The 55112-nt window shown below is 64.9% G+C and carries 54 protein-coding genes and 1 pseudogene (1 of these 55 running past the window's edge); 24 read left to right on the forward strand and 31 right to left on the reverse strand.

What is annotated here, in order from left to right; genetic code table 11:
* Positions 1 to 220 precede the first annotated feature (220 nt).
* Positions 221 to 1519, reverse strand: coding sequence for an acetylornithine deacetylase/succinyl-diaminopimelate desuccinylase family protein (locus tag BM075_RS20025; RefSeq protein ID WP_093362484.1), 1299 nt, complete (start codon positions 1517 to 1519; stop codon positions 221 to 223).
* A 186-nt stretch (positions 1520 to 1705) separates the two neighbouring features.
* Here BM075_RS20025 and BM075_RS20030 point away from each other — a divergent pair, with 186 nt between their 5' ends.
* Both BM075_RS20030 and BM075_RS20035 read left to right on the forward strand, forming a co-directional pair.
* Positions 1706 to 1978: a hypothetical protein gene (locus BM075_RS20030; RefSeq protein ID WP_093362485.1), complete on the forward strand. Its 273-nt coding sequence runs from the start codon at positions 1706 to 1708 to the stop codon at positions 1976 to 1978.
* 10 nt (positions 1979 to 1988) lie between these two features.
* Complete coding sequence (locus BM075_RS20035) at positions 1989 to 2552, forward strand: DUF1523 family protein (protein WP_093362486.1); 564 nt, start codon at positions 1989 to 1991, stop codon at positions 2550 to 2552.
* Between the two features lie 144 nt (positions 2553 to 2696).
* Here BM075_RS20035 and BM075_RS20040 read toward each other — a convergent pair whose 3' ends face one another.
* From BM075_RS20040 to BM075_RS20065, 6 genes are all read right to left on the reverse strand, one after another.
* On the reverse strand, positions 2697 to 3155 hold the full coding sequence (locus tag BM075_RS20040; protein WP_093362487.1) for an Hsp20 family protein: 459 nt from the start codon (positions 3153 to 3155) through the stop codon (positions 2697 to 2699).
* A 169-nt stretch (positions 3156 to 3324) separates the two neighbouring features.
* Positions 3325 to 4170, reverse strand: coding sequence for a trypsin-like serine peptidase (locus BM075_RS20045; RefSeq protein ID WP_093362488.1), 846 nt, complete (start codon positions 4168 to 4170; stop codon positions 3325 to 3327).
* Positions 4167 to 4964, reverse strand: a complete 798-nt coding sequence (locus BM075_RS20050; protein ID WP_093362559.1) for a trypsin-like serine peptidase — start codon at positions 4962 to 4964, stop codon at positions 4167 to 4169. Before BM075_RS20050 ends, BM075_RS20045 begins: the two co-directional genes overlap by 4 nt.
* 100 nt (positions 4965 to 5064) lie before the next feature.
* The gene (gene glcF / locus BM075_RS20055) at positions 5065 to 6366 is read right to left on the reverse strand and encodes a glycolate oxidase subunit GlcF (RefSeq protein WP_093362489.1); all 1302 of its coding nucleotides are present in this window, start codon (positions 6364 to 6366) and stop codon (positions 5065 to 5067) included.
* Between the two features lie 11 nt (positions 6367 to 6377).
* Complete coding sequence (locus BM075_RS20060; RefSeq protein WP_093362560.1) at positions 6378 to 7502, reverse strand: FAD-binding protein; 1125 nt, start codon at positions 7500 to 7502, stop codon at positions 6378 to 6380.
* Positions 7502 to 8935, reverse strand: coding sequence for an FAD-linked oxidase C-terminal domain-containing protein (locus tag BM075_RS20065; RefSeq protein ID WP_093362490.1), 1434 nt, complete (start codon positions 8933 to 8935; stop codon positions 7502 to 7504). Before BM075_RS20065 ends, BM075_RS20060 begins: the two co-directional genes overlap by 1 nt.
* An 86-nt stretch (positions 8936 to 9021) precedes the next feature.
* Between BM075_RS20065 and BM075_RS20070 the strand changes: the two genes are divergently transcribed.
* The 3 genes from BM075_RS20070 to rimO all read left to right on the forward strand — a co-directional run bounded on the left by BM075_RS20070 (position 9022) and on the right by rimO (position 11617).
* The gene (locus BM075_RS20070; protein ID WP_093362491.1) at positions 9022 to 9720 is read left to right on the forward strand and encodes a DUF599 domain-containing protein; all 699 of its coding nucleotides are present in this window, start codon (positions 9022 to 9024) and stop codon (positions 9718 to 9720) included.
* Between the two features lie 86 nt (positions 9721 to 9806).
* Positions 9807 to 10187 carry a hypothetical protein gene (locus BM075_RS20075; protein WP_245758926.1) on the forward strand — a complete coding sequence of 127 codons (381 nt, stop codon included), beginning with the start codon at positions 9807 to 9809 and terminating at the stop codon, positions 10185 to 10187.
* Between the two features lie 47 nt (positions 10188 to 10234).
* Positions 10235 to 11617: a 30S ribosomal protein S12 methylthiotransferase RimO gene (gene rimO, locus BM075_RS20080; protein ID WP_093362492.1), complete on the forward strand. Its 1383-nt coding sequence runs from the start codon at positions 10235 to 10237 to the stop codon at positions 11615 to 11617.
* Positions 11618 to 11669: 52 nt separating this feature from the next.
* Here rimO and BM075_RS20085 read toward each other — a convergent pair whose 3' ends face one another.
* The 3 genes from BM075_RS20085 to BM075_RS20095 are packed head-to-tail and all read right to left on the reverse strand — an operon-like array spanning position 11670 to position 12599.
* Positions 11670 to 11963: a hypothetical protein gene (locus BM075_RS20085; protein WP_093362493.1), complete on the reverse strand. Its 294-nt coding sequence runs from the start codon at positions 11961 to 11963 to the stop codon at positions 11670 to 11672.
* A gap of 56 nt (positions 11964 to 12019) precedes the next feature.
* Positions 12020 to 12283 (reverse strand): DUF6455 family protein, encoded by a 264-nt coding sequence (locus BM075_RS20090; RefSeq protein ID WP_093362494.1) that lies wholly within the window; start codon positions 12281 to 12283, stop codon positions 12020 to 12022.
* 28 nt (positions 12284 to 12311) lie between these two features.
* Positions 12312 to 12599 carry a DUF6455 family protein gene (locus tag BM075_RS20095; protein ID WP_093362495.1) on the reverse strand — a complete coding sequence of 96 codons (288 nt, stop codon included), beginning with the start codon at positions 12597 to 12599 and terminating at the stop codon, positions 12312 to 12314.
* 234 nt (positions 12600 to 12833) lie between these two features.
* Here BM075_RS20095 and BM075_RS20100 point away from each other — a divergent pair, with 234 nt between their 5' ends.
* Together BM075_RS20100 and BM075_RS20105 are read left to right on the forward strand one after the other, a co-directional pair.
* Entirely contained in the window at positions 12834 to 13079 is a 246-nt protein-coding gene (locus tag BM075_RS20100; protein WP_093362496.1) for a hypothetical protein, read from the forward strand.
* Entirely contained in the window at positions 13060 to 13542 is a 483-nt protein-coding gene (locus tag BM075_RS20105; protein ID WP_093362497.1) for an NUDIX domain-containing protein, read from the forward strand. Before BM075_RS20100 ends, BM075_RS20105 begins: the two co-directional genes overlap by 20 nt.
* On the opposite strand, the gene BM075_RS20110 is transcribed toward BM075_RS20105, so the two are convergent.
* The 3 genes from BM075_RS20110 to groES form a co-directional block, all read right to left on the reverse strand.
* Entirely contained in the window at positions 13539 to 14387 is an 849-nt protein-coding gene (locus BM075_RS20110; RefSeq protein WP_093362498.1) for a DMT family transporter, read from the reverse strand. The genes BM075_RS20105 and BM075_RS20110 overlap by 4 nt on opposite strands.
* Before the next feature lie 157 nt (positions 14388 to 14544).
* Positions 14545 to 16188 (reverse strand): chaperonin GroEL, encoded by a 1644-nt coding sequence (groL, locus tag BM075_RS20115; RefSeq protein WP_093362499.1) that lies wholly within the window; start codon positions 16186 to 16188, stop codon positions 14545 to 14547.
* 50 nt (positions 16189 to 16238) lie between these two features.
* Complete coding sequence (groES, locus tag BM075_RS20120; protein ID WP_093362500.1) at positions 16239 to 16526, reverse strand: co-chaperone GroES; 288 nt, start codon at positions 16524 to 16526, stop codon at positions 16239 to 16241.
* 375 nt (positions 16527 to 16901) lie between these two features.
* Here groES and BM075_RS20125 point away from each other — a divergent pair, with 375 nt between their 5' ends.
* The 8 genes and pseudogenes from BM075_RS20125 to BM075_RS20160 all read left to right on the forward strand — a co-directional run bounded on the left by BM075_RS20125 (position 16902) and on the right by BM075_RS20160 (position 25086).
* Positions 16902 to 17822: a manganese-dependent inorganic pyrophosphatase gene (locus tag BM075_RS20125; protein ID WP_093362501.1), complete on the forward strand. Its 921-nt coding sequence runs from the start codon at positions 16902 to 16904 to the stop codon at positions 17820 to 17822.
* 177 nt (positions 17823 to 17999) lie between these two features.
* Complete coding sequence (locus tag BM075_RS20130) at positions 18000 to 18869, forward strand: TIGR01459 family HAD-type hydrolase (RefSeq protein ID WP_093362502.1); 870 nt, start codon at positions 18000 to 18002, stop codon at positions 18867 to 18869.
* A gap of 224 nt (positions 18870 to 19093) precedes the next feature.
* Positions 19094 to 19537 carry a MaoC family dehydratase gene (locus BM075_RS20135; protein ID WP_177208430.1) on the forward strand — a complete coding sequence of 148 codons (444 nt, stop codon included), beginning with the start codon at positions 19094 to 19096 and terminating at the stop codon, positions 19535 to 19537.
* A 45-nt stretch (positions 19538 to 19582) separates the two neighbouring features.
* A complete protein-coding gene (locus tag BM075_RS20140) occupies positions 19583 to 20563 on the forward strand; it encodes a bifunctional riboflavin kinase/FAD synthetase (RefSeq protein ID WP_093362504.1) in 981 nt (326 codons plus the stop codon).
* 137 nt (positions 20564 to 20700) lie between these two features.
* Positions 20701 to 21147, forward strand: a pseudogene (locus BM075_RS20145) (YcgN family cysteine cluster protein); the annotation flags it as partial.
* Between the two features lie 78 nt (positions 21148 to 21225).
* Positions 21226 to 23157: a methyl-accepting chemotaxis protein gene (locus tag BM075_RS20150; RefSeq protein WP_093362506.1), complete on the forward strand. Its 1932-nt coding sequence runs from the start codon at positions 21226 to 21228 to the stop codon at positions 23155 to 23157.
* 65 nt (positions 23158 to 23222) lie between these two features.
* On the forward strand, positions 23223 to 24281 hold the full coding sequence (locus tag BM075_RS20155; protein WP_093362507.1) for a threonine aldolase family protein: 1059 nt from the start codon (positions 23223 to 23225) through the stop codon (positions 24279 to 24281).
* 142 nt (positions 24282 to 24423) lie between these two features.
* On the forward strand, positions 24424 to 25086 hold the full coding sequence (locus tag BM075_RS20160) for a class I SAM-dependent methyltransferase (protein WP_093362508.1): 663 nt from the start codon (positions 24424 to 24426) through the stop codon (positions 25084 to 25086).
* A gap of 64 nt (positions 25087 to 25150) precedes the next feature.
* Here the strand turns inward: BM075_RS20160 and BM075_RS20165 are convergent, their stop codons facing one another.
* Positions 25151 to 25747 (reverse strand): 2-hydroxychromene-2-carboxylate isomerase, encoded by a 597-nt coding sequence (locus tag BM075_RS20165; RefSeq protein WP_093362509.1) that lies wholly within the window; start codon positions 25745 to 25747, stop codon positions 25151 to 25153.
* A 185-nt stretch (positions 25748 to 25932) separates the two neighbouring features.
* On the opposite strand from BM075_RS20165, the gene BM075_RS20170 reads away from it, so the two are divergent.
* Positions 25933 to 26943 (forward strand): ribose-phosphate pyrophosphokinase, encoded by a 1011-nt coding sequence (locus BM075_RS20170; RefSeq protein ID WP_093362510.1) that lies wholly within the window; start codon positions 25933 to 25935, stop codon positions 26941 to 26943.
* A 112-nt stretch (positions 26944 to 27055) separates the two neighbouring features.
* On the opposite strand, the gene BM075_RS20175 is transcribed toward BM075_RS20170, so the two are convergent.
* The 7 genes from BM075_RS20175 to BM075_RS20205 form a co-directional block, all read right to left on the reverse strand.
* Positions 27056 to 27454: a F0F1 ATP synthase subunit epsilon gene (locus tag BM075_RS20175; RefSeq protein WP_093362511.1), complete on the reverse strand. Its 399-nt coding sequence runs from the start codon at positions 27452 to 27454 to the stop codon at positions 27056 to 27058.
* 9 nt (positions 27455 to 27463) lie between these two features.
* Positions 27464 to 28885, reverse strand: coding sequence for a F0F1 ATP synthase subunit beta (gene atpD / locus BM075_RS20180; protein ID WP_093362512.1), 1422 nt, complete (start codon positions 28883 to 28885; stop codon positions 27464 to 27466).
* Between the two features lie 22 nt (positions 28886 to 28907).
* Positions 28908 to 29789: a F0F1 ATP synthase subunit gamma gene (locus BM075_RS20185; protein ID WP_093362513.1), complete on the reverse strand. Its 882-nt coding sequence runs from the start codon at positions 29787 to 29789 to the stop codon at positions 28908 to 28910.
* A gap of 13 nt (positions 29790 to 29802) precedes the next feature.
* Entirely contained in the window at positions 29803 to 31341 is a 1539-nt protein-coding gene (atpA, locus tag BM075_RS20190; protein ID WP_093362514.1) for a F0F1 ATP synthase subunit alpha, read from the reverse strand.
* Entirely contained in the window at positions 31341 to 31907 is a 567-nt protein-coding gene (locus BM075_RS20195) for a F0F1 ATP synthase subunit delta (protein ID WP_093362515.1), read from the reverse strand. The genes atpA and BM075_RS20195 overlap by 1 nt, the downstream gene beginning before the upstream one ends.
* 410 nt (positions 31908 to 32317) lie before the next feature.
* Entirely contained in the window at positions 32318 to 33304 is a 987-nt protein-coding gene (locus BM075_RS20200) for a serine hydrolase domain-containing protein (RefSeq protein ID WP_093362516.1), read from the reverse strand.
* Between the two features lie 62 nt (positions 33305 to 33366).
* A complete protein-coding gene (locus BM075_RS20205; RefSeq protein WP_093362517.1) occupies positions 33367 to 34122 on the reverse strand; it encodes a methyltransferase domain-containing protein in 756 nt (251 codons plus the stop codon).
* Positions 34123 to 34190: 68 nt separating this feature from the next.
* Here BM075_RS20205 and gloB point away from each other — a divergent pair, with 68 nt between their 5' ends.
* The 3 genes from gloB (at position 34191) to BM075_RS20220 (ending at position 38597) form a co-directional block, all read left to right on the forward strand.
* Complete coding sequence (gene gloB, locus BM075_RS20210; protein ID WP_093362518.1) at positions 34191 to 34952, forward strand: hydroxyacylglutathione hydrolase; 762 nt, start codon at positions 34191 to 34193, stop codon at positions 34950 to 34952.
* A 304-nt stretch (positions 34953 to 35256) separates the two neighbouring features.
* The gene (gene clpA, locus BM075_RS20215; protein WP_093362519.1) at positions 35257 to 37593 is read left to right on the forward strand and encodes an ATP-dependent Clp protease ATP-binding subunit ClpA; all 2337 of its coding nucleotides are present in this window, start codon (positions 35257 to 35259) and stop codon (positions 37591 to 37593) included.
* Between the two features lie 5 nt (positions 37594 to 37598).
* Positions 37599 to 38597, forward strand: a complete 999-nt coding sequence (locus BM075_RS20220) for a M23 family metallopeptidase (protein WP_093362520.1) — start codon at positions 37599 to 37601, stop codon at positions 38595 to 38597.
* 53 nt (positions 38598 to 38650) lie between these two features.
* Here BM075_RS20220 and BM075_RS20225 read toward each other — a convergent pair whose 3' ends face one another.
* The 3 genes from BM075_RS20225 to BM075_RS20235 all read right to left on the reverse strand — a co-directional run bounded on the left by BM075_RS20225 (position 38651) and on the right by BM075_RS20235 (position 42794).
* Positions 38651 to 40897, reverse strand: a complete 2247-nt coding sequence (locus BM075_RS20225) for a peptidoglycan -binding protein (RefSeq protein WP_093362521.1) — start codon at positions 40895 to 40897, stop codon at positions 38651 to 38653.
* A 3-nt stretch (positions 40898 to 40900) separates the two neighbouring features.
* Positions 40901 to 42145 (reverse strand): biopolymer transporter ExbB, encoded by a 1245-nt coding sequence (locus BM075_RS20230; RefSeq protein WP_093362522.1) that lies wholly within the window; start codon positions 42143 to 42145, stop codon positions 40901 to 40903.
* An 82-nt stretch (positions 42146 to 42227) separates the two neighbouring features.
* The gene (locus tag BM075_RS20235; RefSeq protein WP_093362523.1) at positions 42228 to 42794 is read right to left on the reverse strand and encodes a gamma-glutamylcyclotransferase; all 567 of its coding nucleotides are present in this window, start codon (positions 42792 to 42794) and stop codon (positions 42228 to 42230) included.
* A 70-nt stretch (positions 42795 to 42864) separates the two neighbouring features.
* Here BM075_RS20235 and BM075_RS20240 point away from each other — a divergent pair, with 70 nt between their 5' ends.
* Positions 42865 to 43872: a DUF2125 domain-containing protein gene (locus BM075_RS20240; RefSeq protein ID WP_177208426.1), complete on the forward strand. Its 1008-nt coding sequence runs from the start codon at positions 42865 to 42867 to the stop codon at positions 43870 to 43872.
* 120 nt (positions 43873 to 43992) lie between these two features.
* Here BM075_RS20240 and BM075_RS24875 read toward each other — a convergent pair whose 3' ends face one another.
* The 3 genes from BM075_RS24875 to hisC are packed head-to-tail and all read right to left on the reverse strand — an operon-like array spanning position 43993 to position 47020.
* Complete coding sequence (locus BM075_RS24875; protein ID WP_245758927.1) at positions 43993 to 44994, reverse strand: extensin-like domain-containing protein; 1002 nt, start codon at positions 44992 to 44994, stop codon at positions 43993 to 43995.
* The gene (locus BM075_RS20250; RefSeq protein ID WP_093362525.1) at positions 44991 to 45938 is read right to left on the reverse strand and encodes a prephenate/arogenate dehydrogenase family protein; all 948 of its coding nucleotides are present in this window, start codon (positions 45936 to 45938) and stop codon (positions 44991 to 44993) included. The genes BM075_RS24875 and BM075_RS20250 overlap by 4 nt, the downstream gene beginning before the upstream one ends.
* Positions 45935 to 47020 (reverse strand): histidinol-phosphate transaminase, encoded by a 1086-nt coding sequence (hisC, locus tag BM075_RS20255; protein WP_093362526.1) that lies wholly within the window; start codon positions 47018 to 47020, stop codon positions 45935 to 45937. Before hisC ends, BM075_RS20250 begins: the two co-directional genes overlap by 4 nt.
* A gap of 167 nt (positions 47021 to 47187) precedes the next feature.
* Here hisC and BM075_RS24235 point away from each other — a divergent pair, with 167 nt between their 5' ends.
* A complete protein-coding gene (locus BM075_RS24235) occupies positions 47188 to 48087 on the forward strand; it encodes a calcium-binding protein (protein WP_143089916.1) in 900 nt (299 codons plus the stop codon).
* Positions 48088 to 48104: 17 nt separating this feature from the next.
* Here the strand turns inward: BM075_RS24235 and BM075_RS20270 are convergent, their stop codons facing one another.
* A complete protein-coding gene (locus BM075_RS20270) occupies positions 48105 to 49526 on the reverse strand; it encodes a homospermidine synthase (RefSeq protein ID WP_093362529.1) in 1422 nt (473 codons plus the stop codon).
* A 130-nt stretch (positions 49527 to 49656) separates the two neighbouring features.
* Between BM075_RS20270 and BM075_RS20275 the strand changes: the two genes are divergently transcribed.
* Positions 49657 to 50898 (forward strand): putative DNA modification/repair radical SAM protein, encoded by a 1242-nt coding sequence (locus BM075_RS20275; RefSeq protein ID WP_245758931.1) that lies wholly within the window; start codon positions 49657 to 49659, stop codon positions 50896 to 50898.
* The gene (locus BM075_RS20280; RefSeq protein ID WP_093362530.1) at positions 50898 to 52334 is read left to right on the forward strand and encodes a UdgX family uracil-DNA binding protein; all 1437 of its coding nucleotides are present in this window, start codon (positions 50898 to 50900) and stop codon (positions 52332 to 52334) included. Before BM075_RS20275 ends, BM075_RS20280 begins: the two co-directional genes overlap by 1 nt.
* 47 nt (positions 52335 to 52381) lie before the next feature.
* Here BM075_RS20280 and BM075_RS20285 read toward each other — a convergent pair whose 3' ends face one another.
* Entirely contained in the window at positions 52382 to 53614 is a 1233-nt protein-coding gene (locus BM075_RS20285; protein ID WP_093362531.1) for a DEAD/DEAH box helicase, read from the reverse strand.
* Between the two features lie 87 nt (positions 53615 to 53701).
* Here BM075_RS20285 and BM075_RS24505 point away from each other — a divergent pair, with 87 nt between their 5' ends.
* The gene (locus tag BM075_RS24505; protein WP_177208427.1) at positions 53702 to 53872 is read left to right on the forward strand and encodes a hypothetical protein; all 171 of its coding nucleotides are present in this window, start codon (positions 53702 to 53704) and stop codon (positions 53870 to 53872) included.
* Between the two features lie 138 nt (positions 53873 to 54010).
* Here BM075_RS24505 and rpsD read toward each other — a convergent pair whose 3' ends face one another.
* Together rpsD and BM075_RS20295 are read right to left on the reverse strand one after the other, a co-directional pair.
* Positions 54011 to 54631, reverse strand: coding sequence for a 30S ribosomal protein S4 (gene rpsD, locus BM075_RS20290; protein WP_093362532.1), 621 nt, complete (start codon positions 54629 to 54631; stop codon positions 54011 to 54013).
* A gap of 174 nt (positions 54632 to 54805) precedes the next feature.
* On the reverse strand, positions 54806 to 55112 hold the 3' end of the coding sequence (locus BM075_RS20295) for a Hint domain-containing protein (protein WP_093362533.1). Its footprint extends 776 nt past the window's final position; only the last 307 of its 1083 coding nucleotides appear in the window; its start codon lies beyond the right edge, outside the window — the gene reads right to left on this strand; its stop codon occupies positions 54806 to 54808.

Consider the following 55112-nt stretch of genomic DNA (forward strand, 5'->3'; position numbering starts at 1 on the left):
GCGGTGGCCGCCAGCGTCACACCCGGCCGCGCGCTGCGCTACGCCGGGGGCTCCGCGCGCGGCCTCCTACACCAAGCGTTGGGACACTACCAAACGGACAGCGCTGGATTCGGGTATTTGGACCAACAAGAAGCCGCTTCTTGTTGGCAAAAATACCCAAATCGGACACTCACCAGTAGCGCGCGGGCTGGCATGTGTCATGCCGGAACCCTGCAAGCCCTCAAACACGCCGTTCCGGCAACAGGAGTTCGGCCAACGTAAGCGCCATGACAGTCGCGCTGTCCACCATGTCTTGCACCCCAACCCATTCATCGGGCTGATGGGCGAGGTCGAGAATGCCGGGCCCATATGCGATGCAGTTCTGCAGCCGGCCTATCCGGTCGATATGTTTCTGATCGTACGTGCCCGGGCTGACCACATATTCCGGCCGCTTGGCCAGCACCTTCTCGATCGCCTGCGAGACTGTGCGAACGATAGGGGCGCTTTCGTGTGTCATGCTGGGTTGTACCTCGAACAGGTCGCGCACCTCGTAGGTGAAGCTTGGGCGGGCGGCCTTCACGCGCCCCAGCATTGCCGCCACCTCGGCCTTCACCTCGGCAATGTCCTCCTCGATCAGGAACCGGCGGTCGATAATGATGCGGCAGCGGTCGGGCACGCAGGGTGCGGGCAGGCCTGTGTACTCCGGTGCCTGTTCCGGTTCGCCGCCATGTATCGAGTTGATATTGAGCGTGGACTGTTTCGCGCCGTCCGGGACCACCGGCATTTGCGTGCGCTTGCCGGCGAGGAGAGGGAACAACGTCGCCTCCATCTCCGCAAGCACCGCCCCCATGTGCCGCACGGCGCAGTCGCCGAGGAACGGCATGGACCCGTGGGCGATCCGGCCCTGCGTCTCGATCTCTGCCCACCAGACGCCGCGATGGCCCAGGCAGATCCGGTCCTTATTAAGCGGTTCGGGAATGATGACGTGCTGCACGCGCGACGGGTCGAACCAGCCTTGCTCAGCGAGGTAGGCGACGCCGCCAAAGCCGCCCGATTCTTCGTCTGCCGTGGCAGAGATCTCGATCGCACCGGTAAAATCGGGACAGGTGGCAAGGAACGCGTCGGCCGCGATGATCGAGGCCGAGAGCCCTCCCTTCATGTCGCAAGCGCCTCGGCCATAGACCTTACCGTCGATCAACTCCCCCCCGAAGGGTGGCACGGTCCAGCCGTTGCCAACCTCCACGACGTCGTGATGGGAGTTGAAGTGCACCGTCTCGCCCGCGTGGGGCCCGTCTTTCCGGGCAATGATGTTCCACCGCGGATTGGCATCGCTATCCGCCAGCGCGCCCTCAGCGCGCACAAGTTCGACGTGGAAGCCCATCCCGGAGAGCCGCCCGTCGAGATAGTCGCAGATTTCGCGATAATTGCGGCCGGGCGGGTTGAGCGTGGGGATTCGGATGAGATCCTGGGTCAGGCGGGTCAACGCCTCCTGCCGGGATGCGACCGCCTCGGTGAGTCGCCTGTCGATGTCGTCAATCATTGGCGGAGGCTAGTCCCCGGCGCGCGCACAGACAACATGCCAGCCGAGGGAAGCGGGGCCCAAGGCCGCAGGGGAGCCCAAAATCCGCTGTCGCACGCGGGGACGAAGCGGGTTATCAAGAACATAGGCGCCGCGGAGCCGACGGGTGTCGGCAGTCGCAGCAGGCACGCGAGGATGGAGGAAGAGATGTTCGCGCTCGCACGGCTCGTGCTGATCCTCTTCGTGGTGCTGTCGGTGATCTACGTCGGCCTCTCGATCTATTCCCGCTCCGTCCGCAGGCGGAAGCTGGAAGACGAATGGGACGAGGCGATCGGCGAAGGCGAAGGGGACCGGGAGGCCTATGTGCAGGAGGGACTGAAGGTCTATGACCACTCGCTTCGCCGCAAACTCATCCTAGGTGTGTATGTCGTACCGATCATCGTCATCGGCACCATTATCTATATGACCAATTTCCGCTGAGGACCGAAACATGTGGGACATCATAAAATGGACGTTCTGGCTTTTGATATGGGCCGTCGTCGCTGCCTTTCTGTGGTACACGCTGCCCCGCAATGACGTGGTCCGGATTTCCGACACCTACCAGAAACGGGTGGATTTCGGAGACAACTCATTGTTCTGGGCGCATTCCAACACCGGCGAGCGAACCGACGTGTCCGGCCGGGACGTCTTCTTCATCCAGGCGATCTGGCCCGATGGGGAGCCGATGGTCTATCGCAACGAAGATACCGGCTGGGGCTGGCCGCCATATTTCAAGTTCAACACCTCGAACCTGCAGGCTGTCGCCTCCGACCTGAAATCGGGCGAAGACGATCCGAAGTGGGTGGCCATCAAGAAGTATGGGTGGCGCATCCAGTTCCTGTCGATCTATCCAAACGCGGTGAGCGTGAAGCGTGTTGACGGTCCGGATGCCACGGTGATCCCATGGGTGGCCATCTCGATCCTCTTCGTTCTTGGTTCGATCTGGCTCGCCATCTGGTCGCGGTGGCGGCGCTTCCGGTCGCGGCGGATCGACCCGCTTCTCGATGGGGAATGAGGCGGCCGCCGACTGAAAAGCTGGTGAGGAAGCGTCCGTCGCAGGTGGCGCTTCCCATACTGTAGTAAGACGGAACGAAAAAGCGCGTCGCCACATGGCGACGCGCACTGACTTCAGGATCAAGTCCCTTCAGGCAGTCGGGGCTCAGACCTCGACGGTTTCGCCTTCGATGGCCTTGGCACCGTTGTTGATTTCGATCCGGCGCGGTTTCAGCGCTTCGGGCACTTCGCGCACAAGATCGATGTTGAGCATGCCGTTCACGTGGCTGGCGCCGCTGACGCGGACGTGGTCGGCCAGTTGGAACCGGCGCTCGAAGGCGCGCGTGGCAATGCCGCGGTGCAGGAACGTGCGATCCTTATCGTCTTCGGCCTTGCGGGCGGACACGAGCAGAGCGCCCTCTTTCACCTCGACCGACAGCTCCGACTCGGCGAAGCCGGCGACGGCAATCGAGATGCGGTAGGCATTCTCATCGGTCTTTTCGATGTTGTAGGGCGGGTAGGTCGGCGTGGAAACTTCGGCTTCCAGGACCCGATCCATCATTTCCGCGACACGGTCGAAGCCGACGGTGGCACGATACAGCGGCGAGAAATCAAAAGTACGCATTGTGGTCATCCTCTCATGAGCGATGTCGGTGTTGTGCGCCCTCCCTCGGGACGGGCGCGGATGCTGTCTGTCCGGACCCTATGGCATCCGAACGGCATCGATGTGGGGGCCATTTGAGGGCATTTCAAGCCTCGCCCGGCGCAGTCCTCACGAAGTCGTGAAGCGGAATTCAGGGTCTGACGAACCGCGCTCCACCAGCGCCACCGGCGGACATCGCGTTGGATCGACTGGCCTCAATCCGGCGCGCGGTGAAAGCACTTTTCGGCCACACGTCACGCCCGTCCTGCAACGCTCTGCGGGTTTCCCGGAGGGCCGGTCCGATCTCCGGGCCGAACACCTGGATCGTGCCGTCCTCCCGGTTTCCCCTCGAAATGACGGAGACTATGCGGGGCCGGCCGGAGGAGATTTCGAAGACAGGCGCTCCAGAGGACCCGAAATCGGCGTCGCACGTGAAAAGCAGCGCACCCTCGCCCCGCCCCAGGACGGAGCAGGCACGCTGCCAACTCAGGGCGCTTTCGCGTCCCTGGGCATACGACGCGAGGCTGACGGTTTCTCCCGGCGTAACTTGCGCCCCGACGATGAATGGCGCAGCGGTCGCGGCGGGGATCTGTTCATCGAGGACCAGCAACGCAACGTCGGATTTAAGTTGGTGCAGGCCGTCCGGGTCGGACGGCGTGTATTCCGGATGCACCACGGCGCGGGCGCCCTTCCGTTCGGCGATGACCTCGCCGTCGCGGAACCCGGCCCGGAATGTGACCTGCCGCGGGTCGATGCGCTCGCCCTTTCGGTCGAACAGACAGTGCGCCGCTGTCAGCACCAGATCCGTTTCGATCAGCGCACCGGTGCAGAACCCGCGTTCGGACAGATCCAGCCGGCCGACCGCTTCCCAGCCGAGGCTGTCCTGCCGGAGCGTCAGGCGTTTCAATGCCGTGTCGGCCGAGACAACACTCGCGCCGAACCCGAGCAAAAGGGCCGCGGTGGCCACCACGGCCCGGATTGGACGGCGGTCGCTCATGGCCGGACGAACTTCGCGCTCAGACGGTTCGAATTGCCGCCCAAACGGCCCCCACTACCTCGATTGAGGATCGTGTCCGGCGCATGGTCCAGAGCTTCCCGCAATTGGTCGAGCGACGGTTGCAGCTCCCCGGCCAATGCCACCGGCTCACCCCGTGCTTCCGCTTTCGAGGAGACAACCGACACGATCCGAGCGACACCGTCGCGGACCTGGAAAACCGGCGCGCCGGAGGAGCCGAAGTCCACCGAACAAGAGACCATCACGACCCCGCCGAAGCGCTCGAGAACATGGCAGATCTCTTGCAGCGACGGGGCCTCCGAACGGTGCTCGGCATAGGACACGATGCCGACTTCGGACCCGGTCGTAAGGTCGTAGCTGGTCTCGAACGGGCTGATCCGCCCGCTGCGTATCGGACGATCAAGTTCCAGCAGGGCGAGGTCGTGCGCAACACGGGATATCTGGCGCGGGGCGGCGTAGTCGTAATCCGGATGCGCCACCGCCCGACGCACGCCACGGTAGGCCTCTGCACGACCGTTTCGCCAACCGGCGCGGAACTGGATTCCCTCCACGGAAATCTGCTCGCCGGTATCCGAATTGTACAGGCAGTGCGCCGCCGTCAGGACAAGTTGCGGTGTAATGAGCGCGCCGGTGCAGAAGCTGCCCCGCCCCATATCGATCCGCCCGACGGCCTCCCAGCCGCGCGTCGCGTCCGCCGTGCTCAATTCCGTGAGCGGAGTCGCGTCTGAGGCCACCTCTTCGGCGGAGCCTTCGATCGAGGCGATCACCGCCGCCATGGACAAAAGAAACAACAGATAACGCAACGCGGTCTCTCCCCGATAGCTGCCGGTAAACTACCGGTCCGATCGGGCGACAATATGGCGCGTCACGGCAGGGTCAGACGCCGCTGGCTTCCCGGTGCAGGGCTGCGGGCTTGGGTCCGCCCGTGGCCCAGTCCAGCAGCTCCACCGTATGCACCACCGGCACTCCGGTTCCAGAGCCGATCTGAATCATGCAGCCGATGTTGCCCGTAGCAATCACTTCCGGCGCGCGCGCCTCCAGTGTCCGCACCTTTCGCGCCTTGAGGTCGCCGGCGATCTCCGGCTGCAACAGGTTGTAGGTCCCCGCCGAGCCGCAGCACAAATGGGGATCGGCAGGCTCAACGACGGTAAAGCCCGCCCCTGCGAGCAGCGCTTTCGGCGCCGTGCGAACCTGCTGGCCGTGCTGCAGCGAGCAGGCGGCGTGATAAGCCACGCGGAGCGGTTCGGGCGCGCTTGCTTCCGGGCGCAGGTCGGCGAGAACCTCGCTCACGTCCTTTGCCAGGGCTGAGACCGCCGCAGCCTTGGACGCGAGCGGGCCGTTGCGGAACATGTGGCCATAATCCTTCACCGTCGTGCCGCAGCCAGACGTGTTCAGGACGATCGCGTCCAGCCCGTCGCCCTCCAACTCCGCCATCCACGCCGCGATGTTTCGTTCCGCGAGGTGCTCCGCCTGCTCCGCCCGGCCCATGTGATGCGGCGCCGCTCCGCAACATCCTTGCCCGTCCGCCACCACCACCTCGCAGCCGAGACGCGTCAGAAGGCGGATCGTGGCGTCGTTGATGTCCGTATTCAGCGCCTTCTGCACGCAACCGGTCATCAGCGCGATTCGCCGCCGCCGTTTGCCTTCGGCAGGAAAAACCTGGGGCGCATCGTTCGCGCTCACGGGGGGAAGCCGGGGCGGGGCCATGGCCAGCATGGCGCGCAAGCGCGCGTCCGGCATGAACCGGGCGAACGGCCGCCCGAGTTTCGCCGCCTGCATAGCCAGCCGAAAACGGCCGGGATAGGGGATGACCCGCGCAAGGACTGCGCGCAGCATCCTGTCCATCAGCGGGCGGCGATAGGTTTTCTCTACGTGCTCCCGCGCATGGTCGATCAGGTGCATGTAATGGACGCCGGAGGGGCAGGTCGTCATGCAGGCAAGGCAACTCAGGCACCGGTCGAGATGCTTGACCGTCTTGGCGTCGGCCGGCCGGTCGTTCTCCAGCATGTCCTTGATCAGATAGATCCGCCCGCGCGGCGAATCGAGTTCATCGCCGAGGACTCGGTAACTCGGACAGGTCGCGGTGCAGAAACCACAGTGAACGCAGGCCCGGAGGATCTCGTTCGCACGGGCAATACCCGGGTCCTGCAACTGCTTCGGCGTGAAATTGGTCTGCATTCCGTCTCCGCTCAGCCCATCAGTCCGGGGTTCAGAACCCCGCGCGGATCGAATTTCGCCCGCAATCCGCTGGAGAGAGCCGCCACCGCGGGCGGCTCGGGGTGAAAGACCGGCAAACCTTTGGCGTGGGAGCTCGCCCGCACCAGAGTCGCGTGGCCGTCCCGTCCATTCAATGCGGCACGGGCGTCCGTTCCTTCTGGCAGCAGCGCCCAGATCAACCCGCCGCCCCAGTCGAAGACGACCTCCGCCTCGGGGAGAGCATCGGCCACGGCCGGCCCCTCCGTCGGTTTGACCGAAATGCGCCAGACGTCCCCTGCCCGCCCGGCGAACGTGGCCACGTCGCGAAGATCCTTCCATGCGGCGCTCACGCGCTCCGGATCACGATCCGTCTCCACGGGGCCGAACTCCGCCAGCACGCTGGTCAGGCGTTCCAGCCGATGCGTCACGGACGCGGCGAAGCCCTCGACCCGCACCATCGTCAGCGGCTCCCCGTCCGGGCCCGACGGAAGGTGCGCCGCCCCGGTCACCTCGTAGGGCGAACCGAGCGCGCGGGACATGGCGGCGACCGCCTGCGTCGCCGGAAGGCCCTCGACGCTCACCATACCAACCGATTCCGCCACCGGCAGGACCTTGAAGGCCACTTCAGTCAGCACGCCCAGAGTGCCGTGGCTTCCAGCCATGAGCTTGACGAGATCGTACCCGGTGACGTTCTTCATCACCCGGCCGCCATTCCGCAGGATCGTGCCCCGCCCATCGACGAAGCGCACGCCGATCAGGGAATCGCGGCAGGCGCCCGCCTGTATCCGTCGCGGGCCGGACACGTTCGCCGCAACCACCCCGCCGATCGTCGGCTCGCCCTCGGTGCCAAGCAGCCTCCGGTGATCCATCGGTTCAAAGGGCAACCGTTGGCCTTCGGCTGCAAGGGTCTCCTCGACCTCCGCCATAGTCGTACCGGCCCGCGCGACGAGCGTCAGCGCCCCCGGCTCGTAAAGTGTCAGGCCGGAAAGCCCCGCAACCGAGAGCACATCGCCGGCCACACCGTCCGAGAAAGACCGCGTGCCGCCCCCCTGGATGACGAGCGGCCCTTTCGCGGAGGCCACCGCCTCCGCCACTTCCACCTCGCTTCTGGGTTCGATCATGCCGCCCGCCGTTTCCGCGACGCCTCCAGCGGGAAGACCTTGGCGGGATTGAGCAGCCAGTCCGGATCAAACACGTCCTTCACGGCCATCTGGATCTCCAGATCCGCCGGCGAGAACTGATGCACCATCAGGTCCCGCTTCTCGATCCCGACACCGTGCTCGCCTGTCAGGCATCCGCCGGCCTCGACACAGAGTTTCAGGATTTCTGCCCCGAATTGCTCGCAAAGTTCCAGATCGCCGGGCTTGTTGGCATCGTAGATGATGAGCGGATGCATGTTGCCATCCCCGGCATGGAAGACGTTGCCGACCTGCAGCCCGAACTTCCGGCTCATCTCGCCGATCCGCCGCAGAACCATCGGCAGGGCGCTGACCGGGATCGTCCCGTCCAGGCACATGTAGTCGCCCATCTGACCCATCGCACCAAACGCCGACTTCCGCCCCAGCCAGATCCGCGCGGATTCTTCGGCCGACGCGCTCTCGCGCAGTTCCACCGGATCATGCCGGCGCGCGATCTGGCAGATCAGCCCGAGCTGTTCGTCGATTTCGGCCTCCGAACCCTCCACCTCGACGATAAGCAACGCCTCGCAATCGGGGTAGCCGGCGTGGGCGAAGGCCTCCGTGGCGTGAATGCAAGGACGGTCCATGAACTCGATCGCCACGGGCAAGACGCCGGCTCGCACGATGTCCGACACGCATTGCCCGGCCACTTCGCTGGAGTTGAAGCCCATCAGCACGGGCCGTGCGCCCTCTGGCTTGTGCAGGATGCGCAGCGTCGCTTCCGTTACGATCCCGAGTTGCCCCTCGGAGCCGCAGACCAGCCCAAGCAGATCGTAGCCTGCCGCGTCCAGATGCGGACCGCCGATCTCCACCACCGATCCGTCCATCAGAACCATGGTGACGCCCATCAGATTGTTCATCGTCACACCATATTTCAGGCAATGCGCCCCGCCGGAGTTCATCGCGATGTTCCCGCCGATGGCACAGGCGAGCTGGCTCGAGGGGTCTGGCGCGAAGAAGAAGCCCTCGGCTTCCACCGCCTCGGTGACGCTGAGGTTCGTACGCCCAGCCTGAACCCGGACGTACCGGTTCGCGTAGTCGACCTCCAGCACCTCGTTCATCCGGGCAAGACCCACGATCACGCTGTCGGCCGTGGGCAAGGCGCCCCCGGCGAGCGACGTCCCCGCACCGCGCGGCACGACGGGCACGCGCTCCTCATGACACACCTTCAGAAGTGCCGCGACTTCGTCGGTGGAGGCGGGCAGCACCACCGCCAGCGGCGGGCACCGATACGCGGTGAGGGCATCGCATTCATAGGCGCGGGTCTCGAAGGGATCGTGAATCACAGCGCCTCGCGGCAGCACGGCCTGCAATCGGCGAATCACTACGTCGCGCTTCGACAGCACCGCCCTGTCCGGCGCCGGCATGTCCATGTCACATCCTCCCCACGTGATCTCCGCAACTCTACTAACCGGTTTTGCCGCGTTGCAAGCGCTGGATTGCAGGTTAGTGTCCGCGCATGACGCTCTCGGAAATGCTCGTCCACTTTACCTGGCCCGATGTCGCGGCGCTGACTTTCCTGTTCGCTGCCTGGCTCGGCAGCGGCTGGCTGATCGAGAATCCCGTGGGCCGCCGCAAGTCCACGTCGATCCTGATGCGTCAGTACCGTGAGGACTGGATGCGCGAGTTCGTCACCCGTCAGCCACGGATCTTCGACAGCGCCATCCTGGACACATTGCGGCAGGGCACGCTGTTCTTCGCGTCCTCCACCATGATCGCGATCGGCGGCGGTCTTGCGCTCGTCGGAAACCCGGAGCCGCTTCGCGATGTGGCCAGCGACCTCGTGCAGGACCAGGCCCCGGAAGTGATCTGGGAGATCAAGATCTTTCTTGTATTGCTGCTGCTTACGAGCGCCTTCCTCAATTTCGTCTGGTCGCACCGCGTCTTCGGTTACTGCGCTGTCATCATGGCCTCGGTCCCGAACGATCCCGATGAGCCGAACACGTATGCGCGTGCCGCCAAAGCCGCGGAGGTGAACATGCTGGCGGCGCGAAGCTTCAATCGAGGGATGCGCACAATCTACTTTTCGCTCGGCGCTGTCGGCTGGCTTGCGGGCGCCACCGTGCTCGCCATTGGAACCCTGGTGGTGTTGTTGGTGGTATGGCGGCGAGAGTTCGCCTCCCACAGCCGCGACGTGCTGCGCCGCGACGACTTGTAACCGCGCGGCCGGTCCGCATGCTATGTCCCGCTGATGCTGACGGGATCGTGACTCAACCGCTCCCTTGGCCATGGCAAGGTACCGTCATGCGCGCTTGGTTTCGCACATACCTGCTATTGACGCCTGCCGTGCTTATATCCGGTACGGCCACCCCGACCATGGCCGATCCGGCAGTCATCGAGGGTGCAAGAGCCGTGAAAAACGGCGGCGACTGGACCGTCTCTGTCACCCTGCGCCACGGCGACACGGGTTGGGAGGACTACGCCGACGGCTGGCGGGTAATCGGCCCGGAGGGCGAGGTCCTTGGAACCCGCGAGCTGGCCCACCCGCACGAGACGGAACAGCCGTTCACCCGGAGCCTGTCGGGCGTGACGATTCCCGAGGACATCGCAGTGGTCGAGATCGAGGCCCGCACCAGTACCGGCGGCTGGGAAGGCGCGCGTTTTCCGCTGACGCTGCCGCGCTGATCCGTCGGGGTCTTTCGCCGCCCGCGTCCCCCCTCTATATGCGCTCCATGTCCAGCAACCCGCCCGATCTTCGCCCCGATCTCGCCCGCGCCACGGTGAGAGAGACCGCCCGCCCCGGCCAGCCGACCATCGGCATGGTCTCCCTCGGCTGCCCGAAGGCGCTGGTGGACAGCGAGCGCATCTTGACCCGGCTGCGTGCCGAGGGCTACGGCATCTCTGCAGACTACGCCGGTGCCGATGCGGTCATCGTGAACACCTGCGGCTTTCTCGATTCGGCCAAGGCGGAGAGCCTGGAAGCCATTGGCGAGGCGCTGAAGGAGAACGGCCGGGTGCTGGTCACCGGCTGCCTTGGGGCGGAGCCCGAGTACATCACAGGGGCACATCCAAAGGTTCTCGCTGTCACCGGCCCGCACCAGTACGAGCAGGTTCTGGATGCCGTCCACGCCGCCGTGCCGCCAGACCCGCACCCTTTCGTCGACCTGATGCCCGCCAGTGGCGTGAAGCTCACCCCGCGCCACTACAGCTACCTCAAGATCTCCGAGGGCTGTAACCACAAGTGCCGGTTCTGCATCATCCCGGACATGCGCGGCCGCCTCGCCAGCCGGCCCGCCCACGCCGTGTTGCGGGAGGCGGAAAAGCTGGTGGACAGCGGCGTGACGGAATTGCTGGTCATCAGTCAGGACACCTCGGCCTACGGCGTGGACCGCAAGCACGACACCCACCCGTGGAAGGGCGGAGAGGTGCGCACCCACATCACCGACCTCGCCCGCGAACTCGGGCAACTCGGCGCCTGGGTCCGGCTGCACTACATCTACCCCTATCCCCACGTGCGGGACTTGATCCCGCTCATGGCGGACGGGCTCGTGCTGCCCTACCTCGACATTCCGTTCCAGCATGCCCACCCGGAGACGCTGAAACGCATGGCGCGTCCGGTGGCCGCCGCCAAGACGCTGGACCAGATCGCGGCGTGGCGGGCGATCTGCCCCGAACTCACGCTGCGGTCCACATTCATCGTGGGCTATCCCGGCGAGACGGAGGCGGAGTTCCAGACCCTTCTGGACTGGATGGACGAGGCGCAACTCGACCGTGTCGGCTGCTTCCAATACGAAAACGTGGACGGCGCGCGGTCCAACGACCTGCCGGAGCACGTACCGGACGAGGTGAAGCAGGAGCGGTGGGAGCGCTTCATGGAAAAGGCGCAGGCGATCTCCGAGGCGAAGCTGGCCGCGAAGGTGGGTCAGCGGCTCGAGGTGATCGTCGATCTGGTCGAGAGCGATGCCGCCACCTGCCGGACGAAGGCCGACGCTCCGGAGATCGACGGCAATCTCTTCATCGATTCAGGCCACGAGGCACTCCAGCCCGGACAGATCGTCCGTGTGGAGGTCGAAGAAGCCAGTGAATACGACCTCTGGGGTCGCCTCGTTTCGTGACAGGGCGGGGCGTCTCTCGCGTCAGACCCAACCGCCTCGACGCGCGCCGCCGTCAGCGAACGGGCACGGAATAGAGCCGATACTCCTGCTCCACCGCCACGAGGCGCGCGCCCGTCTCCGTCTCGAAGACTCCGACGCCCTCGTAATCCTCCGGGCACCCCACGAAGTCCGCGGCGTCATCCAGGAACTGGTTGGTGAAGGCATTTTCGCCCACACGGACGCACTGGTCCGCCGGATCGCGGTAGCCGCCCATCAGCGGCAGGGGCTCGCCCGCCGGTTCGGAGCTGGTTCCGGGTTCGCAGGCAAGCAACAGGGGTGCGAGTGCTATGAGCAGAAACGGTCGCATGAAGATCCTCCGGTAAGACAACTGCGGGCACCATAGCATGCCGGCGCTGCGTCGTCTCAGTGGGGTCGCAGTGCTTCCAGCGACGGCGCGTTGCGGCAGAAGCCGGGCGGGCGCCGCTGCCCCGGAAGCCCGCGTTGCAGGCCGAGCCAGCGTTGGCAGGAGGCGACATGCGGACAGCACCGGCATTCATGCACGAGGTCCGCATAGGCGTCCGGGCTGAGGCGGCCTTCCTTCATCGCCGCCGTGAAGTTCAACCCGATGGATCTGCCGACCGAGCGTGTCAGCCAGAAATGAAGGTCGGTGTCGCCGGGAGCGGTCATGCGTCTCTCCAACCTCGTTGCGGGCCGCTCAACCGGCGGCGACCGTTGCGTCCGCCTCCTCCTGCGCTGCCTTGAGGGCTGCGAAGACCTTTGCGTTCACGCAACTCTCGGGCGCCGCATCCACAGCGCGGTTCGCTTTCAGCCAGTCCGAACAATCGTCTCCCCACTCGCAGCCCCGGCACTGCTGGACGGCAGTCGCCCATTCCTTCTGATCGAAATGTCCAGACATAATAGCGGCTTGCAGGTCGACGCCCGCGGCCTTGGCCATCGAGAGCGCCAGCCAGTAATGATCGCGTTGGGGCCCGAGTGGTCTCATCGCTTGCCTCCTGTCCGTTCGAGTCGTGGCAAGCATGCATGGCGCCGGGCGGGATACTTTGATGCAGGTCAAAATTCGCGCCCCGAACGCGTCCAGCCGCTGGAAACACGGCTCGGCTTGGGACGGACGGATTCAATTCGGGTGAATATCCGGGCAAGCTGCTGAAAAAGCCGCCGAACAGGACGCGCATTTGCATGGGCTGACACCGGACGCGACAGGCGGTAATGTGCGCCCATGTTTACAATCGAGCATGAATTCGACGCGACGGTGATCACCCTCGTCGACGAAGCGCCCGCCCCCATCCAGGAAGACATCACCATCAATGCCTTCGAAGACTGCGTAACAGTCGAACAGCTCGATCCCCGGACCGACCAGGTGCAGCGCATAACCCTCTCGCTGCAACAGCTCCGAGACCTGACCGCCGCCCTGGACCTGCCAGAGGGCGTCTACCAGATTCGCAATGACAGCTCCGGGCGGTGACGAATTCGGCAAGCTGATCGCGGAGCGGACTCCTCGGCTGGCAGTGCGCGCGATCATTCTGCGGGAACAGCGGTTGCTTCTGGTGAATGCCTGGCCGGGGGCGGACTGCGACCTGTGGTGCGCGCCCGGTGGCGGGGTGACGCCTGGGCATTCCCTTCCGGACAACCTCGCGAGGGAGGTGCGGGAAGAAACGGGGCTGGCGATCGAGGTCGGCGTCCCCTGTCTGGTGAACGAGTTCCACGATCCAGCAAGCGGCTTTCACCAAGTGGAGATCTTTTTCCGCTGTCACCTCGCGAACGGCGCTCTTGAGGCTGACTGTCGCGACCCCGAGGGCGTCGTGACGCGTCACCGCTGGGTCGCCCGCGCCGAGATGAAGCGCCTGCGCAGTAAGCCCGGCCAACTGGCGGAGGTCGCCTGGGGAGGCGGCCTTGCCTACGATCCGCTGGAACTGCTGGTGCGCTAGGCTCCGCGCCGCGGCGCGAGAACGCCAATCGCGATACCACCGAGGACGAGAGCCGCGGCCACGAGGAATCGGAGCGTGAGCGGTTCTGCCAGAAAGATCATGCCCCCCGCCATCGCGATGATCGGCACGGAGAGCTGCGCTAGCGCCGCCACGGTCGGCACCAGCCGGGGCAGTACGAGGTACCACAGCGCATAGCCTAGTCCAGAAGTGACCACGCCAGAGAGAACGGCGAGCAGAATCCCGGGGACGGTCGCGCTGCCCCCTCCCCCGCCAACAATAAACGCCGGAAGGACTACAAGCGGCGCTGCCAATGCGAAGTTGGCCGCCGTCGCCTGCAAGGGCGGCCCCGAGGTTTGCCCGACGAGCGAATAGATCCCCCACCCCAGGGCGGCCGCGAGCATGAGCGCGGCATGGAGCGGAGAGGGTGCCGCGCCGCCCTCCGGCCAGAGCAACCAGCAGAGCCCCGCGAAGGCAACCAGCGCGCCGAACCAGCGAGCGGGCGGTATCGGCTGCCGGGCCAGAACGGCGCCGCCGAACATGGTCACCTGGACGCCGCCGAACAGGATAAGTGCACCGGCCCCCGCATCGATGCCCAGATACGCGACGGAGAACGCCACCATATAGAGGGTGAGCGACAGCACCCCCTGCCAGCGGCGCGGCGCCCGCCACGGGATGGCCCGCCCACGCAAAAGCACCAGCGCGCACAGCACGACCGCCCCGGCGGCGATGCGGATGGCGGCAAACGGCAAGGCGCCGATCAAGCCGTCCACCAGAGCGAGACGGGTGAGGATCGAATTGGCAGCGAACGCCACCATTGTGAGGGCGACAAGAAGCGATACGTCCATCGCGTCAGCCTAGCGGAAAGAGGTGTGTCCGTCATGTTGGCGGATGGCGATGCAGGAAGCTATGCATGGTGGGTTGGTCTGGGCGCGCTCTCCGCGCGAACGAAAAGGGGCCGCCCGAAGGCGACCCCTTTCCCGTTCTGCACAGGCAGACGGCTGATTACATCATGCCGCCCATGCCGCCCATGTCGGGCATTCCACCACCGGCGGCGGCGCCCTTCGGCTCGGGCTTGTCGGCCACCATGGCTTCGGTGGTGATCAGCAGCGACGCAACCGAAGCGGCGTCTTCCAGAGCGGTGCGCACAACCTTGGCCGGGTCGATCACGCCGAAGGCGAACATGTCGCCATACTCTTCGGCCTGGGCGTTGAACCCGAAGGTGACATCGTCGCTCTCGCGGATCTTGCCGGCCACGACCGACCCGTCGACGCCCGCGTTCTCGGCAATCTGACGCAGCGGGGCTTCCAGAGCGCGGCGCACGATGGCAATACCGGCGTTCTGGTCGGAGTTGGCGCCTTCCATGCCGGCAAGGGCCTTCGCACCTTGCACCAGGGCGACACCGCCGCCAACGACGACACCTTCCTGCACAGCAGCGCGGGTGGCGTTCAGAGCGTCGTCCACACGGTCCTTGCGCTCTTTCACTTCCACTTCGGTCATGCCGCCAACGCGGATGACGGCAACGCCACCGGCCAGCTTGGCAACACGCTCTTGCAGCTTCTCACGGTCGTAGTCCGAGGTGGTTTCCTCGATCTGCTGACGGATCTGCGCAACACGGGCCTCGATTTCGGCCTTGTCGCCATGGCCGTCGACGATCGTCGTCTCGTCCTTGGTGATCGAAACGCGCTTGGCCGTGCCGAGCATGTCGATGGTGACATTCTCGAGCTTCATGCCAAGGTCTTCGGAGATCACCTGGCCGCCGGTCAGGATCGCGATGTCCTGCAGCATGGCCTTGCGGCGGTCGCCGAAGCCCGGGGCCTTGACGGCAGCGATCTTCAGGCCGCCGCGCAGCTTGTTGACCACGAGGGTGGCCAGCGCTTCGCCTTCGACGTCCTCAGCGATGATGAGGAGCGGCTTGCCGGACTGAATGACGGTTTCGAGCAGCGGCACCATCGGCTGCAGAGACGAGAGTTTCTTCTCGTGCAGCAAGATCAGCGCGTCTTCAAGCTCGGCCACCATCTTGTCGGGGTTGGTCACGAAGTAGGGGCTCAGGTAGCCGCGGTCGAACTGCATGCCTTCGACGACCTCGGTCTCGGTCTCCAGGCCCTTGTTCTCCTCGACGGTGATGACACCCTCGTTGCCGACTTTCTGCATCGCGTCGGCGATCTGGCGGCCGATTTCGGCTTCGCCGTTGGCGGAGATGGTGCCGACCTGGGCGACTTCGTCGCTGTCGGTCACGTCACGGGCGGAGGCTTTGATGGTGTCGATCACTTTGGCAACGGCCAGGTCGATGCCGCGCTTGAGGTCCATCGGGTTCATGCCGGCCGCGACAGACTTCAGGCCTTCGCGGATGATCGCCTGGGCCAGAACGGTGGCGGTGGTGGTGCCGTCGCCGGCCTCGTCGTTGGTGCGGGAAGCGACTTCCTTCACCATCTGGGCGCCCATGTTCTCGAACTTGTCTTCCAGTTCGATTTCCTTGGCGACCGTCACGCCGTCCTTGGTGATGCGCGGAGCACCGAACGACTTCTCGATGACAACGTTACGGCCTTTGGGGCCGAGCGTCACCTTGACCGCATCGGCCAGAATGTTGACGCCCTTGAGCATCTTGTTGCGGGCATCGGATTCGAATTTGACGTCTTTGGCAGACATACAGCTGTCTCCTGAATTTCGTTAAGATTGGAAGGTGCGGTTCCGTAGGGTCAGTTGATGACGCCCAAGATGTCGCTTTCCTTCATGATCAGCAGTTCCTTGCCGTCGAGCTTGATCTCGGTGCCCGACCACTTTCCAAAGAGGATCTTGTCACCCTCTTTAACGTCCATCGCGATGCGCTGGCCGCTTTCGTCCTTGGCGCCAGCGCCAACGGCGACCACGAGGCCTTCGGCAGGCTTTTCCTTAGCACTGTCGGGGATGATCAGGCCGCCAGCGGTTTTCTCTTCGCTTTCGACTCGTTCGACCAGAACCCGGTCATGCAGCGGGGTAAATGCCATGTCGGAACGCTCCTACGTTTCGTTGTGTTCTTCTTGCGGTTATCACTCACATCCGGTGAGTGCTAATGGCCGGGAGATAGGTAAGCGTCCGAGTCGTGTCAACCGGGGACAGCGCCAGAAAATTTCGAAAAAGACCCGGCGGCGCGACGGTTGCGGGCGTTTTGCAGCCCCGATGAGCGCGATGGTGTAACAGCAAATGCGACGAACCGAAACCGGGGGACCGCGGACCGTCCCCGTCGGCCCCATCCGGCTGCTGCGCGTCTACGATTGCTGCATTGCGGCATGAATCGCCCAACGGACCTGATCCCCTCATGACAACGTCCGGTGCCACCCCTATAAGGGCCGCGATTTGTAACGCTCTCGCGGAGGAGTTTGATGACCATCAAGGTTTTCGGCCACAAGGCCCCCGACACCGATTCCACCGGATCCCCGATCATCTGGGCCTGGTACCTTTCCGAAATCAAAGGCACCCCGGCCGAGGCCAAACTGCTCGGTGAACCGAATACCGAAGCCGCGTTCGTGCTGGAGCGTTGGAACCTCGACAAACCCGAGATCATCGACGCCGCCGGCGCCGGGGACCCTTGCGTCGTCGTGGACACCAACAACCCCGACGAACTTCCCGCCGATATCAATGACTGCGATCTGCTGCAGATCATCGACCATCACAAGTTGACCGGCGGCATCCAGACCAAGTCGCCGATAGACATCACCATGCGCCCGCTGGCCTGCACCGCGACCCTCATGTACGACCTGATGGGCGAGGACGCGGCGAAAATGCCGGAGGCGATCAAGGGCGCGATGCTGTCGTGCATCCTGTCCGACACGATGGAATTCCGCTCGCCGACCACCACCGACACCGACCGGGAGTTGGCTGAAAAACTCGCGGCGGACCTCGGCGTGACCATTGCCGACTATGCCGGCGAAATGTTCGCGGCCAAATCTGACATCTCGGAATTCTCCGACGCGGAACTGATCCGCATGGATTCCAAGATCAACGAGGTGGACGGCGTGAAATTCCGCGTGTCGGTTCTCGAGACCACCGCACCGCACGTGCCGCTGGACCGCAAGGACAGCATCATGGAAACGATGAAGGCCGTGTGCCAGGAGGATGGCGTCGATCACGTGCTGTTCTTCGTCATCGACATCCTGAAGGAAGAGGCAACGCTGCTGATCCCGAACGACGTGGTGAAGGGCGTGGCCGAGAAGAGCTTCGGCGCCACAGTTGAGGGCGACTCCGTGATCCTGCCCGGCATCCTGAGCCGCAAGAAACAGATCATCCCGAACCTGAAGGTCTGACGGCTGCGCCTATGACTCTGCAGCGGGGGGCGGGGAACCGCCCTCCTCTTTTCTGGACCGGCGGTCATTTCCGCAACGTCATTCGATGCGCGCCCGCCCTACCGTTCCCTGCGTCTCCGGGGTATATGGCAACCCGGCGCCGTTTCGCGCGCCTACACCCGTCGCTTCGGAGACCAAATGACCCGTATTATCGAGCAGTTCGCTGAGATTTCATCGAATTACGACGCCGCCTTCGTGGATCTCTGGGGCTGCATGCACGATGGGGTCGCCGCTTTTCCTGACGCTGTCGCCGCCTGTCAGGGGTTCCGTCAGCAGGGTGGCCGGATCGTCATGGTCACCAACGCCCCGCGGCCCCGCGCCTCGATTATCGAGCAGATGAGACGCCTCGGCGTGCCCGATGATGCGTGGGACACCATCGCCACCTCCGGCGACGCCGCGCGAATGGCCATGTTCACCGGTGCCGTAGGCAACAAGGTCTATCATATCGGCGAAGCCAAGGACGATCCGTTCTTCGAGCCACTCAAGATGCTCGACGATCCGGCGGAGATCACCCGCGTCCCCCTCCAGGAGGCAGAGGGCATCGTCTGCACCGGCCCGTTCGACCCGCACGCCGACCCCGCGGTCAACCGCCCCGATTTCCTTTATGCCAAGACAAAGGGGCTGACGCTTCTTTGCGCCAACCCCGACGTAGTGGTCGACATGGGGGACACGCGGCAATGGTGCGCGGGCGCTCTGGCGCAACTCTATACTGAAATGGGGGGGGAGAGCCTGTACTTCGGCAAGCCGCATCCTGCGATCTACGATCTCGCGCGTCGCCGGCTGGCGGAGTTCGGCACCTTCCCGGACGACCGAATCGTCTGCATTGGCGATGGTATCGCGACCGACATTCAGGGGGCGCTCGGCGAGGGGCTGGACTCTATCTTCATCACGGGCGGATTGGCCGCCGAAGAAACGCGGACCGAGCGGCATCCGGACCCGGAGGCGCTCTCGGACTTCCTTACGGCGCACCAGATGTCGGTGAGCTACGCGATGGGCTACTTCCGCTAAACCTCTGTCCCATTGTCTGAAATTGACCCATCCTCGTGGCGTTCGCCAATTTTGAGCGGTAGCCCGACTTTCCGGCAGGCCCAACATGCTTCGGGAATAATGTTGCGCCTATACCACCCCCGATGTCTCTTTATTTCGCGCCGCATCGTGATTTTCCCGTTTCTGCATTGCAGCAATTTGGATTTTCCGGTAGGAGATCGGTAGCAACTCGAAGGATTGCCATGATGCTCGATAACGACGCCGGTAGCACGATCTTCCTCGAAGATCTGGAGATCGGGATGAAGCGTGATCTGTCCAAACTGATCACCGACGAGGACATCGAGAAATTTGCCGAGGTCTCCACGGACCGCAATCCCGTGCACCTTGACGACGAATATGCCAAGGAAACCATGTTTCAGGGGCGGATCGCGCACGGCATGCTGACGGCGGGATTGATCTCGGCCGTCATCGGCGAGCAGCTCCCCGGACACGGCACCGTGTACCTCGGCCAGACCCTGAAGTTCATGGCCCCTGTCCGGCCCGGCGACATCGTTTACGTGGAGGTCGAGGTTGCCGAGATCGACCACAAGAAGCGCCGCGTGAAGCTGTTCACGCAGGCCAAGATTGGCGAGACGGTCGTTTTGCGCGGAGAGGCCAACGTGCTCGCGCCATCCCGCAAGCTGGACTGATCGCGCCCGCTTGCGCTCCCCTGCCCTCGCGGCTAGGGGAAGCCCATGAAGCGGATCACTTCCTTTTCCCGGCTCGGTCCTTCTGAGCGTGGCGCCTGCGCGGCCATCGGCAATTTCGACGGCGTGCACCTGGGCCATCAGGCGGTATTGGAGGTCACCCGCGCTGCCGCCAGCCGGCTCGGCGCACCGCTGGGAGTGGTGACTTTCGAGCCGCACCCGCGCGAGGTGTTCCGGCCCGATTCGCCTCCGTTCCGGCTTATGAGCGCGGAGGCCAAGGCGCATCGGCTCGCGAAACTTGGGGTCGAGATTCTGTATGAACTCCCCTTCGACACGGCTCTGTTCAGACTGACGGACTTCGAATTCTGCCAACAGGTCATCTTCGAGCGTCTCGGGCTTGCCGGGGTGACAGTTGGAGCGGACTTCCGCTTCGGGAAGGGGCGAGGCGGCAACGCAGAAACCTTGAGGAACGCCGGACGGACGCTGGGCTTCGACGTCACCGTGGCCGACCTGTTGCGACTTGAAGCGGACGGGGAGCGCGTGTCGTCGACGGCAATCCGTGAGGCGCTGGCCGCGGGCGAGCCACGGCGAGCCGCGGCCATGCTCGGCCACTGGCACCGTATCGACGGCCCTGTGCTGCACGGCGCGAAACGCGGCCGCAAGCTGGGTTACCCGACCGCGAACATGAGCATTGCCGGCCTTCACCCGCCCCGCTTCGGTGTCTACGCGGTTTTGGTCGAGGTGGTGACGGGCCCCCACGCCGGGAACTACCGCGGGGTCGCGTCGATGGGCATGCGGCCAATGTTCGGGGCGACAGAGCCCAATATCGAAACCTACCTGTTCGATTTCGAGGGGGACCTCTACGACGAACACCTGTCGGTCGGGCTGGTGGAGTACCTGCGTCCGGAGATGACTTTCGACGGCGTTGACGCTCTCATCCAACGGATGGATGCCGACAGCGCCCGCGCACGCGACATCCTCACCCACGTGCCGATGACCGGCTTCCGAAGCATGGTCCGCCCAGAATGACCGACACGCACTGCTCCCGAAAACGAAAGACGTCCCATAGGGGAGGCGGCAACAAGGGGTCCGTCCGCCAGGCGTCTGCGTCGGCGAAAGGAAAGGCTGGGAGGTCCCGGAGATCGAATGACGGGGTAGACCCGTCGGCCCTTCGGCCCCGCTTCTGGGAGCGCGTGGCACTCGACGACATGACCCCGGCGGAGTGGGAAGCGCTCTGCGACGGCTGCGGCAAGTGTTGCCTCAACAAGTTGGAAGACGAAGATACGGGCGAGGTCGCCTATACCCGCATCGCCTGCCGCCTTCTCGACGACGCCACCTGCCGCTGCACCCATTACGATATCCGCCACCAGTTCGTCCCGGAATGCGTCACCCTGAGCCCGGAGAACATCTCCACGCACGCCTACTGGATGCCCGACACCTGCGCCTATCGCCTCCTGGCCGAAGGCAAGCCGCTGGAACCGTGGCACTACCTCGTTTCGGGGTCTCAAGACACAGTGCACTCGGCCGGAATCTCGGTCCAGGGCACGACGCTGTCGGAGTTCGACGTCCCCGAAGAGGAATGGGAAGATCATCTGATCGACGGCGAGCCGTAGTGCCGCGCACCGATTAACGCGACGTTAGATCCGCGGCGGTAGAGATCATGCAAATGAAATCAACCGTGGACCCCTGCCATGTTGCGTGCGCGCCTATCGAAACTCTCCACCCGGATCATGGGTATCGTCGTTCTGGCGACTGCAATCAGCGCCTGTATCTCTCTGGTACTCCTCTCGCTGGAGGTACAGGAAGCGCAAAAGCGCACTGAACGCCAGCTCGCGGAACTCGCCGACATGGCCGTCGGCGTGCTCGACATCTACAACCGCCGAGTCGAAAGCGGCGTGCTCTCGATGGAGGAGGCGCAAGCGAGCGCCAAATTTACGCTCAGCCAGTTCACCTATGGCGATTCGGAAGGCTATTTCTTCGGTATCGATCCCGATCTCAATATCGTCATCCTACCCACGAAGCCGGAGATGGTCGGCACCAATCAGGCGGATTTCGAGGACACGCGGGGCGTCAAGGTCTATCAGGAATTGAGAGACGTCGCCCTGGCGGAGGGAGAGGGCTACGTCCGCTATCACTTCCTCAAGCCCGGCACAGGGGTCGAGGACGACAAGATCAGCTTCGTCACGCATTACGAACCCTGGGACTGGATCATCGGCACTGGCGCTTACGGCTCCGACATACGGAGCGGCCTCTGGCGTCTTGAGGTCTTTAGTATTGCCGCCATCGCGATCGGATCGGCCGTGCTCGCCGCGCTCTCGTGGTGGCTGTCGCGCAGCGTGACCCGCCCGCTCAACGCGGTGCTCGGCAGGATGCAGGGCATGCAGGCTGGCGATCTGGACGCGCCCGTCCCCCATACCGACGCCGGTGGTGAGGTCGGCGATGTCGCCCGCTCGGTCGACGGCTTCCGCACCGCTCTTCAGGAGCGCCAGGCCATGGCGGAGGAGCAAGCGGCGCGCGATGCGGAGGTGGCACGCGAACGAGAGGCCGCGCGGGAGCGTGAGCGCGCGTCAGAAGCCCGGGAGGCTGCGGCAGCGGAGCAGCGGCGCCAGGAGCAGGAACGCGAGCGCGCGGAGCGGGAAGCTCAACGTGCGCAAGCCGAGGCAGACCGCGAAGCACAACGTGCCGAACAGGAAGCTGTGGTCGAAAGACTGGCCGAGGCACTTGGCGCGATGTCGAGCGGCGACATGAGCACGCGTATCGATACCGTGTTCCCGGAGGCTTACGAGAAACTGCGGACCGATTTCAACGCGGCAGTGGCCCGCGTGTCCGAACTGGTTGGCTCGATCCTACAGAATTCCCGCGAAGTCAAAAGCGAGTCCGACAGCCTGAATACCGCCTCGCTGGAATTGAGCCGGCGCACAGAGTCGCAGGCGGCCGCCCTTGAACAAACAGCGGCGGCGGTGACCGAACTCACCTCCTCCGTCGAGAGTTCGACAGTCGGCGCACGCGAAGCGGCAGAGACGGTCTCCCGCACCCGGGTACGGTCCGTCGCCGGCAAGGACGTTGTGCAAAGGACAATCGGCGCCATGAGCGAGATCGCCGACAGTTCCGGTAAGATCTCCAAGATTACCGGCGTCATTGATGACATCGCCTTCCAGACCAACCTGCTGGCCTTGAACGCGGGCGTCGAAGCGGCTCGGGCGGGCGATGCCGGGCGCGGCTTCGCCGTGGTGGCCTCCGAGGTACGGGCGCTCGCGCAGAGATCGTCCGACGCGGCGCGAGAAATCGCGCAGCTCATCGCGACCTCGGGGCAACAGGTGGAAGACGGCGTGGCACTGGTCAATGAATCTGGAACCGCACTGGACGAGATCGAGCGGCTGGTGACCGAACTCGACAACCTGGTCGGCGCCATGGCGGAATCCTCCGCGCAGCAGGCCATCGGGCTGAACGAGATTTCCACGGCAATGAACCAGCTCGATCGCGTGACCCAACAAAACGCGGCGATGATTGAAGGAACCAACGCGGCTGTCGAAAGCCTGCTTGACCGCGCCGCGGCGATGGAACGGGATGGTGCGAGTTTCACGCTGGAGCGCCCCTCTGCGTCGTTGCGGCTGGCCTCCTGATCGCAAGTCCTCGGAGGCGGCCGCACCCCTTGTGCACGGCCTCCGAGGCAGTCTAGACCCGGCGCATGTTCTACGCATCAGACAACACCGGTCCGGTCCATCCCAAGGTCCTCGAGGCACTCACCGGGGCGAACGACGGCCATGCCGCCGCCTACGGCTCTGACCCACTGACCGAGGCGGCCCAAGACCGCATCCGGGAAGTTTTCGAGGCGCCTGACGCCGCCGTACACCTTGTTCCTACAGGCACCGCGGCCAACGCTCTGCTGCTGGCGACATATGCGGCCCCGTGGTCGACCGTCTTCTGCAGCCAGGAAGCTCACATCCACGTCGACGAATGCAACGCTCCCGAATTCTACTCTGGCGGGGCCAAGCTGACTCTAGTTGATACTTCCGAAGGTCAGATCACGCCGGTAGCCCTGGAAACGGCGATCACGGCGGAGGAGACACGCGGTTTGCATGGGCCACAACGCGGGCCCGTCTCGCTCACTCAGGCGACCGAGACCGGAACGGTATACAGTTTGGACTCGACGCGCAGTCTGGCAGGCGTCGCGCGACGCTACGGACTGCCTGTGCACATGGACGGCGCTCGGCTCGCCAATGCTATTCCCGCTATCGGATGTAGCCCCGCCGAGGCGACCTGGAAGGCGGGTGTCGATATGCTCAGCTTCGGCGGCACGAAGAACGGCCTGATGGGTGTCGAAGCGGCGATCCTGTTCGATCCGTCCAAAAGCCGCGAATTCGAGTTGCGACGGAAGCGCGGCGGGCACCTGTTCTCCAAACATCGCTACCTCGCCGCGCAAATGCTGGCCTATCTGGAAGGCGGCCTGTGGCTGGAACTCGCGGCAGCCGCAAATGCTGCCTGCCAGAAACTGGCCGACGGGCTTCGCGACGCACCGGGTGCTAACCTTATGTACAGGCCCCAGGCCAATATGGTGTTTGCGCGACTGCCGCGATCCAGACACCGTCAACTCTTCGCGGCCGGAGCGCAGTATCACCTCTGGGGCGACGAACTGGACGGCGGAGCGGAAGACGAGCCCCTTGCAGCGCGCTTCGTGACAGATTGGTCGTCGCGCGAGACGGACACCGATCGCTTTCTCGACCTTCTTGACCGGGCAAATCGCTGAGGGTTTGATCACGCGTTTGTCACCCCATATCGGACAGGGTCGACCTTTGCCTCTAGGCTCGGCGAAACCGTCTGGTAGGGTCCCCAGGAATGGTTGCCGGCCCCAATCCGGCTCAAGTGACGTGGCATCGACGAGAGGCGATATGGCTCGGACGGGCAACTTTTGGAACTGGATCGCCCGGCGCTATGCCCGGATGCCGGTACGCGACGAAGCCGCCTATCGGCAGAAGCTGGAGATCACGCAGTCCTACCTTCGACCGGACTGGCAGGTCCTTGAGTTCGGCTGTGGAACCGGGTCGACTGCCTTGGAGCATGCCGCCCACGTAAGCCATCTGCGGGCCATCGATTCCGCAGAGGGAATGATCGCGATCTGCAGGGAAAAGGCGGCGCTCGCCGGCGTTACCAATGTGCGGTTCGAGCGAGCCGATTTCGATGCCATTCAGGTGCCGGAGGGCAGCCTGGATGCGGTGCTGGGGATGAGCGTGCTGCACCTGATGGACGATCCTGACGCCACGATATCCCGGGTCTTCGACATGCTGCGCCCCGGCGGCCTGTTCTTCAGCAGCACGACGTGCCTGGACGGTCTGGACGCAACCGGATTCGGCGCACGATTGATCGCCAGGGTCCTGCTGCCCGCCGGCGGGGCACTTGGGCTTCTGCCCCGAATGACCCGGCTGAGCCGGGCGGGCCTTCGCGCGCGAATGGAGGCGGCCGGATTCGAGATCGAACGCGACTGGCTACCGGACGAGGATCCGACGAAGGCGGTCTTTATCGTGGCCCGTAAGCCCCAACTGGTAACGGAGTGACCTTGCGGTCACTGCCGAAACCCAGATCAAGCCTCAGGTGTCCCGCCCGGAATTCGGCAATCGCCTACACTTTTCCATCGAGGTGCGCCTCGAGGTCGTCAAGGCGGTCGTGTCCCCAGAAACGTTCGTCGTCCTCAGTGATGTAGAACGGCGCACCGAAGACGCCGCGCATCACCGCCTCCTCGAGGTTCGCGGAATAGGTCTCCGCCCCGGTGAGCAACCCGGAATCGGCCAGCGTGGGATCGTAGCCGGAATTTCCAAGACACTCCCGGACAACGGCGTCGTCGGCGATGTCCTTTTCCTCGGCCCAGACAGCCCGGAGGAAGGCCTGCACCAATGGGCCGACATCCCCACCGGAACGTTGCGCGGCGATGATCGCATAGGAGGAGGGCGCTGGATTGGTGGGGAAGTGGGCCGGACGAAGATTGATCGGCATTCCCACTAACGCTGCCCGGCGGCGAAGATCCTGCAGGCGATACTCCTGACGCGACGGGTGGCGCTCCGGCAACGGTGTACCGCCGGTCCTGGCGTAGAGCGCCGTCACATCCAGCGGCTTGTAGGCAACGGTTGCGCCGTGGGCCTCGGCGATTTCCTCCAGCCGGTTTCCGGCGAGGTAGGTAAACGGGGAAATTGTGGAGAAGAAGTAGTCGATCCGGGCCATTGCCGCCTCCTGAAGTACGCCGAGAGGGTAGCTGGCGGGCTGTGGCGTACAAGTCCTAAACGTGCAGGGATGTGCCGGTGCGCCGATCCGCGACAGCAGCCGAGGTTTCCATCCCGGCATTCATGGGATAACGCGAGGGCGTCACACGCGTGTCACGAATCCGTCCTGCCCCGGAGCCCCCATTGATGCACCACCAATCCCAGCCCAAGCTGATTTCCGGTAATGCCAACCTGTCGCTCGCCCGCGCCATTTCGCGGCGGGTCTCGATGAGCCGCGGGATGAGCGTCGGCCTCGTAGACGCGCGGGTCGAGCGGTTCGCCGATCAGGAGATCTTCGTCGAAGTCTACGAAAACGTCCGCGGCGAGGACATGTTCATCGTCCAGTCCACCTCGAACCCGGCGAACGACAACCTGATGGAGCTGTTGATCATGGCCGATGCGCTGCGGCGCTCGTCGGCGTCCCGGGTCACCGGGGTCTTGCCCTATTTCGGGTACGCGCGTCAGGATCGCCGCGCGAAGGCCCGCACGCCGATCTCGGCCAAACTCGTCGCCAACATGATCGCGGCCAGTGGCATCGACCGCGTCCTGACGATGGACCTGCACGCGGCACAGATTCAGGGCTTCTTCGATATCCCTGTGGACAACCTCTACGCCTCGCCGGTCTTCGCGCTCGATATCCGCCACAAATTCAAGAAGAAGCTCGACAAGGTGACCGTCGTGAGCCCGGACGTCGGCGGCGTGGCCCGGGCGCGCGAATTGGCGAGCCGGATCGGCTGCGCCCTAGCCATCGTGGACAAGCGGCGGGAAAAGGCCGGCGAAGTGGCTGAAATGACGGTAATCGGCGACGTGGCCGGACAGACCTGCATCATCGTGGACGACATCTGCGATACGGCCGGGACACTGGTGAAGGCGGCGGATACATTGCTCGGCGAAGGCGCCAAGGAAGTTCACGCTTACATCACCCACGGCGTACTCAGCGGGCCGGCAGTCGGGCGGATCACCAATTCGGCGATGAAGTCGCTGGTGATCACCGATTCCATCGAACCCAGCGAAGAGGTGAAGAAGGCGGACAACATCCGCATCGTACCGACCGCGCCCATGTTCGCCCAGGCCATCCTCAACATCTGGAATGGCACCAGCGTTTCGTCTCTGTTCAACCACGAGGCGCTTGAAGCGATTTATGAAGGGACGTACTGACCCTCGCCGCCCTACCCCGCCCCGCTTCGGAATCAGACGGGACGGATCGGCAACCCGAACCAAAAAAGGCCCCGCCAGTGCGGGGCCTTTCCGTTAGGGGAAATGGCGGCGCCTATTCCATCGCTTCCAGCAAGTGCACCAGATCGGCGACGAACTTTTCCGCCACGTCGCGGTCTTCGGCCTCTGCCTCCGTGGCACGTTTCCGGGCGTCCTCTAGGAAGCCTTCCAGTGCCGCGCGGCTTTCGGCAGCGCCGAGAAACGCGTGCTCGGCAAGCACGGAGGCCCCTTCGGGATTGATCTCGGCAAAGCCCCCGGTGACAGCGTATTGCGTCTGCGCGCCATCGGCCGCGCTCACCCGGACCAGCCCGGGCCGCAGCGTGGTGATGACCGGCGCATGGTCCGGCATCACCGTCATGTCACCCTCCGCGGCCGGGATCTGCACCGCAGTGGCCTCCAGCGACGCGAGCCGCTTTTCGGGGCTGACCAGGTCGAACTGCATCGTGTTGGCCATGGGCCCTCCTTATGCGGCCTCCGAGGCCATCTTCTCGGCCTTGGCCACGGCTTCCTCGATATCGCCGACCATGTAGAAGGCGGCTTCGGGCAGGTGGTCGTATTCGCCGGCAACCAAGGCCTTGAACGAAGCAATGGTTTTCTCCAGCGGCACCTGGACGCCCGGGAAACCGGTGAAGACCTGGGCCACGTCGAACGGCTGCGAGAGGAAGCGCTGGATTTTCCGGGCACGTGCCACAACCAGTTTGTCTTCTTCGCTAAGCTCGTCCATGCCGAGGATGGCGATGATGTCCTGCAGCGACTTGTAACGTTGCAGAATTCCCTGCACGTCACGCGCGACCTTGTAGTGCTCTTCGCCGAGCACGGCCGGGTCCATCAGGCGCGAAGTGGAGTCGAGCGGGTCCACCGCCGGGTAGATGCCGAGCTCCGAGATCGCGCGCGAAAGAACGGTGGTCGCGTCGAGGTGGGCGAAGGATGTGGCCGGTGCCGGGTCCGTCAGGTCGTCCGCGGGCACGTAGATGGCTTGCACGGAGGTGATAGAGCCTGCCTTGGTCGAGGTGATGCGCTCTTGCAGTGCGCCCATGTCGGTAGCGAGCGTCGGCTGGTAGCCCACGGCCGAGGGAATGCGGCCAAGAAGCGCCGACACCTCGGAACCCGCCTGCGTGAAGCGGAAGATGTTGTCGACGAAGAACAGCACGTCCGTCCCGGACTGGTCACGGAATTGCTCGGCGAGCGTCAGGCCCGTCAGGCCCACGCGGGCACGGGCCCCCGGAGGCTCGTTCATCTGGCCGTAAACCAGCGCCACCTGGGATTTCGAAAGATCGTCGGGGTTGATAACGCCCGATTCGATCATCTCGTGGTACAGGTCGTTGCCTTCCCGGGTCCGCTCACCCACGCCCGCGAACACCGAGAAGCCGGAGTGCACTTTCGCGATGTTGTTGATGAGCTCCATGATCAGAACGGTCTTGCCCACACCGGCGCCGCCGAAGAGGCCGATCTTGCCGCCCTTGGCGTAGGGGGCCAGCAGGTCCACGACCTTGATGCCAGTCACGAGCATCTCGGATTCGGTGGACTGCTCGCGGAACTCAGGCGCCGGCTGGTGGATAGCGCGGTGCTCCTCAGCCTCGATCGGGGCACCTTCGTCCACCGGCTCGCCGATGACGTTCAGGATGCGGCCCAGCGTGGCGTTGCCAACCGGAACCATGATCGGCCCGCCGGTGTCCGTCACTTCCCGCCCGCGCACGAGGCCTTCGGTCGCGTCCATGGCGATTGTGCGAACGGTGTGCTCACCCAGGTGCTGGGCGACTTCGAGGACAAGCCGCTTGCCGTTGTTTTCGGTCTCGAGCGCGTTGAGGATTTCAGGCAGTTCGCCGTCGAAATGGACGTCGACGACAGCGCCGATAACCTGGGTCACTTTGCCTTTGATAGCCATTGTAATTCGTGTCTCCGGTTTATCAGAGCGCCTCGGCGCCCGAAATAATTTCGATCAGTTCGTTGGTGATGACGGCCTGACGCGTGCGGTTGAACTCGATGGTCAGCTTCTCGATCATCTCGCCGGCGTTGCGCGTGGCGTTGTCCATCGCACTCATCCGGGCGCCCTCTTCGGACGCAGCATTCTCGAGCAGTGCCGCAAAGATCTGGGTCGCGACCCCGCGCGGCAGCAGATCCGCCAGGACCCCCTCCTCGCTCGGTTCGTACTCATAGGGCGTCTTTGAGGTCTCCTCCGCATCTTCCGCAGGCTCGAACACAGCCGGGATCACCTGCGTCACCGTAGGCTCCTGGCGGATCACCGAAACGAACCGGTTGTAGAAGATCGTGCAGACGTCGAACTCCCCGGCCGCATAACGGGCCAGCAGGTCCTGAGCGATGGCCGACGCATCACTGTAACCGACCTTCTTCACGTCGCTCATGTCGACGTGATCCACGAACAGGTCGCTATACTCGCGCTTGAGCTGCTCGCGACCCTTCTTGCCGACGGTGATGATCTTCACCGTCTTCCCTTCGGCGCGGAGTTCGTCGATCCGCAACCGGGCAGCGCGCACGATGCTCGTGTTGAAGCCACCGCAGAGGCCGCGCTCGGAGGTCATGACCACCAGCATGTGCACCTCGTCCGACCCGGTGCCGGAGAGCAGCCGGGGGGCGGTGTCGCTGTTGCCGACGGCGGCAACGAGCTCGCCCATGACGGAGCGCATCCGCTCCGCATAGGGTCGCGCATTCTCCGCCGCTTCCTGTGCCCGCCGCAGTTTCGCGGCGGCCACCATCTGCATGGCCTTGGTGATCTTGCGCGTCGACTTGACGCTGTCGATCCGGTTCTTGAGGTCCTTGAGGCTGGGCATCTACATTCCTCGCTTACGCGAAGCCCTTGGCGTACTCTTCCACCACAGCCTTGATGCGGTCGGCGGAATCGCCCTTCACCTTCGGGTCCTCGTTCGTGATCCAGTCGAGCAGATCCTCGTGCTTGGAGTGGACGTGACGCAGCAGGCCTTCCTCGAACCGGCCAACGTCGCTGACCGGGATCTTGTCGAGGTAGCCGTTCACACCGGCGAAGATCACAAGAACGATCTCCGCGTTGGTCAGCGGCGAGTACTGCGGCTGCTTCATCAACTCGGTGAGACGCGCCCCACGGTTCAGTAACTGCTGCGTGGCGGCGTCGAGGTCAGACCCGAACTGCGCGAAGGCGGCCATCTCCCGGTACTGCGCGAGTTCCAGCTTCACCGGGCCAGCAACAGATTTCATGGCGTTGGTCTGGGCAGATGAGCCCACACGAGACACCGAGAGGCCGGTGTTCACCGCGGGACGAATGCCCTGATAGAACAGTTCGGTCTCGAGGAAGATCTGGCCGTCGGTGATCGAGATCACGTTGGTCGGGATGAACGCCGAAACGTCGCCGCCTTGCGTTTCGATGATCGGCAGCGCGGTGAGCGAACCACCGCCATTGTCTTCGTTCAGCTTGGCTGAACGCTCCAGCAGGCGGGAGTGCAGGTAGAAGACGTCGCCCGGGTAGGCCTCGCGCCCCGGCGGACGGCGCAGCAGCAGGGACATCTGGCGATAGGAGACGGCCTGTTTGGAGAGGTCGTCATAGATGATCAACGCATGGCGGCCGTTATCGCGGTAGTACTCCGCCATGGCCGTTGCGGCGTAGGGGGCAAGGTACTGCATCGGCGCCGGGTCGGACGCGGTGGCGGCGATGACGGTGGTGTACTCGATGGCGCCGCTTTCCTCGAGCTTCTTGACGAGCTGAGCCACCGTGGAACGCTTCTGGCCGACAGCCACGTAGAAGCAGTAGAGCTTCTTGTTCTCGTCGTCGCCGGCAGCGTCGTTGTACGACTTCTGGTTGAGGATAGTGTCGAGCGCCACGGCGGTCTTGCCGGTCTGGCGGTCACCGATGATGAGCTCCCGCTGACCACGGCCGATCGGGATCATGGCGTCGATCGCTTTCAGACCGGTGGCCATCGGCTCGTGCACGGACTTGCGTGGTATGATGCCCGGCGCCTTGACGTCGGCCACGCGGCGTTCAGCGAAGTCCACGGCGCCCTTGCCGTCGATGGGGTTGCCGAGAGCGTCCACAACGCGGCCGAGCAGGCCGTCACCGACGGGCACGTCCACGATGGAGTTGGTCCGCTTGACGACGTCGCCTTCCTTGATGTCCCGGTCGGAGCCGAAGATCACGACGCCGACGTTGTCGACTTCGAGGTTCAGCGCCATCCCGCGGATGCCGCCGGGGAATTCCACCATCTCGCCGGCCTGGATGTTGTCGAGGCCGAAAACGCGGGCGATCCCGTCACCGACGGAAAGCACGCGACCGACTTCGGCGACTTCGGCCTCCTGGCCGAAGTTCTTGATCTGGTCCTTGAGGATTGCGGAAATTTCCGCCGCTTGCAGTGCCATTAGCCGACCTCTTTCATAGCGTTCTGGAGTGCGGCGAGCTTCGCCCGGACGGACGTGTCGACCATCTTCGAGCCCACCTTTACAATAAGCCCGCCGATGAGGGACTCATCGACGGAAGTGTTCAATTTGATTTCCTTACCGAAGCGCGACTTCAGCATATCCGAAAGTTCGGCGGATTGGTCATCGGAAAGCGCGACGGCAGAAGTAACCTCGGCGGTCACCTCGCCCTTCTGATCGGCGATCATCTCCCGCAGGGCGCGCAACATATAAGGCAGCACGAACAGCCGGCGATTTGAGGCCATGAGCCCGAGGCCATTGCGCATCGTCTGGCTCAGCCCCATGCGGTCGGCCAACGCGGTGATCGCCGCGGCCTGCTCGTCCCGGCTGTAGATCGGATCGTTGATCATCGAGCGCAGGTCGTCGGAGACCTCGAGCGCCTGCGCGAGGGCATCGACGTCGCTCTCGAGCGCGTCCAGGCTGCCCTCGTCCAGGCTCAGGTCGAATAGGGCCTGCGCGTAGCGCGAAGCAATGCTGGAGGAAATCGAAGCCGTCTCTGACACGTCCACCCCTTCGTTTAGTCGTGCGTACCGGCATCGGCTGTCCGGACGCGTCGTGTTCCGGGCGGCAACCGCAGTTCCCCCCTGAGATCGAAAAGCGATGTAACAGACCCGTGTTGGCCTCGCAACTCTATTGGGCGGCGCAGGAACATTGCGCGAAACCCGGATTTCGACCACGTTTCGCGAAGACAGGAGCTATTCGCGGGTTTGAACGTGTCGCGGGCGGCGCAAATTGCGGATTTTGGTGTGCGATTGCATACACTAAATGCGGCAGCGCAGCATTTCGGCTCCAAAGGTAACGTTGCGGCAGATTGTCCGACGGGTGGTCCAAGCGCGGGATGGTGGCGCTAACCTCTCTGATAGATGCAGCCAAACGCGACGGGATCTGCGGGCAAGGCCGGCAAAATCGGGCAGAATCGTCACCCAGCCGAGAGAATCGGCCCGTTCAGCAGACGAATCAGCGTTCCGAAGTAACCGCCGGACCGGGCGGGCTGCGTCGGGTCCGACGTGATCGCGACAGCAAGACCGCGGCCGGGATGCGCCGCGATGATCTGACCGCCATAGCCGCGACCAAGCGCATACCCGCTCGGGGACAGGAACCAGCCGTAGCCGTAGCTCAGCCCGGAATAGGGAGAGCGGGCCCGCGGAGTGGTCGATGCCCGGATCCAGTCTGCCGGGATCACCTCCTCTCCCTGCCAGCGCCCCTCGTCGCGCAACAGCATCGCGATCCTCAACATTGCCGTCGGTCGCAGAGCCATCTCGTTGCCACCGAGGTAGTACCCCTGTGGGTCCCGGGTCCAGGCGGGGATCTCGATCCCCAAGGGCGTCCCGATCCGGGCACGGGCCTGCGCCAACAGGCTTTGACCGGTTGCCTCCGCCAGCGCCGCGCCCAGGACATGCGTGGAGCCGGTGGAATAAAGCATCCGCCCGCCAGGTTCGGCGACCATGGGACGCGACAGCGCGTCGGCGACCCAGTTGGAGGAACTAACCCACGCTCCGTAGTTCGGGCCGGACGTGCGCTCCAGCCCGGCACGGAGGGTGACGAGGTCTTCGAGGGTAATGTCGGCAACGCCTTCGGTTGCGGCAGACGGAATGATACCCGGCGCCACGTCGCCCAGCCGCGCCGACACATCTTCGATTTCTCCGCGGGCGATTGCCGAACCGAGGAGAAGTGCCACGATGCTCTTGGAGCAGGATTTGATGTTCGCAGGGCGATCAAGGCCGGGTCCGCGCGGCGCCTCGGCGAGGATCAGGTCATCGCCTCTTTGAATCTGGATCGAATGAAGTTGCGGCAGCCCCGCAATCGCCTCTCGGATGTCCCCGGCACCCTGGGCCGAGGCGCGGGACAGGTACGGCAAGGCCAGCGAACCGGCGATGGAGGCGGTAAAAGTGCGACGGGTCAGCATGGCCCGATTGTGGACCGTACCGGTGCGGTGTCCACGGGGGCGGCGATCACATTGACGTAAGACTATGCAGGCTTCGGCCCTGACGGCGCATTGACCGCGTCGAGTACCCGCAGCGGATCGCGGACCATATCCTTCACCGGCGTCCCGCCCGGCGTCTGCAACTGCTTGGAGGCTTCCGCGAGGAACACGCCCCCCGCCAGCGACGAGGACAGCGCACGGCCGTAGCGTTCCAGCAACCCGGAAGACCTGAGCCAGAACCGCCGCTCGGAGGGGGGGCCGTACAGCGCGGCGGCGTGGCGCTCCGGCTTGAACGCATGCTTGTGAAGTTGGCTCTCGAGCTGTCCCTGGGAATAGGGGCGCCCGTAGCCGAACGGAGTCGCGTCACGCCGCGCCCACAGGCCGGACCGGTTCGGCACGATCAGCAGCATCCGCCCGCCCGGGCCAAGAACCCGATGACACTCCGTCAGAAGATCCCCGGGGCGCTCGGACGTCTCCAATCCGTGCAGCAGAACCAGCCGGTCGACGCTGCCGGTATCCAGCGGCCAGAGCGTCTCCTCGCACAGGACCGATACATTGGGCATTCCGGAGGGCCAGGGCATGACACCCTGCGGCCCCGGCATCAGCGCAATGATCCGGCGCGCGGAATCGTGGTACGCGCGGAGCAGCGGCACGGCGAAGCCGAAGCCGACCACGGTCTGCCCCCGCACCGACTCGGCCGGCCAGAACGCCAGCACCTGATCGCGGATCGCTCGCTGGGCAACCCGGCCAAGCCGCGTCCGGTAGTAGAAATTTCTCAGGTCCAGCACATCTAGATGCATTGCACCCGGCCTGCTCCCTCTCCATCTTGAGATCGCACCATACCGGGTCGGGGAGAAAAGGAAACGTCATGCCGCTGGAAATCGTCACTATCCCCTGCCGGACAGACAACTACGCCTATCTGCTGCATGACCCGGTCACCGGGGCGACGGCGGTGGTCGACGTGCCGGAGGTCGGCCCCATTCGCAAATCGCTGGCAGACCGGGGGTGGAGCCTGAGCGATATCCTGATCACCCACCACCACACGGATCACGTGGAGGGCGTAAAGGAACTGAAGTCCGAGACTGGCGCGCGGGTCATCGGCGCAGCGGCGGACGCCCATCGCCTTCCGCCGCTGGATGTGAAGGTCGCCGAGGGCGACACCGTAAAGGTCGGCGACGTCGAGGGGCAGGTGCTTGACGTGTCCGGGCACACGATGGGCCACATCGCCTTCGTCTTTCCCGGTGCGGCCTTTACCGCCGACAGCCTGATGGCTCTTGGCTGCGGCCGCATCTTCGAAGGCGACCCCGAAACCATGTGGACGTCGCTCAGCAAGCTTGCCGCCCTGCCGCCCGAGACGATGATCTACTCCGGGCACGAGTACACCGAAGCGAACGGCCGTTTCGCATTGACCGTCGACCCCGACAACCAGGCGCTCAAGGAACGGATGACGGACGTGCGAGAGGCCCGCGCTGAGGGGCGCCCCACGGTGCCGTCCCTGCTGGAGCAGGAAATCGCCACCAACCCCTTCCTGCGCGCTCGAACGGACGAGATGAAGGCGCGCCTCGGGATGGCGGGCGCGTCCGATGCGAAGGTTTTCGGCGAAATCCGCCGCCGCAAGGACGCTTTCTGACGGAGCGCCTGCGAGCATCCCCGGGGGCGACAGCCCGCCGATGTCGGGTCGAATTTCGCAAGCCGTACCCCCCTCCCCCGAGTCGCGCGAAAGGCGCCGGTTCGGCATGGTGGGCTGCTTCGGTGGGTTGGAATGGGCCGGGATCGCCGATCACTTTTTGTGCATTCGCGGCACAGAGCGGCATTGTTGCCGAAAAAAAACTTGAAGCCACAGCCACACCCACCAAACTTTAAGGACAAGGCCAGAGGCTCCCCGCGGAGCTGATCCGCGCCGCCCTACTGGATCTGGATAAGGAGCACGCGACGTGCCGTCATTTTCGAACACACTCGAGCAAGCCATCCACGCGGCGTTAGGTTTCGCCAACGCGCGCCGTCACGAACTTGCCACGCTGGAGCATCTGCTTCTGGCCCTCATCGACGAACCGGACGCTGCAAAGGTGATGCAGGCCTGTGAGGTGGACCTTGAGGAGCTGCGCGGCAAGCTTGTGGAATATATCGAGGACGACCTCTCCACCCTCGTGACGGAGATCGAGGGGTCCGAGGCTGTGCCCACAGCGGCATTTCAGCGTGTGATCCAGCGCGCTGCAATCCATGTGCAGTCCTCAGGGCGGACCGAAGTCACTGGCGCGAACGTGCTCGTTGCGATCTTCGCCGAGCGCGAATCGAACGCAGCCTATTTCCTGCAGGAGCAGGACATGACGCGCTATGATGCAGTGAATTTCATTGCCCACGGCGTCGCCAAGAACCCGAGTTTCGGCGAGAGCCGCCCCGTGACCGGCGCCAGCGAGATGGGCGAGGAGCAGGCGCGGGCGGAGGAGCCGGGCAGCACAGATTCCGAGCAGAAGGAATCCGCTTTGGCCAAGTATTGCGTGAACCTGAACGCCAAGGCCGAAAAGGGCGATGTCGACCCGCTGATCGGCCGCGAACTGGAAGTGGAGCGCTGCATCCAGGTGCTCTGCCGCCGGCGGAAGAACAACCCGCTGTTGGTGGGCGACCCCGGCGTGGGCAAGACCGCCATCGCCGAGGGTCTGGCCCGCAAGATCGTCGCCGGAGAGACGCCGGAGGTTCTCGCGGGCGCCACGATCTTCTCGCTCGACATGGGCGCGCTGCTGGCCGGGACCCGCTACCGCGGCGATTTCGAGGAGCGGCTGAAGGCCGTGGTCTCGGAATTGGAAGACCATCCCGATGCGGTCCTCTTCATCGACGAGATCCACACCGTCATCGGCGCCGGGGCGACCTCGGGCGGGGCGATGGACGCATCCAACCTGCTGAAGCCCGCGCTCCAGGGCGGCAAGCTGCGTTGCATGGGAAGCACGACCTACAAGGAGTTCCGTCAGCACTTCGAGAAGGACCGCGCGCTGTCGCGCCGGTTCCAGAAGATCGACGTGAACGAGCCCTCGGTCGAGGACAGCGTGAAGATCCTCAAGGGCCTCAAGCCCTATTTCGAGGAGCATCACGACATCAAGTACACCGCGGACGCGATCCGGACGGCCGTGGAGCTGTCGGCCCGCTACATCAACGACCGCAAGCTGCCGGATAAGGCTATCGACGTGATCGACGAGGCCGGCGCGGCGCAGCACCTCGTTGCGGAGAGCAAGCGGCGCAAGACCATCGGCGCGAAGGAAATCGAGGCCGTCGTGGCCAAGATCGCCCGCATCCCGCCCAAGAATGTCTCCAAGGACGATGCGGAGGTGCTCAAGGATCTGGAAGCGACTCTCAAGCGCGTGGTCTTTGGCCAGGACAAGGCGATCGAAGCGTTGTCCGCCTCGATCAAGCTCGCGCGCGCGGGCCTTCGGGAGCCCGAGAAGCCCATCGGCAACTATCTCTTCGCCGGTCCCACGGGCGTCGGTAAGACAGAGGTCGCCAAGCAACTCGCCGACACGCTCGGCGTGGAGCTGCTGCGCTTCGACATGTCGGAGTACATGGAGAAACACGCGGTCAGCCGGCTCATCGGTGCGCCTCCGGGCTACGTTGGGTTCGACCAGGGCGGCTTGCTTACGGATGGCGTGGACCAGCATCCGCATTGCGTTCTGCTGCTCGACGAGATCGAAAAAGCGCACCCGGACGTGTTCAACATCCTGCTGCAGGTGATGGACCACGGCACGCTGACGGACCATAACGGCCGGTCGGTGGACTTCCGCAACGTGATCCTGATCATGACCTCCAACGCCGGCGCCACAGAGCAGGCCAAATCTGCCATCGGCTTCGGCCGGGATCGTCGCGAGGGCGAGGACACGGCCGCCATCGAGCGCACCTTCACGCCGGAGTTCCGCAACCGTCTGGACGCCGTGGTGAGCTTCGCGCCGCTTGGCAAGGAGGTGATCCTGCAGGTCGTCGAGAAGTTCGTGCTGCAACTCGAGGCGCAGCTCATGGACCGCAACGTGACCATCGAGCTGACGCGGCCCGCCGCCGAATGGCTGGCCGAGAAGGGCTACGACGACCGCATGGGTGCCCGCCCGCTAGGCCGCGTGATCCAGGAGAACATCAAGAAGCCGCTCGCGGAAGAACTTCTGTTCGGCCGGCTGATGAAGGGCGGCGTGGTTCGCGTCGGTGTGAAGGACGACAAGCTGGAACTGATCGTGGAGGAGCCGGGAAACCGGCGGATCTCCTCGCGCAAGCCACCACTTCTGACGGCGGATTGAACGCAATGCCAGACTTCGGAACGGGGCGCCTGCGGGCGCCCTTTCTGCTGGCGGCGAGCCTGCTTGCGGCGCCCGCTTTGGCGGCCGGGGAGACGAACCTGCGGTTCGGCCTGCCGCTCGTCTGCACGCTGGGCGAGGACTGCTACATCCAGCAATACGTGGACCGCGACCCCGGCCCCGGCCAACTCGACGTAGGCTGCAACGGGCTGGCCAACGATGAGCACAAGGGCACGGACTTCGGGGTGATCAGCCTGTCACAGATGCGCGCCGGCACCCCCGTGGTCGCCGCGGCCCCCGGAACGGTGCGGGGCGTGCGCGACGGGATGCCGGACATCGACACCACGGACCCCGCCGCTCCCGACGTGACCGGGCGGGAATGCGGCAATGGGGTCGCGATCTCGCATGGCGACGATTGGGAGACGCAGTACTGCCACATGCGCGAGGGAAGTGTCGCGGTGCAGCAGGGGCAGACTGTTGAGCGCGGCGAGGTGCTGGGCATGGTAGGCATGAGCGGTCAAGCCACATTTCCGCATGTCCATTTCTCTGTGCGGCAGGGCAATCGCGTGATCGACCCGTTCAACCCGGACATGTCGGAGAACTGTGGGCTTGCGGGCGACGGCATGTGGTTGACCGTCCCGCCCTATCGGCCCGGCGGTCTTCTGGCCGCAGGCGTGATCGACCGCGTGCCAGACTATGCAGAGATCAAGGATGGTCTGCCGGTCAATGGCCTGCCGGATGCTGACCCGGACGCCGTGGTGATCTGGGCCTATGCCTTTGCCGGGCAAGCCGGGGACGACCTGAGAATTCGTGTTCTGGACAACGCCGGAACCGTCCTTAGCCGCCAGAGTATGACCTTGCCGAAGGCGCAACCGTTCTTCTTCCGGGCGTGGGGCAGGAAGGCCCCGCCGGGCGGCTTTCCAGCGGGGAGCTATCGGGCGGTCGTCGTCCTTCGTCGCGGCGAGACGGTTCTCGACCGGCGCGTTGTCCGCTTCGATCTGCCATAGCGCCGGGCCGATGATGTGGAAGACGAATTTTCGGACGAAAATTTGCGGCGGCGCTATCGCTCGGTCAACTTCAGCTCGATGCGTCGGTTTTGCGCACGGGCTTCCGGCGTGTCGGCCGGATTGATGGGCTGGAACTCTCCGAAGCCGTTGGCGGCAAGACGCTGGGGCGGGAAACCCAGATCCTCGGTCATGTAGCGCACGACCGACAACGCGCGGGCCTGGCTCAGTTCCCAGTTGTCGCGGTAGGCACCCCCGAGGACCGGCTGATCGTCGGTATGCCCGTCGACGCGGATCACCCAATCAATGCCGTCCGGAATATCGTCGGCCACCTCGGCGAGGATACTGGCCACGCGCGCGATTTGCTCGCGCCCTTCGGCACTGATGGCCGCCGAGCCCGTCGGGAACAGCACTTCCGACGAAAAGACGAAACGGTCACCTTCGATCCGGACGCCCTCGCGACCGCCAAGGATTCGCCGCAGCTGCCCGAAGAACTCGGAGCGATAGTTCGCGAGGTCCTTCTTCTCCTCCTCCAACCGCAGCTTCTCTTCCTCCAGCCGCTTGCGTTCGGTCTCCTCCAGGCGGGCGCGGGCGTCCTTTTCGATGGCAAGCTGGGCCATGGCGCGGTTGAGGCGGGCACCGAAGTCCTGCACCTCCGCTTGCGAGGCTTCGTCGCGGGCCTCGGCGGCATCAAGCAGCTTGTTGATCTCGGCCAGGTCGTTACGAAGCGCCGCGACCTGCTGGTTAAGCAGCGTCACCTTGCGCTGCGCCTCTTCCGATTGTGCCTCTTCCTGCGAAAGTTGCGTTCGGGCTGCGGCCAGAAGGGTCGCGCGGCGTTCGGCCAGGCTCTGGGTCTCCTGCGTCTGTTGCTCGGCGGCGAGCTTTGCGGCCAGCGCGGCGGCGAGCTGGTTGCGAATGTCCTGGGCATCGCCCGTCGCGCTTCGAAGGCTCTCGTTCTCGTTCGTGAGGCGCGCCACTTCGCTCCTGAGGTCGGCCAGATCGCCTGACAGCGTTTCGATCGTTTGCTTGGCCTCCGCGAGGGCGGCCGCGCTATCCTGCCCCGATGAGCGCGCAGTGTCCCGTTCGGTGGTCAGGCGCGTCACATCCTCCTCAGCGGCTGCCAGCGCCTGGGTCCGGGCGGCCAATTCGGCTTCAGCCTCAGCCAGGGCCGCGGTATCCTGTTCGGCGGTGGAAAGGCGCGCATTGAGCGCCTCGCTTCGGGAGCGCAGGTTGGCATTTTCAGTGACCAGCTCGCCAATCCGCGCCTCAGCCTCGTTGAGCGCCTGAGCCGTTGTGGTCGCCCCACCGCGCGCCTCTTCCAGCGCGGCCGTCAGGCGGGCGCGCTCGGCCTCAGCCGCCGCGAGCGCATCGCGCATCCTTTGGGTCTCGGCTTGCGCCTCGGCCAGCGCGGCCGCGGTTGCCGCACCCTCCTCGCTCTGCGACGCGAGTTGCTCCTGAAGGTTCGAACGGGCGAGAAGCGCGGCGGCGAGGCGCTCGTCGAGTTCTTTCTCGGCCGATTCCGCCGCGGCGAGCAGGGTCAGGGTTTCCTCCGCCCGACGCCGCTGATCTTCCAGCGCCAGTGTCATGGCGGTCAGTTCGTCTTCCGCGCCGCGCAGTTTGTCCCGCAACGCTTTCGCGGCGGCGGCTTCGGCGAGGCGGTCGGCTTCCTTGCTGTCGAGTTCCTCTTCCAGAGTTCCCTTTTGCCCCTCGAGGTCGGCGACAAGGGCCTCCAGCGCCTCGCGCTTAGCCGCGGCGAGCCGGGCCTCCTCCGTCTGGGCGTCGATCTCGCTCCGGGCCGAGGCAAGCGCGGTCTGGAGCGAGTCGCGTGCGTCCGTGACCTGGTCGAGCTCGCTGGCCAATTGCTCGCCTTCCGCACGAGCCGTATCCCGCTCGGTCAGGAGCTCGGCCACCTGCGCCTCGAAATCCGTGATGCGCGTGGTCGCTTCCGTGAGTTCCTGCTTTTGCTGATCGACCTGCGAGGTGAGCGAGGCGATGAGCGCGGTCTGCTCGTCCGCCTTCTGCTGAGCCGTGGCGAGGGACTCGCCAAGCGAGCCGACTTCACGCGTGAGATCCTCGTTGCGGTTGCGTTCGAAGCCGAGCGCGTCGGCGAGTTGCGCCACTTCCGCGCCGAGCGTGTCCAGCTCGCTCTCCTGCCCGGTGATCGTTTCCCGCAGCATGAACTGCACGATCATGAAGATCGACAGGACGAACATCAGCACCAGCAGCAGCGCCGTCATCGCGTCCACGAAGCCCGGCCAGATGGAGGCGTTGAAGCGGTCGGATCTGCGGCGGGAGAGAGCCATGCGTTACTCCGACGGCTCCCGGGCATAGCCGCTGTCATGTCCCGGCTGGCGGGGCAGCGCGTTGCGGAGCTTGCGGACCTCGCGCACGAGGGTGGAGATGTCGGTGCGCACGTCGGCCACGGTTTCCTGCCGGCCGGCGGCGATCTCCTCGAGGATGCGAAGGAGCTGGACGTCGATGGAGCGCAGGCGCATCCGGCTTTCCGCGTCCACGCCCGGGTCGGCCAGGTCGCCCTCCTGGCTGCGTCCGGATGGCGTGCGGTGCAGCATCTGCCGCTGGGTCTCGACCATCCGCTCCTGCCCCTCCGCAATGCGTTCGAGCAGGTCGGTGCTGCGGTCCCCGTGTTGCATGGTGCGGGTCAGCGAGGTCACCGCGGCGGCAACCTGGGTCAGCTTGTCGTCCACCAGGGTGCGGCTTGCGTCGGCCTCGGTAAAGAGCGTGCGCATCGCTTCCATTTGCTCGGCCATGTGGTCGAGCACCGCGATCAGCGCTCCGGCCTCGCCCGATACCTCGCCCTCTGCGCCGGCAAACCCGAGCCGGGTGATGGAGCTGAGCCATTCTTCCAACTCGCGGTAGAAGCGGTTCTGTCCACGGGAGGCGAAGAGCTCCAGCAGCCCCACCACCAGCGAACCGGCGAGGCCCAGAAGCGAGGAGCCGAAGGCGGTGCCCATGCCGCCAAGCTGCGCCTCCAGCCCGTTCATCAGCTTGGAAAATACCTCCACGCCAGTCTCCCCCTCCTGCGGGGCGAGCGAGCGGATGGTCTCGACAACGGCCGGCACCGTGGTCGCGAGGCCGTAGAAGGTGCCGAGCAGTCCGAGGAAGATGAGCAGGTTGATGAGGTAGCGGGTCATGTCCCGCCCCTCTTCGATCCGTGTGGCGACGGAATCGAGGATCGAGGTGGCGGAGGTCGAAGAGATCTGCCGGTTCACTCCGCGCGAGCGCAGCAGCGCGGCGAGGGGCGCCAGAAGGCGGGGAGCCGGGGTTTTTGCCGCGGATTGATGGTCCCGCGCGAAGGCCTCGATCCAGCGGACGGAGGAGGAGAGTTGCGCCACCTGGATGAAGCAGGCCAGGATACCCACGATGAAGACCAGCGCGATCGTCCCATTGAGCCACGGGTTGGACCAGAAAACCGGTTGAACCGAGGGAAAGATGATCCAGCCGCCGACGGCGACGAGGCCGCAGACCACCAGCATCTGGACGATCTGTCGAACCGGTTGGGAAAACTGCGTGCGAGCCGGGGTGTCGCTCATGGGGTCTGGAGGTCCGCCTGTGGTGTCATCTTGCGTCGCACGATAAGTGTGCAGCCGCAGAATGCCAATGACCGGTGCACGTTCAGCCCCTATCCGATGCGGCAAGGGCACGCACGCGCGCGGCGAGCCAATCGAGATCCGGATCGGAAAGGCCGAGGTTGGTCAGGTGCTCGGCGGTGTTGAACAGGTAGTCGCAGTTCGGCCCCCGCCCCCCGCAGGCCCGCGCGATGATCTGCGCCTGGTCCTCGAGCGTGAGTCCGCCTCGATATTGGGCGTGGTCACGCTCGATCACATAGGTCAGCGCCTCGACCGTGCGCCCGTCACGCAATCGCAGGGAAACGAGTTCCTCCCGATAGGCATAGGATACCAGCTCCCGTTCGCGGAGGGCGTCGAGGGTGTCGGCCTCTGCGCCCGGCATGACCCGAAATGCCAGCCCGTCGCAGATGGCACCATCAGACGCGTCCAGCGCAAGAACTAGGCCTGGGCTGTCAGGCGTGCCGCGATAGTGGATGGAGGTCATGCAGAAAGCGCGGTGATAGCCATCGAGCCGCGCCACCGCCTGCTCCTCCACCGGAAAGCCGGGGTGCCATATGAGGCTTCCGTAGCCGAAGACCCAGAGGGGTTGGGAAAGGTCGATTTCCTGAAGCATGACTGGTCCCTTGCGCGTTCCGGGGTGTAAACCGGAAACAGCGGGAAACGAAAGGGGCGGCGGCGACGCAATGAGACCGATTTGGCTGGTTTGGCTCGTGCTGGCAGCGGCGCTGGCGTGGAGTGCATATTGGGGGTGGAACGTATGGCAAGCCAAGGCCGACATCGTGGCGTGGCTGGAAGACCGGCGCACGGCGGGCTGGCAGGCGGAATGGAGTGACATCTCGGTCGCGGGCTATCCCAACCGCGTCGACGTGACGATCTCCGATCTGGTGCTGGCCAATACGGATGCCGGCTGGGTCTGGAGTGCGCCGTTCCTGCAAATCCTTCGGCTCAGCTACGACCGGGACAAGGTGATCCTAGTCTGGCCCGATACCATGACGGTTGGAACGGTGGACGAGCAGGTGGAAATCACGAGCGACAACCTGCAGGCCAGCATCGCCTTCCTCCCGGGGCAGGCGCGGGAAGTTGAAGAAGCGGTTCTGGTGGGCAACGGACTTACACTGCGCTCAGATGCCGACTGGAGGTCAGCGATCGGTCAGGTGCGATTGGCGATGCGCCCGGACCCGCAAGACCCGGCGCGGCGCGAAATCGGCGTGGAGATCACAGAACTGACGCCGAGTGCGGCTTGGGTGGTGCGTATGGCGGAGGCCGGGCTGGTGCCGCCCACGGTGGACCGGCTGGCAGCGGACCTGGCGGTGCGTTTCGACCGGCCTTGGGACCGGACCGCGCTGGAAGAGGCGCGACCGCAACCGCGGGAGGTGGAGATCGACGACCTCTCGGCACGCTGGGGCCGGTTGCAACTGCGGGTGGCCGGCGAGTTGACGGTCGGCCGCGATCGCCGGCCCGAGGGAGAGGTTGTGGTCAAGGCGACCAATTGGGAGGAGATCCTGGAGGCCGCGCGGCAGGGCGATGCGCTGCCGGAGGCAGTGGCCGGCACTCTTGACCGGACGTTCCGCCTCCTGTCACGGCTGGCAGGCAGCCCGAAGACACTCGACATTCCGCTGAGCTTCGACGATGGGCGGATGCGGGCCGGCCCCGTACCGCTGGGGCCGGCGCCGAAGATTCGCATTCCCTGACAGGGCGCAGACGAACGGGTGGACGGGGGGCTGTCTGCCCCCCGCGCGTCCCGTCCCGGGACGCTCCCCCCGAGGATATCTTCAGACACAAGAAGGCGGGCGGGCGCGATCCTGAGCGACCTATCGGCAGTAGGTGCCGCTACGGTAGCGGGCGGTGTCGAAGTGAAAATGGTCCAGGTGGTACTTGTTCGCCTTCGGCCCGAGGACGGTGCCGAACGGGCCGCAGGCAGCGCGGTGGATCGACTTCATCACTTTGGACCAGCTGCTGTTCCAGTCGTTCAGAACGGTGACGGCGGTGCCGTCTTTCAGGACGAACCCGGAAATGTCCACCGCGTGCCCGCGGGCATGTTCGGACAACTTGCCGCCGGGAATGTTGTTGCGGGAGCGGCAGGCGTAGGAGGCGGCGATGGTGATTTCGCTCGCGCCGCCACCGCGCTTGCCGACCGTCGGTTTGAGCGCCGTGTCGACCCATTTGTTCAGCGCCTTGGCGGTGGTGCAATCGATGGTCACGGGCGTGCTCAAGCCCACGCCAGACACCTCGGTAAGGCGGACGGGCGCTTCGATGCCGCAACCGCTGGAGGGGCGGCCGATTGTGGGGACAGCGACGCCCTTGATGGCATTGACGCCGCAAACGGAACCGGCGGCGGAATAGCTCTCGCGGCGGCGGAAGAGCTTGCCGAAGCCGGCAGGGCGGACCTTGGGGTGCGGTGTGGCCGGCGTCAGCGGTACGACCATCGCCGCCTTGGATACGGTGTAGCCAGCCAGCGGATGGGGGGGGCGCGGCGTCGGGCGGAACTCCGCCCCGAAATGGATGCGCGTCGTCTGCCGGCCAACCTGAACGAGACCGTCAGCCGAAACCGGGACGTCGGAGAAGATGCCATTGCGCGGGCGGGGACGGGTCGCAGTGTCAAGATCGGTGTCGTCGGCGACCGCCGACGGGGCGTCGGAACGGGCTGGCGGAACGGGGACCGCCTCAGACGGCTTCATGGGCGCGCTTGCGGGAGTGACGGCGGGCATCTCGGCTCGCGCTTGTGGGCGGGGACTGCTGGCGGGCGCATCGGTTGCGGACACCGCTCCTGCCGAGATGAGTCCCACCAGAACCGCGCCGATCGATAGCCTCATGAGTCCGCCTGTGTTTGCCCTTCGCCTGCCGTTCCGTGGCTCCGACCGAAATCCGGGGCCGCCGTGTCCTGACCGGCCTCGATGATACTACGGCGGATCGCGCGGGTTCGAGTAAAATAATCGAAGAGCAGGTCGCCGTCGCCTTTGCGGATGGCGCGCTGCAGGCGCATCAGTTCCTCGATGAAGCGGCCGAGGATCTCCATCGTCGCCTCGCGGTTGTTCAGGAACACGTCCCGCCACATGGTCGGGTCGGAGGCGGCGATGCGGGTGAAGTCCCGGAAACCGGCGGCGGAGTACTTGATGACCTCGCTGTCGGTGACGCGGCGCAGATCGTCAGCCACACCGACCATCGTGTAGGCGATCAGGTGCGGGGCGTGGGAGGTGACCATGAGCACCAGGTCGTGGTGCTCCGGGTCCATCAGCTCCACGTGCGCCCCCATGTAGGTCCAGAATTGTTCCAATTTTGCAAAGGCTTCCGGGTCCGGTGCGCCATCTGGAACGATCAGGGTATAGCGGTTCTCGAAAAGCTCCGCGAAACCGGACCGCGGCCCGGAATGCTCCGTCCCGGCAAGCGGGTGGGCGGGGATGAAATGCACCCCCTCGGGCAGATGCGGCATGACTCCTTCAATCACCGCGCGCTTGACCGATCCCACGTCGGACACCGTGCAGCCCGGCTTCAGATGCGGGCCGATCTCCGCGGCGACCTCGCTCATCGCACCAACCGGAACGCAGAGCACCACGAGGTCCGCGTCCCTCACTGCCTCCGCTGCCGTTTCGGCGACGAAATCGCAGAGATTGTCGTCCCGCGCGATTGCGCGAGTTTCCGCCGAACGGGCGAAGCCGGCGACCTCCCGTTGGAGCCCGGCACGGCGGGAGGCGTGAATCATCGACGAGGCGATGAGGCCGAGGCCGATGTAGGCGACTCGGTTGTAGATCACGCTCATGACAGACACTCGCGGAAGCTGCGAACGCCCTCGACCACTCGGCGGCAGCCTGCGTCGTCGCCCACGGTGATGCGCAAGCAGTGCGGCAGGCCGTAGCCCGCCACGCGCCGGACGATCACGCCGCGGGATTTCAGGTGTGCGTCCACGGCCTCCGCCTCCGCCGCGCTGGCGAAACGGGCCAGGATGAAGTTGGCGAGGCTGGTGTCCGACGGCACCCCGAGCGCGGCCAGTTCTTCTGCCAGCCAGACGCGCAGGCGGGCGTTCTCGGCCTTGCACCGGACGGCCCAGCTTCGGTCCCGGATGGCGGCGATGGCAGCGGCCATTTGCAACTCCGACAGGTTGAACGGCATCCGGATGCGGTTCATCACGTCGATGATCGGCTTCGGGGCGTACCCCCAGCCGACGCGCAGACCGCCGAGGCCGTAGAGCTTGGAGAAGGTGCGGGTCATCACCACGTTTTCCCGCGCCTCCACCAGCGCCGCGCCGCCGTCGTATCCGTCCACGAATTCCGCATAGGCGCCGTCGAGTACGAGGATCGCCTGCTCCGGCAGACCGTCGGCCAGCCGCGCCAGTTCGTTGCCGCCGATCATTGTGCCGGTGGGGTTGTTGGGGTTGGCGATGAAGACCAGCCGGGTGCGCTCCGTGCAGGCGGCGAGCAGCGCGTCCACGTCCGTCACGCGTTCCCGCTCAGGCGCCTCTACGGGCGTCGCGCCGGCGGCGAGCGCCGAAATGCGGTACATGGCGAACCCGTGTTCGGTGTGCAGCACTTCGTCGCCTGGGCCGGCGTAGGCCTGGCAGAGGAACTGGATGATCTCGTCGGAGCCGACACCACAGATGATGCGGTCCGGGTCCAGCCCGTGCACCTCGGCGATGGCCTCTCTAAGGGGGAGGTGGTCCGTGTTGGGGTACCGGTGGATTTGGCCGATGGCGTCCGCAATGGCCTGCTTTGCGTCCGGACTGGGACCATAGGGGTTCTCGTTGGACGAAAGCTTGAGGACGTCGTTGACGCCCTCCACATGGGACTGCCCGCCCTCGTAGAGCGCGATTTCCATGATGCCGGGCTGGGGTGTGATCTGCGCCATGCCTGTCTCCTTCGGAACTGTCTCATAGCGACAGGTGATCGCAGATGCCAGATGCTCACGTAACGTAAGGGTAGACATATGCGGCGCGTGGAAATGCAACGGTGAATTAGGTGGGTGTGAGTAATGGCCGAAGCGGGGATCGGCCAATTGAGAACAGGAGACAAACCATGGCGCTATTTGCTGCTACCCAATCGTTCGATATCACTGCGATAGACTTCAACCTCAATCTCCGGACAAAAACGTTAAGTTACTTCGTGAACGATTTGGACGACAACGAGCCGAAATACCGCGACGGGTTCGCGATCATCGCGGAGCGTGGCGGACAAGAATTTGGGTCGCTCATTTTGGGTCCGTCGATTTCGGCAACGGACGAGAAGGTCTATGGGGGCGAATCCAGCGGATTTGTCGAAGTGTCTTTTTCGGAGTCAACCGGGTACTCCAAAACGATCTGGGGAATGTTGAATTTCTCGATGCCGGCCGGGGAGATCTACGATGCCATTTCGACCCGTTCCAATGGAGACGATATGCGGGTTATGCGCAGCGCACTCTCCGACAATGATCGGATCGTCCTGAGTAAAGAAGACGACACGATCTTCGCCTTCGGTGGCGACGACCGGATTCGAGCGCGTGCCGGAGACGACCTCGTGAAGGGCAATCTGGGCGACGACACGATCATGGGTGGCGCCGGGTCCGACCGTCTGGGAGGGGGCCAGGGGAATGACACCTTACTGGGGAATCTCGGCCAGGACTTTCTGCGCGGAAATGACGGGCGCGATGTGTTGGACGGTGGCGTTGGCCGCGATGTGCTGGTCGGCGGTGCCGGTCCGGACCGCTTCGTCTTTGGGAAGGGCTACGACCGGGACGTGGTGAACGATTTTACCGACGACCAGGATACGCTCGTGCTGGACAGTGCCCTGTGGGACGGCGACCTGAGCCGCCGCCAGATCGTGCACCAGTTCGCCGAGGAGAGACACTGCGGCACCTTGCTCGACTTCGGCGCTGAGGAGATTCTGTTGCGCGGTGTCGACGACGCTCACGACCTGAACAACGACATCCAGATCGCGTGACGCGGCAGGCCGCGCCCCTACCCTGCCAGCACGTTCCGGAACGCCCAGGGCTCCTCCTCGATCAGGTCTTCGGGGAACTGGCTTTGGCGATCCGTGAGTGGGGTCCAGTCAGTGTAATGGGCCTCTACCGGACCGAGGTAGGGGCGCTGAACCTCCAGGCAGCGTGCGTGGTCCATCTCGTCGGTTTCCACGATCCCTGCACCGGGGTTCTCCAAGGCCCAGACCATGCCGGCGAGGACAGCCGAAGACACTTGCAGCGCCGTGGCGTTCTGGTCCGGCGCGAGGTCCTTGGTCTCGTCGTTTGAGAGGCGGGAGCCGAACCACAGGGCGTTCTTTTCGTGGCCGTAAAGGAGCACGCCGAGTTCGTCGATGCCCGACGTGATCTCGTCCACCTCTAGGATGTGGTGTTCTTCCTGGATCTGCCCGGAGCCGAACATCTCGTGCAGGCTCAGCACGGCATCGTCGCAGGGGTGGTAGGCATAGTGGCAGGTCGGGCGGAACTCCGGCGCGGCGGGATCGCCGACGGTGTAGTAGTCCGCGATGGAGATGGCCTCGTTGTGGGTCACGAGAAATCCGAACTGTGGCCCCGGCGTGGGGCACCACGTGTTGACGCGGGTGTTGGCGCCGGGTTGTTCCAGCCAGATCGCGGCGCGGCAGCCCACCTCCTGCCGGTGGCCGTTCTCAGGGAACCACGGCTCGAACGTGCCCCAACCAAGCTCGGCAGGCTGGAAACCCTCGGCAATGAACCCCTCGACGGACCACGTGTTGACGAAGACGCCGAGCGGCCGCGGCTCAAGTCGCACCTGCGTGTCGCGTTCGGCGATGTGAACGCCCTTCACCCCCAGGTCGCGCATCAGGGCCGCCCAACCGGCGCGGGCCGCTGGCAGAGTTGTGTCTCGCCCGAGATCGCTGGCGAGCGTCAACAGCGCCTCCTTCACGAACCAGCTCACCATGCCCGGGTTGGCGCCGCAGCAGCTCACCGCCGTGCTACCCCCCGGATTGGCCGCCTTTTCGTCCCGCACCGCCTGCCGCAGGGCAAAGTTGGTGCGGGCCGCGTTGTCCTCCGTGCCGAAGTAGTAACCCGCCCAGGGCTCCACCACGGTGTCGATATAGGGCACGCCCAGTTCACGGCAGAACTTCATCAGATCCAGCGAGGAGGTATCGACGCTCAGGTTCACGACGAAGCCGGCGCCCGGTTCCACAGCATCCCCGAGGACCGTGCGGTAGTTCTCCGGTGTCAGCGCCTTCTGGACGTGGCGGACACCTTCGCGCTTCAGCATGTCCGCCTTGCCCGCGTCCGGCTCGATCACGGTCAACTTGTCGGCGTCGATCTCGAAATGGCGGCGGATCAGCGGCAGCGTCCCCCGACCGATCGAGCCGAACCCGATGAGAACCACGGGGCCGTCGATACGAGCGTAAACGGGATGGGACTGGGACATGCATGCTCCTTTCGCTTTCCGGCCCACACCTTAGCGCCTGTGGGCGGGAGGTCCATGCACCGGCGGGACGGCGCCGGCAAGACGGTTTCGTGATCGCGGCGGACTTGCCTCGGCCGAGAAGGAACATATGATGAACATCATGCCAAAGAGCCTTCAAGACAAACTCGCGATTCTCGCAGACGCCGCACGGTACGATGCCTCTTGCGCCTCCTCCGGAACGGCGCGGCGGGACTCGCGTGACGGCAAGGGCCTCGGGTCCACGCAGGGCTCCGGGATCTGTCACGCCTATGCCCCGGATGGGCGATGCATCTCGCTGCTCAAGATCCTCATGACGAACTTCTGCATTTACGACTGCGTCTATTGCGTGAACCGAGTGTCGTCGAATGTCGAGCGGGCGCGGTTCAGCCCGGAGGAGGTGGTGACGCTCACCACGGAGTTCTACCGGCGGAACTACATCGAGGGGCTTTTCCTGTCCTCCGGCATCATCCGCTCGCCCGATCAGACAATGGCGGACATGGTGCAGATCGCGCGCACGCTCAGGGAGCGGGAGAACTTTCGCGGCTACATCCACCTCAAGACCATTCCCGATGCCGCGCCGGAACTGATCGAGGAAGCGGGGCTCTATGCCGACCGGCTGTCGGTCAACGTGGAGCTTCCCACCGACGCCTCCGTCGCGGCCTACGCTCCGGAAAAGAACCCTTCGACAATCCGTGCCGCGATGGCGGACGTAAAGGAACGGCATACCGCGGCGCGGGACCGCAGCCACCGCGGCCGCAGACCCCGTCGTTTTGCGCCTGCCGGGCAGTCCACGCAGATGATCGTGGGGGCGGACGGCTCCACCGACGCGACGATCCTGGGGCAGTCCAGCCGCCTTTATGGCGACTACCGGCTGAAACGGGTCTATTATTCAGCCTTCTCCCCTATCCCAGACAGTTCCGCGCGGCTGCCATTGGTGAAGCCGCCGCTCGTTCGGGAGCACCGTCTCTATCAGGCGGATTGGCTGTTGCGCTTCTATGGCTTCTCCGTGGACGAAATCACCTCCACCCGCCCGGACGGCAACCTCGACCTCGCGATCGATCCCAAGCTGGCCTGGGCGCTCGCGCACCGCGGTCTCTTTCCGGTCGATGTGCAAATTGCAGACAAGGCGCTCCTGCTCCGCGTCCCCGGCTTCGGCACGCGGACGGTGGAACGCATCTTGTCCACCCGGCGGCATCGCACGCTCCGCTACGGCGACCTTCAGCGGATGGGCGCCCTGCTGAAAAAGGCAAAACCCTTCATCACCCTGCGGGACTGGACCCCAGGAGCTCTGACCGACAGCGCGGACCTCCGGGCGCGGTTCGCGCCGCCGCCCGAGCAGCTTTCGCTCTTTTGATGCGGACCGTCCCGCTCCCGCGTATTGGTACATGGGAGGCCTGGCGCGACGCCGCCCGGGCGCTGATGGCGGAGGGCGTTTCGCCAGAGGCCGTGCTCTGGGATTGGGACGGCACGGATCAGGCGAACCTCTTCGGCACCGATACGCCTTCGCTTAACCCTGAAGCGGCCGCCTCGCCCATCACCGTCCCGAAGTCCTACCTCGCGCTCGCGCGCACGGTGGTTTGGCATAGCGATCCGGAGCGCTTTGCTCGTCTCTACGCGTTTCTCTGGCGACTGCGGGATCGGCCCGGGCTGATGGCCGACCGCGGGGATGTGGACATCGCCCGTTTGCGGGACATGGAAAAGGGCGTGCGCCGATGTGCGCACAAGATGAAAGCCTTCGTCCGCTTCCGCGACGTGGGCCAAGAGGGCCCCCGCCGCCGCTTCGCCGCCTGGTTCGAGCCGACCCATCACACCGTGGAGCCCACGGCTCCCTTCTTCACCGGCCGCTTTGGCGACATGGACTGGATGATCGTGACGCCGGACGTCACCGCTCGGTTCGAGGCGGGCCATCTTTCCCTCGCCCCCGGACAGACGAAACCCGATTTGGAGGAGGATGACGCCGAGGCGTTGTGGGGGACCTATTTCCGCAACATCTTCAACCCCGCACGGCTGAAGGTGCAGGCGATGACGTCCGAGATGCCGCGCAAGTATTGGAAAAACCTGCCGGAGGCACGGTTCATTCCAGAACTGATCGCCACCGCCGATGCCCGCGCCCGGGAGATGGCGGCCCGCGCCCCCACCCTGCCGCCGGTACGGGCGGAAAAGATTCAGACGCGGCTTGCGGCCGCCTGTATTTCCGCCCCGATGCCCGAATCTCTCGGCGAGCTGTGCGGGCAGATGGCGGCCTGTACCCGCTGCCCGCTCCATGCGCCAGCGACCCAGGTGGTCCCCGGCGAAGGCCCCCTCGATGCCGGGTTGATGGTGGTGGGGGAGCAACCGGGCGACCAGGAGGACCTCCATGGCCGTCCCTTCGTCGGACCGGCGGGGCAACTCTTCGACCGCACCGCAGCAGAGGCCGGGCTGGATCGAAGTGCTGCCTACGTCACGAACGCCGTGAAGCACTTCAAATTCCGCCGCACCGGAAAGCGGCGGTTGCACCAGGCGCCGAACCGGGACGAGATCGACCACTGCAAGTGGTGGCTTGACCTGGAGGTGCGGCTGGTGAAGCCGAAGCTCATCCTCGCCATGGGCGCCACCGCGTTGCAAAGTCTGACCGGCCGCCGGGAAGGACTCCTGAAACGGCGGGGACGGGTGGAGCACTCGCACCACGGCCCCGTCTTCGTCACCGTCCATCCGTCCTACCTGCTCCGCCTGCCGGATGAGGTGCGCAGGGCGGAGGAAATCGACCGCTTCCGCGAAGATCTGAGGCAGGCGGCACGGCTGACCGCCTGACTCGCATTTCCGAAGCGGCGCGGGAGAGCGCCGCCAGACGCCGACCGTTACGCCGCCTGCTTAGCGCGCGACCGGCGCCGCTGACGCGGTTTGCTCTTCGGCGCGCTCTTACGCGACTTGCCCGGCGTATTCGCCGGAGCCGACCGTGGCGCCGACCAAGGAGATCCGCCGAGCACCGGGATCGCATGACCCATCGTCTTCTGGATCGCTTGCAGCTCGGACATCTCGCCCGGTGCGCAATAGGCCACGGCCCGCCCGTCATTCCCGGCGCGCGCGGTGCGGCCGATCCGGTGCACGTAGTTGTCCGGCACGTTTGGCAGATCGAAATTATAGACGTGCCGCACACCTGGGATGTCCAGCCCGCGCGCAGCAACGTCGGTCGCAACCAGAGCCTTCAACTCACCGTTCCGGAAGGCCTTGATCGCCCGATCCCGCTGCCCCTGGGACTTGTTGCCGTGAATGGCGCCCACCGCAAACCCCTCGCGCTCGAGCGCCTTCATCAGACGGTCCGCGCCGTGCTTGGCACGGGTAAAGATCAGCGCAAGATCCTCCCGGTGGGCATCCAGGTGCTCAACCAGAAGTTGCGTCTTGCTCGCCTGCTCCACGAAGTGCAGCGCCTGCGTGACCTTGTCGGCGGGCTTGCCCGGAGGCGACACCTCCACGCGAACCGGGTCGCGCAGATACGTCTTGGACAGATCGGCCATCAGCTTCGGCATCGTAGCCGAGAACAGCATCGTCTGCCGCTCCTTCGGCAGCAGCGGCGCGATGCGGCGCAGGGCGTGAATGAAGCCCATGTCGAGCATCTGGTCCGCCTCGTCGAGGACGAGGTATTGCGTCACATCCAGCCGCACCGCCTTGCGGTCCAGCAGGTCGATCAGGCGGCCGGGGGTGGCAACGAGCAGGTCGGTCCCGCGCGCAAGCCGGTTCGTCTGTGCGTTGATCGAGGCACCGCCGACGACCATGCCCACCTTGAGGTGGGTACCCTCGGTAAAGGCACGGATACTGTCTGCGATCTGTTTTACGAGCTCACGGGTCGGCGCGAGGATCAGGCCGCGGACCGTTTTGGGATCGGGCTTGCTGCCCGCGGACAGCAGTCGATGCGCCATCGGCAGGCCGAAGGCGGCGGTCTTGCCGGTGCCGGTCTGGGCGATGCCCATCACGTCCCGCCCGGCGAGCGCATGAGGGATTGCCTGGGCCTGGATCGGCGTCGGTTCGTTGATGCCTTGCGCGGCAAGGATACGCACGAGGCGGGACTGAAGCCCCAGGTTTTCGAAAGTCATGTTTGGATTCATCCTGTCGGGGCCACGGCCTTGGGCCGCAGCCGAAAATGTCCCCGCCGTCCCGAGTGGACGCCGGATGCAGATGGGTTGCACGATGATCGGGCCGAGAGCCGCATTGCCCGTTCGGCCGTCACCGCGCCGGACCCCTGCGTGATGTGGGAACCTGTGAAGATCGCGATGCTCTGCGTCATCCCTTTCGGGGGCGTCGCTGTCTGCTCACGCGGCAGAGAACATCTGGAACGGCAGATGGGCGACTGAGGCCCACAAGTCAACCGCTTTCACCAAATACTTGAAATTACTCAGCAGCCTCTCGCCGGCGCGGCCCGTTTGCCACGCCACATACGAAAAGAGCCGCACCCGAAGGTGCGGCTCTGTGCGATCCCGTGCGGAATCGGATCAGTTCTGAGCGTAGTATTCGATGACGAGGTTCGGCTCCATCTGTACCGCGTAGGGCACGTCGCCGAGGCCGGGCGTGCGCACGAACGTCGCGGTCATCTTGGAGTGGTCGACCTCGAGGTAGTCCGGCACGTCCCGCTCGGGAAGCTGCGCAGCCTCAAGAACGATGGCCAGTTGCTTGGAGCGGTCGCGGACCTCCACGACATCGCCCTCTTTCACGCGGTAGGAGGGGATGTTCACGCGCTGGCCGTTCACGAGCACGTGGCCGTGGTTCACGAACTGGCGTGCAGCGAAGATGGTCGGCACGAACTTCGCGCGATAGACGACGGAGTCGAGGCGGCGTTCCAGCAGTCCGATCAGCAGTTCGCCGGTGTCGCCCCTGCGGCGCTCCGCTTCGGCGTAGATGCGGCGGAATTGCTTCTCGGTCAGATCGCCATAGTAGCCCTTGAGCTTCTGCTTCGCGCGGAGCTGCAGGCCGAAGTCCGACATTTTGCCTTTGCGGCGCTGGCCATGCTGGCCGGGGCCGTATTCGCGGCGGTTAACCGGGGACTTGGGCCGGCCCCAAATGTTTTCGCCCATGCGGCGGTCGATCTTGTACTTGGCAGAGGTGCGTTTGGTCACCGTCTGATCTCCTTCGTTCTGAACGGCGCCGCCGGACGAACCGGGCGCCTATGAAGGGCGTTGTCCTTTCCCGTCGCCGGGAGACAGGCATCCCCTTGCGGGGGCCACCAACACCAATGAAAACCCCGGCCAAGCGGCCGGGATGGGGCTCAGTAAAGAGTGGGCGGCAGCTTGTCAAGCGACGGCGCGCAGATCCCCGCCCGCAACCAACAAGGCCGCTTCGGCCCCCGTCAGCCTGCGGCGCACCGGGGGGCCGTACTCATGCGGGTTGCCGAGGATATCCGGGCCGATCCGGTGGAGCAGGCCCGGCTCCAGCAGCGCCTCGCCGGGGGCCGCGGCCATATCCGGGTGGAAACTGGCGCAGCCCATGCCGTGGGCCGTCAAAATGTGATGACGCTCCAGCAGGATGTGCACATAGGTCACTTCATGCGCGTGCAAATCCAGTGACACCCCGGGGTGGTCCAGCAAATCGCGTGCCCGG

Origin of the sequence: Tropicimonas isoalkanivorans (assembly GCF_900112335.1) — a bacterium.
GTDB lineage: Bacteria > Pseudomonadota > Alphaproteobacteria > Rhodobacterales > Rhodobacteraceae > Tropicimonas > Tropicimonas isoalkanivorans.

What these genes read in the sequence shown, in the direction of transcription:
- BM075_RS20280 (WP_093362530.1), top strand. Translation starts at nt 50,898, where the DNA reads ATGCGGACCGTCCCGCTCCCGCGTATTGGTACATGGGAGGCCTGGCGC.
- BM075_RS20160 (WP_093362508.1), top strand. Translation starts at nt 24,424, where the DNA reads ATGGCTCGGACGGGCAACTTTTGGAACTGGATCGCCCGGCGCTATGCC.
- BM075_RS20175 (WP_093362511.1), bottom strand. Translation starts at nt 27,454, where the DNA reads ATGGCCAACACGATGCAGTTCGACCTGGTCAGCCCCGAAAAGCGGCTC.
- rimO (WP_093362492.1), top strand. Translation starts at nt 10,235, where the DNA reads ATGTCCAGCAACCCGCCCGATCTTCGCCCCGATCTCGCCCGCGCCACG.
- BM075_RS20185 (WP_093362513.1), bottom strand. Translation starts at nt 29,789, where the DNA reads ATGCCCAGCCTCAAGGACCTCAAGAACCGGATCGACAGCGTCAAGTCG.
- BM075_RS20135 (WP_177208430.1), top strand. Translation starts at nt 19,094, where the DNA reads ATGCTCGATAACGACGCCGGTAGCACGATCTTCCTCGAAGATCTGGAG.
- hisC (WP_093362526.1), bottom strand. Translation starts at nt 47,020, where the DNA reads ATGGCGCAGATCACACCCCAGCCCGGCATCATGGAAATCGCGCTCTAC.
- BM075_RS20050 (WP_093362559.1), bottom strand. Translation starts at nt 4,964, where the DNA reads ATGGCGGCGGTGATCGCCTCGATCGAAGGCTCCGCCGAAGAGGTGGCC.
- BM075_RS20240 (WP_177208426.1), top strand. Translation starts at nt 42,865, where the DNA reads ATGAGACCGATTTGGCTGGTTTGGCTCGTGCTGGCAGCGGCGCTGGCG.
- BM075_RS20040 (WP_093362487.1), bottom strand. Translation starts at nt 3,155, where the DNA reads ATGCGTACTTTTGATTTCTCGCCGCTGTATCGTGCCACCGTCGGCTTC.
- BM075_RS20230 (WP_093362522.1), bottom strand. Translation starts at nt 42,145, where the DNA reads ATGAGCGACACCCCGGCTCGCACGCAGTTTTCCCAACCGGTTCGACAG.
- BM075_RS20125 (WP_093362501.1), top strand. Translation starts at nt 16,902, where the DNA reads ATGACCATCAAGGTTTTCGGCCACAAGGCCCCCGACACCGATTCCACC.
- BM075_RS20235 (WP_093362523.1), bottom strand. Translation starts at nt 42,794, where the DNA reads ATGCTTCAGGAAATCGACCTTTCCCAACCCCTCTGGGTCTTCGGCTAC.
- BM075_RS20250 (WP_093362525.1), bottom strand. Translation starts at nt 45,938, where the DNA reads ATGAGCGTGATCTACAACCGAGTCGCCTACATCGGCCTCGGCCTCATC.
- BM075_RS20275 (WP_245758931.1), top strand. Translation starts at nt 49,657, where the DNA reads ATGAACATCATGCCAAAGAGCCTTCAAGACAAACTCGCGATTCTCGCA.
- BM075_RS20220 (WP_093362520.1), top strand. Translation starts at nt 37,599, where the DNA reads ATGCCAGACTTCGGAACGGGGCGCCTGCGGGCGCCCTTTCTGCTGGCG.
- BM075_RS20075 (WP_245758926.1), top strand. Translation starts at nt 9,807, where the DNA reads ATGCGCGCTTGGTTTCGCACATACCTGCTATTGACGCCTGCCGTGCTT.
- BM075_RS20065 (WP_093362490.1), bottom strand. Translation starts at nt 8,935, where the DNA reads ATGGACATGCCGGCGCCGGACAGGGCGGTGCTGTCGAAGCGCGACGTA.
- BM075_RS20165 (WP_093362509.1), bottom strand. Translation starts at nt 25,747, where the DNA reads ATGGCCCGGATCGACTACTTCTTCTCCACAATTTCCCCGTTTACCTAC.
- BM075_RS20085 (WP_093362493.1), bottom strand. Translation starts at nt 11,963, where the DNA reads ATGCGACCGTTTCTGCTCATAGCACTCGCACCCCTGTTGCTTGCCTGC.
- BM075_RS20205 (WP_093362517.1), bottom strand. Translation starts at nt 34,122, where the DNA reads ATGCATCTAGATGTGCTGGACCTGAGAAATTTCTACTACCGGACGCGG.
- BM075_RS20155 (WP_093362507.1), top strand. Translation starts at nt 23,223, where the DNA reads ATGTTCTACGCATCAGACAACACCGGTCCGGTCCATCCCAAGGTCCTC.
- groL (WP_093362499.1), bottom strand. Translation starts at nt 16,188, where the DNA reads ATGTCTGCCAAAGACGTCAAATTCGAATCCGATGCCCGCAACAAGATG.
- BM075_RS20130 (WP_093362502.1), top strand. Translation starts at nt 18,000, where the DNA reads ATGACCCGTATTATCGAGCAGTTCGCTGAGATTTCATCGAATTACGAC.
- BM075_RS20270 (WP_093362529.1), bottom strand. Translation starts at nt 49,526, where the DNA reads ATGTCCCAGTCCCATCCCGTTTACGCTCGTATCGACGGCCCCGTGGTT.
- glcF (WP_093362489.1), bottom strand. Translation starts at nt 6,366, where the DNA reads ATGCAGACCAATTTCACGCCGAAGCAGTTGCAGGACCCGGGTATTGCC.
- atpD (WP_093362512.1), bottom strand. Translation starts at nt 28,885, where the DNA reads ATGGCTATCAAAGGCAAAGTGACCCAGGTTATCGGCGCTGTCGTCGAC.
- BM075_RS20025 (WP_093362484.1), bottom strand. Translation starts at nt 1,519, where the DNA reads ATGATTGACGACATCGACAGGCGACTCACCGAGGCGGTCGCATCCCGG.
- BM075_RS20035 (WP_093362486.1), top strand. Translation starts at nt 1,989, where the DNA reads ATGTGGGACATCATAAAATGGACGTTCTGGCTTTTGATATGGGCCGTC.
- BM075_RS20045 (WP_093362488.1), bottom strand. Translation starts at nt 4,170, where the DNA reads ATGAGCGACCGCCGTCCAATCCGGGCCGTGGTGGCCACCGCGGCCCTT.
- BM075_RS20150 (WP_093362506.1), top strand. Translation starts at nt 21,226, where the DNA reads ATGTTGCGTGCGCGCCTATCGAAACTCTCCACCCGGATCATGGGTATC.
- BM075_RS20170 (WP_093362510.1), top strand. Translation starts at nt 25,933, where the DNA reads ATGCACCACCAATCCCAGCCCAAGCTGATTTCCGGTAATGCCAACCTG.
- BM075_RS20225 (WP_093362521.1), bottom strand. Translation starts at nt 40,897, where the DNA reads ATGGCTCTCTCCCGCCGCAGATCCGACCGCTTCAACGCCTCCATCTGG.
- gloB (WP_093362518.1), top strand. Translation starts at nt 34,191, where the DNA reads ATGCCGCTGGAAATCGTCACTATCCCCTGCCGGACAGACAACTACGCC.
- BM075_RS20105 (WP_093362497.1), top strand. Translation starts at nt 13,060, where the DNA reads ATGACAGCTCCGGGCGGTGACGAATTCGGCAAGCTGATCGCGGAGCGG.
- BM075_RS20200 (WP_093362516.1), bottom strand. Translation starts at nt 33,304, where the DNA reads ATGCTGACCCGTCGCACTTTTACCGCCTCCATCGCCGGTTCGCTGGCC.
- BM075_RS20285 (WP_093362531.1), bottom strand. Translation starts at nt 53,614, where the DNA reads ATGACTTTCGAAAACCTGGGGCTTCAGTCCCGCCTCGTGCGTATCCTT.
- BM075_RS20070 (WP_093362491.1), top strand. Translation starts at nt 9,022, where the DNA reads ATGACGCTCTCGGAAATGCTCGTCCACTTTACCTGGCCCGATGTCGCG.
- BM075_RS20110 (WP_093362498.1), bottom strand. Translation starts at nt 14,387, where the DNA reads ATGGACGTATCGCTTCTTGTCGCCCTCACAATGGTGGCGTTCGCTGCC.
- BM075_RS24875 (WP_245758927.1), bottom strand. Translation starts at nt 44,994, where the DNA reads ATGAGGCTATCGATCGGCGCGGTTCTGGTGGGACTCATCTCGGCAGGA.
- BM075_RS20140 (WP_093362504.1), top strand. Translation starts at nt 19,583, where the DNA reads ATGAAGCGGATCACTTCCTTTTCCCGGCTCGGTCCTTCTGAGCGTGGC.
- BM075_RS20100 (WP_093362496.1), top strand. Translation starts at nt 12,834, where the DNA reads ATGTTTACAATCGAGCATGAATTCGACGCGACGGTGATCACCCTCGTC.
- atpA (WP_093362514.1), bottom strand. Translation starts at nt 31,341, where the DNA reads ATGGCACTGCAAGCGGCGGAAATTTCCGCAATCCTCAAGGACCAGATC.
- BM075_RS20090 (WP_093362494.1), bottom strand. Translation starts at nt 12,283, where the DNA reads ATGACCGCTCCCGGCGACACCGACCTTCATTTCTGGCTGACACGCTCG.
- BM075_RS20030 (WP_093362485.1), top strand. Translation starts at nt 1,706, where the DNA reads ATGTTCGCGCTCGCACGGCTCGTGCTGATCCTCTTCGTGGTGCTGTCG.
- BM075_RS24235 (WP_143089916.1), top strand. Translation starts at nt 47,188, where the DNA reads ATGGCGCTATTTGCTGCTACCCAATCGTTCGATATCACTGCGATAGAC.
- groES (WP_093362500.1), bottom strand. Translation starts at nt 16,526, where the DNA reads ATGGCATTTACCCCGCTGCATGACCGGGTTCTGGTCGAACGAGTCGAA.
- BM075_RS20095 (WP_093362495.1), bottom strand. Translation starts at nt 12,599, where the DNA reads ATGAGACCACTCGGGCCCCAACGCGATCATTACTGGCTGGCGCTCTCG.